Genomic DNA, 57,136 nt, shown 5'->3' on the forward strand with positions numbered 1-57,136 from the left:
GGGACGGGGGGCATTGCGCGCACCGCGGATCAACACCGAGGGGTCGGGGTTGTCGCAGTAGGTGTACAGATAGGGTTCGGGGAAGTCCGCCTGGGTGGGTGGATGGCGCGGCAGGTTGTAATCGCAGGCGTACCGCGGGTACGCCTGGCCGATGCCCCAGATCCCGCCGTCGTGCATGATCGAGGAGATCCGGTCGATCAGGGGGCCGTGGTCGGGCCGTCAGAGATTTTCCAGCGCCGGAATCCGTTGATACAGCAGCTGGGAGACGCTGGTGAGGTTGCCCAGCAGTTGCACCACGTTCTCCCGGTTGGTGGCGATGAATTCGTCGATCAGCGCCAGCTGTCCGTTGCCCCGGTCGACCAGGGTGCGAAAGCCCGGGTCCATTCTGTTGACGCCGGCGAGAATGCCCTGCAGGTTCATCGACGTGCGCAGCAGGCCGGGGCTGACATCGGCGAAGGTGGTCAGCACCGTCTGGCTGGTGCGCAGCAGGCTGACGGTCTCCGGCAGCACACCGGCGAGGGTGCTGGCCAAAAACGAGGCGCCGTCGAAGATGGCCGCCAGTTTCTCCGGGGCCGCAGGACTCACCCGCAACTCACTGAAGAGGGCATTGAGCTTGTCGGTGTCGAGTTGGGCCAGTGCACCGCGGCTGTCGTCGATGATCTGCGGCAACGACACCGTGATCGAGGTCTGCTCCTTGTCGATCACCGACCCGTTGGTCAGAAATGGGCCACCGCCGTGACCGGGGCGGAAATCGAGGAACTGCTCCCCGGCGGCGGAAAGTCCGGAGACGTGCACCGGACTGTCGAGAGGGATACGCACATCGGATTTGATGGCCGTGACCGCCTCGACCCCGTCCTCGGTGAGGTTGATCGCGGTGATACGCCCGACCGGTATGCCCCGCACCGTCACATCCTGGTTGGCCAGCAACCCCCCGGACTGCTCCAATTGAATACGCACGGCCATCGTCGTGGCCACCGGGTTGATGCCCAAAGCGCCGACGGCCACGTAGGAGAACGTCACCAGCAGCAGCGCGACCAGCCCGATCCCCGAGACGAGCAAACGTCGACGGACCACGAAACGCACCGTGTCGACGAGCAGTCGTGCGCCGCGTTCGGCGATCGACACCCGCGCGCTCATCGGCCGGCCCCGTAGATGTTGTTGAGCAAGACATTCCACTCGTAGCGCAGGCTGCCGATCATCTGATGCCAGTCGGTGCCGTCGGTCCAGTGGAACCCGGGGTCGCCCGGGTAGTTCAGGTCCGGCCACGGGGCCAGCGTCAGTTTGGACACCACGGTCCGCGCGTGCCCGGCGGTGGAGTTGGTGGTTTTGATCAGGATGCCCAGCAGCCGGTTGAACGCGTACAGCGACAGCTCGGGGTCCAGGGCGATGTCGTTGACCACCGCCGAGAGCGTGTTGAGGTCCGCGGTGAGACTGCGGGTGTCGGTACCCGCGATCGACGGGAAGCGGGCCAACTGGTCGCTGATGTGGCCGACCCGATTGGCCAGATCGGTGATCTGGGTGGTGTTGTCGGCGATGACCGCCATCGCCGGTGCGGCGTTGGCCAGCGAGTCGGCGAGAGTGTCGCGGCGCGCCGCCATGGCGGCGGCCATCTGCGAGGTGTTGCGCAGCGCGGTGTCGAGCTGCTCCGATCGTGCCGTCAGCCGCGACAACAGGGTTCGGGTCTGCTCCAGCAGGGTCTGCACCTTCTCGCCGCGCCCACCGAGTGCCTTGCCCGCGCCGTTGGTCGTTTTGACCAGGTAACCGATCGTGCCGCCGTTGACCAGCATGGCCATCGAGTTGAGCAGTTCCTCGACGGTGGGGGCCGCTGCGGTGAAGTCGCGGCCGATCACGTCGCCGTCGTGCAGTCGGGCGGCGTCGGCGGGCTGATCGGCGTCGGGACGGATCTGGACGAACACATCGCCGAGCAGTGTGGCCGAACGCAACTCGGCGGTCGCCCCGTCATACAGCGGCACATCCGAGCGGATCCGCATGGTGACCTCTGCTGTGAAGTTGCGGGCTCGGATCTCGTCGACCTCGCCGATGTCGGCGCCGAACAATTTCACCTTCGCCTTGGTCGGAAGATTCAACGCGTTGGAGAAGACCGCGGTCAGCCGGTAACTCGGTCCGGTGGCGCCGGGGGCGGGCAGCGGCACATTGTCAAGGCCGGCGGCGCAGCCGGCCAGCAACACCGCCAGCCCGGTCGCCAACGCGCCGTGTGCGATCCGGCGCAGCCGTCGCATGCCCGCTCCTTTGCGTCCACAGCTACTCGAGGTCATGGTGTACCGCTGATCCCGTTCTGCATCAGATCGAGCATCTCGGTCATCCCGAAATCCGGCCCGTAGTCCTGCAGCGTCCCGGTGGCGCAGCCGAGTTGTTTGAGCCCCATCAAGTTGCACATCTCCTTGGCGAGCTGGCCGTTCATGATCACCTTGTCGACCAGCAGATGCACCCGCATGCTGCCGGCGACCGGGTCCATGATGTTGTAGAGGTTGTCGACGGTCATCGGTGCCACATCGAGGAATTCGGCGAGTTCGCGGCGGAAGTCGACCAGCGTCGCAGTGATGTCATCGGCGTTGCCCAGCGCGTCGTGCAAGGCGTCGCGGCGGTCGTTGAGCAGCCGGGTCGCCTGGTCGAGGACCTGGTTGAGTTTGGCGCCGGTGGTTCCCGAGCCGAGATCCTCCTCGGCGAGGATGTCACTGAGCTGACGCAGGTTGGAACCGAAGTCGCGGATCTGGGCGTCGTTGTCACTGGCGGATTGCGCCAGTTCGGCGACGGCGGTGACGATGTTCTGGATGCTCTCCTTGCTCTGCGCGCCTTTGTCCGCGCCGACCCGCAGCGCCTGAGACAGCTTGTCGAGGGTGGTTTTGATCTGCTCACCGTTGCCGGCGGTCACCGCCGACCCGAGGTTGACCAAATCGCCCAGCGGGCCCTGCCCCTTGTCGTCGCCGTGCAGTGCCTTACCGAGCTTGTCGACCATCGATAACGTGCGGCCGAACTCCACCGGGGTGTGGGTGCGTTTCGGGCCGATCACGTCACCGTTCTTCAGCGTCGCCCCACCCCGATACGGCGGGGTCAGTTCGACATGACGGTCGGTGAGAATCGAATTCGACACCGTCACCGCATGGGCGTCGGCCGGGATGTCCACGTCACGGTCGATGGACAGGGTCACCGTGACATGGCCGTCCTCGGCGCGGATGTCATCGACCTTGCCGACCTGCATGCCCAGCACCGACACGCCGTTGCCCTCGTAGAGGCCGACGACATCGTCGAAATAGGCGGTGACCGTGATGTGGCGGTCCACCACCTTCGGCACCAACACCAACGCGGCGACCACCGCGGCCGCGGTCGCGCCGACCGCGGCGGTCACCAGGATCCGCATCCGCCGGCTCATCCGCAGTCCTTGAAGTATTCGACCAGGTTGAACTGGGTGGCGCGCCCGGAGATCGCGCACATCCACGAGTCGATGAACGGCCCGGCCGGAGCGTTGAGTTCGATGGCGTTGCCGGTTCCGGTGGCGTTGGCCAGGTTGCGCACCGTGATCGGTGCGGCCTGCAGGATGCTGCGCAACAGCGCGTCGTGGTCGTGCATCATCGTGGTGAATTCGCTCAGGTTGTCGATCAGGGCACGGATTTCGGGGTCGTCATCGAGGATCGTCTGCGCCCGGTCCACCAGGGTGGTGGCGCTGGAAAACAGTCGCTGTACCGCTTCGCGGCGGGTGGTGATCTCGGTGAGAAGGTCGCGTCCCTGCAACACGAGCACCCCGAGGTCGGCTTTCTGGTTACGCAGCATCGCGGTCAAGCTGTCGGCGTTGGTGAGCAGGGTGCCGATCTGGCCGCGCCGGTCGGCCATGATGTCCGCCAAGGACTGCAGGTTGTCCAGCGCCTCCGGGAGTGCCTCGGGCAAGCCCTGCAGGGTGCGGTTCATCGTCGTCACCGATTCGACGACCTGCTCGGCGTCGAGCGGTTCGAAGGTGCTGGTGGCGCCGGCGAGGGTCTTCTGCAGATCGTAGGGGACCTCGGTGTTGGCCAGTCGGATGGTGCGGTCGGCCAACCCGTCGGTGCCGACCGGAGTGAGCTCCAGATACCGGGAGCCCAGGATGGTGGTGAGTTTGATTGCGGCACGGCTGTGTTGACCGACGTGGATCCCGTTACGCGCGGTGAACGTCACCACGACGTGGTCGCCGGCGAGCCGCACTCCCTCGACGGTGCCGACCTGGATGCCGGCGACGGTGACCTGGTTGCCCTTGCTGATCTGGGCGGCTTGGGCGAACTCGGCGTGGTAGCGGGTTGTGCCGACGTTGAGGTTTCCGTAGAGCACCACCGCGGCCAGTACGACGGCGATGACGACCAAACCGACCGAGCCAAGCCAGATCTGGTTGTAGGACTCCAGGGGGCGGGTGTGATGACGGATCCGAGCCATCAGGGACTTCGGCAACATCAGCGGTCTGGGCCTCCTCATCGGCACATCGGGGTGTGGAGGGCCTCGGTGTCGTCGCCGGGTGTGGCGGCGGCGACGAAGGCGCGGAACCAGAAGAACAACCCGCGCCACAGGGTGAAATCGATGTCGCACGGGTAGCCGCTGAGGTAGGCGCCCTCTTGGAAAATCCGGGAGATCCCCTTGAGCAGCAACGGCAGATTGGCGGCCATGTAGGCGAACCGTTCCCGCCCGTCGTGCAGACCGTAGTCGAGGAACCCGGGTTTGCGGGCGATGAACTCCTGCACGTTGGGGGTGATCGCGTCGACGATGGTGGCCAGCCGGCCCACCGTCGCATTGATCGAGCCCACCGAGCTGACCAGTTCGTCGCGCCGCCCGGACAGTTCGGCCATCACCTGGCGAGATTGTTCGATCATGGTCTGCAGCTGGGTGTTCTGCTCGGCCAGGCTGGTCATCAACAGGTTCAGATTGCCGATCAGGTCGCCGAGCACCTGGTCGGGTCCGGCCAACGTCTCGGCGAGCATCGAGGCCTGGGTGGTCAACACCAGCACCGAGGTGGAATCGCCTTGGAAAGCCTGGATCAGCGCGTCGGTGAGGTTGTCGACTTGCTCCGGATCCAGCTCGGTGAACAGCGGCTCGAACCCGTTGAACATGTAGGAGATGTCGAACGACGGGTTGGTGTTCGCCACCGGGATGTTGCCCCGGTCGGGCAGCACGGTCGGCGGGCCCGCTTCGTCGGCGCCGGCGGACAGCCCGAGATAGCGCTGCCCGATGACGTTCTGATAGGTCACCGACGCCAACGTGTTGCTGTAGAGCACCTGGTCGGCGAGCACCCGAAACGTCACGGTGGCCATCGGTGTCTCACCGGGGGCGGTCGGCTCGTCGAGGTCGATGCGGTCCACCCGGCCGACCCGGACCCCGGCCACCCGCACGTCGTCGCCGGGCGCCATGCCCAGCACGTCGGTGAACGTGGCGGTGTAGGTCTTGGTGGGCCCGGCGATCTCGCGTTGCAAGGTGGCGTAGACCATCCAGGTCATCGCCACCGCCAGCACCGTGAACAACGACAGCCCGATCAGCGATTTGCGATAGCGCCTCACCGTTCACCTCCGGTGTCGGACACCAGGTGCACGGTCATCCCGCGGGTGATCTGGCCCAATAGCAGCTGGGTGGCCACGCTGACCGGCGCCCCGGTGATCCGGGAGAGTTGGGCGGCCTCGGCCTCGCTGCCCACCGGACCGACGTTGCCGCCGATGATCAATGAGGCCGGCGCCGCTGCGCCCGGTGGCGGCGGAGGTGGCGGGAACGGCGGTGACCCGTCGGGAAGCTGTGCTGAACCCGGCGCCAGCGGGGGCAGCACACCCGGAGGCGGCGGCGGGGCCGGCGGGCCCTGCGGGTCGTCGGGCATCGAGTGCCGCGGTGGGGTCAGGTTGGGGCGGTTCTCGGTGACGTAGGGCGGCACCGACGCATCCACCGAATCCAGCGACGGATACAGGTCCGGGGCGGTCGGGGTCTCCGGGGCGGTCTGGCAACTCGGCCCCTCCAACTCGCCGTAGCGAGGGCAGTCGGCACGCACATAGGTGCGGCTGGGGGTCAACGCGACCGCCGCCTTGAGAATAAGCATGTTGCCTTCCGGATCCCAGGCCTCGTCGTAGAACTTGTTGGCCAGGACCTGCAGGCGGTTGGAGACTCCGTGGAACTCGTCGGAGTGTTCGGCGAGCACACCCAGCGTCGGGGTCAGCTCGTTGCTGATCGTGATGATCCTGTCGGCTTGGTTGTCCAACGCCCCGCCGATGATGCCGGTGGTGTTCAGCCCGCCGGCCAGAAACCCGGTGATGGCACTGCGTTTCTCGGCCAGGGTGCGCATCGGGCCGATCGATTCGTCCAACGCGTCGAACAAATCCGGGGCGGCGTCGCGCAGCCCGGCGGCGGCGTCGGTGAGCGCGGCCAGCGTCGACGGCCCGGTGGCATCCGGGCTCACCACGGTGTTCAACTGGGTCAACACCTCGATCAGGTCGTGGCCGGCGTCGGTGAGCTGGTTGCCGCGACCGTGGGTGGCCTCACCCAGCGCGGCGAACACCCCGACGGTCTGACCGTCGGGTTTGCGGCCGACCGCGGCCAAAAGCTCGCGCAACTTGGCCAACACGTTCTGGAACAGCACAGTCGGCAGCGTGTCGTCTTCGCGCACCAGCGAACCGGTGTGCAGGCTGTCGGGGGAGGGGCCGTTGTCGACCAATTGCACTGCCGAGACCGCGAACACGTTCGTCGGGATCACCCGGGCGGTCACGGTGTTCGGGATGCGGGCGGCGTAGGCGGGTTTGAGGTCGACATGGACGAGGTTGGGGTCGCCGTGGCGCGACGGAGTGACATCGGAGACCGAACCGACGAGAACGTCGCGGAACTTCACATCCGAACGGGCCGGCAGCCCGTCGCCGATATTGACCAGCTCGACGGTGATCCGCACCAGATTGTCGAAGCGGCCCTTGGATTTCGCCACCATCGCCACCGAAGCCAACGCTGCGACCACGATGAAACAGGTGCCGACCACGATCAGGCGCGGCAGCGACGGGCTGCGGGGGTTGACGTCGAAGGGGTTCGGCATAGGTGTCTCCGGTGATCGCGCTACCCGCCGAACCTGGCGCCGGATTCCACGCCCCACAACGCCATCGTCAACAACATGTTCACGATGATCACCACGGTCACGCTCGAACGCATCGCCCGCCCGGCGGCCACGCCCACCCCGGCGGGCCCGCCGCTGGCGAAAAATCCGTAGTAGCACTGGATCGTCGAGGAGATGAACACGAACACCACCGCCTTGATGGTGGCGAACACCACGTCGCGGCTGTTGATGAACAGCGAGAAGTAGTGCAGATAGGACCCGGTCGACTGCCCCGCGGTGATACTCACCAGCTCGCAGGCCAGATACGCCAACGCCAGCGCGGTCAAAAACAGCGGCACCGCCGCGATCACCGACGCGATGACCCGGGTGGTGACCAGGTAGGGCACCGGGTTGATCGCCAACGCGTCCATGGCGTCGACCTCTTCGTTGATGCGCATCGCGCCCAGTTGCGCGGTGAACCGGCAGCCGGCCTGGGCGATGAACGCCATCGCGATCATGATCGGCGCGAGCTCGCGGGTGGTGGCGAACGACGAGATCAGGCCCGTGGCCGGCCCGAGGCCCAACAGGTTCAGCGCGTTGTAGCCTTCCACGGCCACCAGCGCCCCGGCGGTGATACCGAGTACCGCGGCGACGTTGACGGTGCCGCCGCCGACGACGATCGAGCCGTTGCCCCAAGAGATGTCGGAGAGCAGGCGCTGCATCTCGCGGCGGTAATAGCGCAGCATCACCGGCAGCGACGTCAGGACCTGGACGAAGAAGTACACCATATGGCCGGATTTACCGACCGACTCGCCGACCGCGTAGGCGCCGGCGCGCACCGACCGGTAGCCGGGGATCTGATAGGTGCTCGGAGTCGCCATGGCTATAACGTCTGCCTCGGGAAGACGATGACGTAGAGCTGGCTCATCACCACGTTGACGATCATCAACAGCAGCACCGATTCGACGACGGCGGCGTTGACCGAGTTCGCCACACCCGCCGGACCGCCGCGGGTGTCCAGGCCCTTGTGGCAGGCGATGGTGGCCACGATCACCGCGAACACCACCGCCTTGACCAACGCCAGCATCAGGTCCCCGACGGTGGCGAACGACGCGAACGTCGCAATGAACGAACCCGGGGTGCCGTCTTGCATGTAGACGTTGAACAGGTAGCCGGCGATGTAACCGACGAAGCTGGTCACCCCCGTGAGCAGCACCCCGATCAGGATCAGGGCGGCCAGTCGCGGCACCACCATGCGCCGCAGCGGCGAGATGCCCATCACCTCCATCGCCTCGATCTCCTCGCGCATCGTGCGCGAGCCCAGGTCGGCGCAGACCGCCGAACCGACCGCGGTCGCCAACAGCAGTGAGGCGACCAGGGGGGCTCCTTGGCGGATCACCACCAACCCGGTAGCCGCACCGGAGAGCGAGGTGGCGCCGACCTGCCCGGCCAGCAGGGAGAACTGGATGGACAGCGTCACCCCGATCGGGATGGTCACCAGCACCGTCGGGGCGAACGCGGTGGCCGCCATGAACGCCGCCTGTTCGATGAACTCGCCGAGTTGGAAACGGCCACGGAACAGGTCGTAGAACAGGTACTGGACCGCCCGGATCCCCATCACCATCTGCCCGCCGAGGGTGCGCAGGGCGGTCAACGGATGGTTGAGCACGTAGCGCCGGCTCCAGTCGACGATCTCGCCGATCGCCGAGCGGCCACCGGCTCCAGTGGTCGTCAACGGGTGCTCCTCGCGGTGGTGCCGTTGGCTGCCGACGAGGCGCACCGTACGCGTGGAACAACTGTCATCGGCGGCGTTCTTCCTGGTCGCGCATGGATTTGGTTAAGTGACTGACTCGTCATTCGTCCTACGTGGTGACCGGAACCTTAGCTTGTGCCTGGTGTCGAGGGTGGCGAATCGGGGAACATGATCCGTCCGCTGTTCGGCTCGGCCCGCACGGAGATCAGACGCTCATGCCCCGGAGCCGCGAACCCGGCGTAGAACGACGGTGCCCGCGACCGGAGTGGTCGCGGGCACCGTCGCATTGGGGCTCCGAGCGTGGCGAGGGTTTCTTCCTCGCGGTCACACTATTTCAAATGGTCGACGAGAACACCCCGCTCACCGAAGAGTTTCTGCTGCCATTCGTCCAACAGGGCGGTCGTGTCCATGTCGTCGGGGTGAAAGCCACGCCGCATGTACTTGCGCAGGTCCGGTAGTAGGCCCTTGAGCAGCGGCCCGCGGAACACCCCGATGGTCTCCCGCAGCACCCGGATCGGGCGCCATCCGCTCGGGTCGGTCGCGATCGACAGCAACACCGCGACGATCAGGAACGGGAACATCACGGTGTACAGGACGGCCATCACCCCGATGCGGATCCATTCTGGCCCGCCCACGGCGCGGTAGACGTCGAACGCCACCGACTTGTGCTCCAACTCCTCCATCGCGTGCCAATTCAGCAGGTTACGCACCTCGGAGGTCATCGGGATCGCTTGAAACTCGTCGCTGAATACCCGCTCGGCGACCGTTGCCGTGTAATGCTCGGCGGCAGCGGTGAACGCCAGGTGCACGGAGGCGGGCAGCAGATTCTGGCCGCCCTCCCAGGCCTTCTGCCGTTTGCTGTCAGGGCCGAACGTGAGGAGACGAACGAGCGGATAGCCCTTTTCGATCAGTTGGTCGTTGAGGTGGCGGTGTTCCTGGCCGTGCACCGCTTCCTGGCCTATGAACCCCGCCACCCGCTTCTTCAGCGCCGGGTCGGTGATCTGATCGGAGAAGCGGCGCACCGACCGGATGAACCCCTCTTCGCCGGGCGGGAATCCACCGGACAGCAGTGCGGCCAGATGGCTCATGACGATGTTGTCTTCGACGAAATGGCGCTTGATCGGCTCGGGCTTCCCGAAGGGGAACCGGATCCGCCGCACCTTCGGGTACGCACTGGTCGGTGCGGGTTGAGCGGTCATGGGTTTGTTCCTCTCGAGCGGGAGTTTGTGCGTGCGGTCATTTGAGGTGATCGACCAGCTGGCCGTCGGTGCCGAAAAGCTCCGCCTGCCATCGCTCCAGCAAGTCGTCGGTGTCGATGTCATCGGGGTGGAAGCCCGGTTTCAGATACCGCGCCAACTCGCCCATGATGCCGCGGAATACCGGCCCCCGCGCCAGCGAGTAGGCCTCACGGATCAGTCGCACCGGTTGCCGCCGCGCGACCGGATCCTGCGCCAACGAGGCGGCCAACGACAGCAGGCTGACCGGCAGTGTCAAGACGTAGAGGGCCGCCATCACGGCGATCCGCATGGTCTCGGTGCCGCCAACCGCGCGGTAGGCGTCGAAGGCGACCGACTTGTGCTCGAGTTCCTCCAGCACGTGCCAGTTGAGCAGGTTCCAGAATTCCGGTTCGCCGGGAATGCGCTGGATCTCGTCGCTGGACAGGACTCGTTCGGCCAGTACCGCAGTGTAATGCTCGGCGGCCGCGGTCATCGCCAGGTGCACCCGGGCCGGCAGGCGCGTCTCGGCGCGAATCTGGCGGTCTTTTAGCGTCTCGGAATCCCACCACCCGATCGGGTAGCCCTTCTCGATCAGTTTCTCGTTGAGGCGACGATGCTCCTGGCCGTGCATGGCCTCTTGGCCGATGAACCCGACCACCCTTTTCTTGAGCACCGGATCGCTGATGTCGTCGGCGAACCGGCGCACCGACCGGATGAACGATTCTTCGCCGGGCGGGAACGCTCCGGACAACCCCGCGACGAAGTGGCTGAACACGATGTCGTCGTTGACGAAATATTTGCCGTAGGAGTCGTCGTCGCCGAACCCGAACCGGATCCGCCGGACTTTGGGGTAGCTGCGACCCCGCGCGGCGCGGAGGGGCCGCTGCGTCGTGTCCTGGTCAACCATCAGGGGGCTCCATTTCCCAAACTTTGAGTATCAAGTACTGGATGTACGGCTAACGTTGGTCACGTTACCTGCGCCGGCAGGCGTTGCCAAGGGCACTGGAGTTCCGGACTGATTTATCAGTCCGGCAATCGCGCCCACTTGAGCCCGGCCATGCCGGGTCGCCGACCAGGCATGGCCGCCGATCGGCTCGGCGCGTGTCTAAATAATCGGACTGATGCGTCACTCTGTAAGGCTCTGCCGGTGATCCACAGGGTAGGGTGACCCGGATCGGCGACTGCGGACGCCGTGATGGGCAGAATCCCAACGGGTGTCGGGGGCCGCCGACGGCCTCGGCGCGTAACCCGATGTTCTGATCAGGAAGGCACACCACGCGATGAAGAACTTCACTGACAAGGTCGCCGTGATCACCGGCGCAGGCTCGGGTATCGGCCGCAGCCTGGCGGTCAAACTCGCCGAGCGCGGCGCTCGGTTGGCGCTCTCCGACATCGACACCGCCGCGGTTGCCGAGACCGCCGAGCGGTGCGAAAGGCTGGGAGCGCAGGCGGTCTCATTCGGCCTGGACGTGGCGGACCGCCCTGCGGTCTACGCCCACTCCGACGAGGTCATGGACCGCTTCGGCCAGGTCAACCTGGTGTTCAACAATGCCGGGGTGGCGTTGGGCGCGGATGTCATCGACATGGAGTGGGACGACTTCGAATGGTTGATGGGGATCAACTTCTGGGGTGTCACCTACGGAACCAAGGCATTCCTGCCGCATCTGATCGCGTCCGGAGACGGGCACATCGTCAACGTGTCGTCGGTGTTCGGACTGATGGGCATTCCGTCCCAAAGCGCTTACAACTCCGCGAAGTTCGCGGTGCGCGGCTTCACCGAGGCGCTGCGCCAGGAGATGCGGGCTGCGAAGTATCCGGTCGGGGTCACCTGTGTGCATCCCGGCGGCATCAAGACGAACATCGCGGTCAACGCTCGTGGGGTGCCCGCTGACGCCGATCGTGAGCAGATCCGCAAAGGCTTCGATCTGATCGCGATCACCCGAGCGGACTCGGCGGCGCGGATCATCCTGCGCGGGGTGGAGAAGAACAAGCCACGGGTGCTGATCGGGCCGGATGCGCGGGTCTTCGACGCGATCCCTCGGGTGATCGGACCACGCTACGAAGACATCGGCGCCCCGCTGTACCGGTTAGGCCGTGGCGTGGCGGGTAGGTTCGGCATCGAGATGTGATTGCGGGCCCTGTCTTCCGGGCTGCGCATGGTCACTGGCCCGGGCGGGGCCAGGGCCGTATCGAGATCCGTTGGGCGCCCGGCCAGATCGCGTTCGCAGCCGGGGATGCGCAGAAGGTGTCTTCGGCCTGGTAGACGTCCATGCCGACCGCGTGCAGGCCGTCTTCCTGGTGGGCGCGGCAGCTCACGGTGAGAACCCGGCCGGTCTCCTGGTCAACTTGTTCTGCCGCGATTGTCAACACCACGACCAGGGTGAACCCAGCACGGGTCGGCAGGTAAAAGGTCAGATCGCGGCTGGTCAGTGCCCCGGCGTTGCTGACGACATAGCCGTCCCCGCTGGGATAGACCGCTTGCCCGACCATTTGGGTGCGTTCGAAATGGTTGCCGTCGCCATCGGCCCGCCACACCGAGAACCGGGTGTTGGGGCTGCCGTTGGAGGAGTAGCGGTCCATCGGGATGATCACCTCGTTGCGGCCGTCGCCGTCGAGGTCCTGCAGGCCGACCGGGCCGGGGCTCGACGGCTGCAGCATTTCGTTGATCGTCTGCACCACCTCCCCGGCGCCGTCGGTGACGACGACTTTGACCGCGCGCGGCTGCTCACCGGGATCCGGCGCCCAGTACGTGACGTCGAGGGAGAGATTCGCCCGATCGCCGGTACCGGCCCGGCAGTCGTTGTGCGGCCCGGTCGCCTCCGGGTTGAGCATCACCGCGGTGCTCGGACAGGGCGGCAGCGCCGCGTCGGCGCCGGCGGCGGGGGCGGCCAGGTGCGCGACCGTGACCGCGGCGGCGACGAGGATGCCGCACCTTCCCGGGAACCGGCGGGTCGGCGGGGTCCCTCGCCGTTGGCCGGTCGATTCGGCTGTTCTCGGTGCTGACCGCGATTCCGACACGTGAGCCACTCCCGACGGTTGTTGGCAGAGATATTGACATCCTGTGACAGTCGGTACACGATACCGGTTGTCCGTTGTGAATCCACACACAATCGATGGAGTCATATGGGAACCACGCCGACCGCCTCGACCACGCAGTCTGACACCGAAACCGGTGCCGCACCGGTGATCGAGCGAACCGTGCACAACGGCGACATCGAGATCGCCGTCTACGAGCAGGGCAACCCCGACGGCGAGACCGTGGTGCTGTTGCACGGGTGGCCCGACTCCCACCACATGTGGGGCAATGTCGTGCCGCTGCTGGCCGAGCGGTTCCGGGTAGTGACTGTCGACAACCGCGGCCACGGTCGATCGACAAACCCGAAAAGCTACCGCGACTTCGCGCTCGAGGCCCTGGTCGGGGATTACCGCGCGGTCATCGATGAGGTCAGCCCGGATAAGCCGGTCCACGTGTTGGCCCACGACTGGGGCAGCGTTGCCATGTGGGAGCTGGTTTGCGATGCGGCCCACCAGCACCGGGTGGCGTCGTTCACGTCGGTCTCCGGACCGAGCACCGCGCACCTGGCGATGTGGGCGCGCAGCCGGCTGCGCCGTCCCACACCGAAGAACCTGGCACTGGTGTTGGCCCAGGTGGGTTCGCTGAGCTACATGTTCACCCTGATGGTTCCGGTGGTGCCGAAGCTCGCGCTCCGGCTGGCGGCCACGCCGGACCGGTGGCGCCGGCAGCTGGCCCGGCGTGAAGGGGCCGGCGAAGACCGGATTCTGCTCGGCCCGACCTTTCAGCAGGACATCGGCAACGGGCTGCGCATCTACCGCGCCACCGTGATGTCGCTGCGCACGCTGGTTTCCCGTCGGGAGCGGTTCACCCGGGTGCCTGTCCAGGTGATTGTGGGAACCCGGGACCCGGCGGTCCGCCGGTCGGGTTACGACGACGAACCGAAATGGGCGCCGCGGGTGTGGCGGAGAATCGTGCGCGGTGGGCACTGGCTGGCATTCTCACATCCGGAGTTGCTGGCCACCGCGACGACCGAACTGATCGATGCGCTCGCCGGCAACACGCCGGCTCGGGGGTTGCGCCGCGCCGAGATGGGCACACCACTCAAGCCCTTCGAGCATCAGCTGATGGTCATCACCGGGGCCGGCAGCGGAATCGGCCGGCAGACCGCGCTCGCGTTCGCGCGCGACGGCGCCGAGGTGGTGCTCTCCGATACCAACCTGGCCTCCGCCAAGGAGACCGCCGCTCTGATAGCCGAGGCCGGTGGCACCGCGCACCCTTACCAGGTGGACGTTGCCGACGAGGCGGCGGTCACCGCGCACGCCGCCGAGGTGATGCAGCGCCATGGAGTGCCCGACATCTTGATCAACAACGCCGGGATCGGCCAAGCCGGGCGGTTTCTGGCTACCCCGCCCGAGGATTTCAAGCGGGTCCTCGACATCAACCTCTACGGGGTGGTGTACGGCTGTCGTGCGTTCGGCCCGGCGATGGCGGAGCGTGGGCTGGGTGGGCACATCGTGAACCTGTCCAGCATGGCCGCCTACACCCCCGCCCAGGGGCTGAGCGCCTACGCCACCAGCAAATCGGCGGTATTCATGTTCTCCGACTGTTTGCGCGCCGAGTTGGCGTCCTCCGGGGTCGGGGTGAGCACGATCTGCCCCGGGGTGGTGCACACCAACATCGTGCGGTCCACCGTGGTCTCCGGGCTCTCCGATGAGGCGGCCGCCAAGAAGCTCGCGCAGGTCGACCGGGCCTACCGGCTGCGCCATTACGGTCCGCAGAAGGTGGCCAAGCAGATCGTCAAGGCGGTCCGGGCTGACAAGGACGTCGTCCCGGTAACTGTGGAGGCGCGGGCGCAGTATCTGATGAGCCGACTGGCGCCGGGGGTCGGGCGCTACGGCGCCAAAACGACCAGCCTCGGGTAAGCGTACTTTCGGTACTGGGTACTAACTGTTACGGTAATGGGGTAGCGTGCCGAGCCCACTGGAGATCGGGGAGTCCATGACCGCCATCGTGCAGCCCTTTCACGACGAGTCGCCGGCGGCGCGGATGCGCCGATGGGTCGACGAATGGGGCCGGATGGCCAAGGTCGGGTTGAATCCGTCGTCCGGCCCGAAAACCGGTCAGATCTACGACATCATCGGGCCGCAGAACCTGTTCGGTGAGGAGTCGCTGTTCATCAACTTCGGCTACTGGGCCAACAACCCGGAGACCCTCGATGAGGCGAGCCGGGAACTCGCGCGCCTAGTGGCCCGTGCCGCGGAGTTCGGGCCGACCGACCTAGTGGTCGACTGCGGTCCCGGGTACGGAGACCAGGACATCTTGTGGGCCAAGGAATTCAAGCCCAAGCGCATCACCGGGGTAAACCTGGCGGCCGAGCAGATCGACATCGCGACCCGACGGGTGGCGGCGGCACGACTGGGCAAGCGGATCAGCTACGTCGAGGCCTCCGCGACCGAATTGCCGTTTGACGACGAGTCCTGCACCAAGGTGGTGGCCCTGGAGTCGGCATTTCACTTCCCATCCCGGGTCGAGTTCTTCGCTGAGGCGCTGCGGGTCCTCAAGCCGGGGGGTCGGCTGGTCACCGCCGACATTATCCCCAAACGCACCCCGTTGACCGCGTTGGCCCGGGCCGAAGTGGCGGCGCGAGGATGGCGCAAGGCGTCACGGGGTGCGGTGCGGCAGGCGGCCGACACGCGCGGATACCGTGACCTTCTTCGCGACATCGGCTTCCTCAACGCCCACGTGCAGCCGATCACCGCGGATGTGTATCCGCCGTTGGGTAAATTCCTGCGTCGCCGGCTTCGCGATCCCGACATGAATCACGTCAACCCGCTGTTGCGGTACACGTTCACGCCGTTGGGATTCCGGCTGGGAGCCCGGCACTCCGACTACGTGCTGGCCACCGCAGACAAGGGTGCCGCATGACAGCCGGGGTGGCGCCGGCGCCTGCCGATGAGCGGCTGATGGCACTGTTGGGTGAGCGGCACCGCGATCGGGCGGTGTTGTCGGACGTCGGTTATCTCGACACCCTCATCGACAACGCCCCGCCGGTGCGCACACTCACCCAACGGCTGATGCGCACCAGGTTCTACTCCGCGCAATACCAGATTCTCCGGCCTCTGGGTTTCCGGGTGGCCAGTGGACTCAAAGCGCCGGGGCGCGAGGGTGACCGCGTTCAGGTCGCCGACTGGCTCCAGTTGCGCGGCGACTCGACAGTCCTTGATATAGGTTGTGGCCCGGGAAATTTCACGGGGTGGTTCGGTGGTCGGGTGAGTCGCGGGTTGGCGGTGGGGGTGGATGCGTCCGAACCGATGCTGCGGCGAGCGGTCGCCGACAACTCCGGCCCGACCATCGCATATCTGCGCGGCGACGCCGAGAACCTGCCGTTCGCCGACGGTGTGGCCGACGCGGTGAGTTGCCTGGCGGCACTGTATCTGATCAACCGACCGTTTCAAGCGATCAGCGAGATGGCTCGGGTGCTCAAACCTGGGGGCCGTATGGTGCTGTTGACGACGTTACGCCCGGGCGGTGATAGCAGAGACCTGAGTGGCGCTGCGCTGGGAGCGGTGACCGGGATGCGCTGGTTTCACCGGGCGGAGATCACCGATTATGTCGGCGAACTCGGCTTTGTTGATGTCGTCCAACGCGTTGAAGGGGTGGCGCAGACGGTGATCGCCACCAAGCCGTAGGTTTGGGTCAGCGAGGGCGCGCGTCGAATGCGTGACCTGTTAGCACGAAACATGATGAGGTGAGGGCGATGGCTTGGCACCCGGGACAGATTCCGGATCAGACTGGACGGACGATCGTCGTGACCGGCGCCAACGGCGGTCTGGGCGAGGTTGCGACGCGGATACTGGCGGAGAAGGGCGCGCGCGTGGTGATGGCGTGTCGTAATCGCGAAAAAGCGCAGCAGGTCGCCGATACCATCCCCGGCGATGTCCAGGTCGCCGAACTGGATTTGTCCGACCTCGACTCCATCCGCGCGTTTGCCAAAGGTCAAACAGAGTGCGATGTCCTGATCAATAACGCCGGGCTGATGAACATCCCGTTCAGTCGCACCAAGGACGGGTTCGAGACGCAGTTCGGGGTGAACCACCTCGGGCACTTCGCCTTGACGGGTTTGCTGCTGGACAAGGTCAGCGACCGGGTGGTGACCTTGGCCAGCATCGCCCATCGTCAGACCCCGAAACTGTGGATCGATGACCTGAACTACGAAAACCGCCGCTACCAACGCAATTTGGCCTACGCGCAGTCCAAGCTGGCGAATCTCATGTTCGCCCGTGAATTGCAGCGACGATTGGAGGCCGCCGGATCGGAGAAACGGTCCTATGCGGTACATCCCGGCGTCTCGGGTACCGACCTGTTCACTCGGACCGAGACCGTCTTCGATCTTGTTGCCAAACAGGGGGCCCGGCTGGTGGGACACCCGCCGCAACAGGCGGCAGAGTCGATGCTGCTCGCGGCCACCGTTCCCGATGCCGATCCGACCCGTTACTGGGGACCCACCGGTTTTCTGCAGGCGCGCGGGCCGGTGCGGGCCGCGCCGTCGAGCCGGTTGTCGCGGGACCGTGAATTGTGGCGGCGGCTTTGGGAGGAGTCGGAACGAATGACCGGCGTGGTCTATTCGCTGTAGCGTCCTGGGAGAGCCCGCCCGAAGACGAATCGAGCATCCCCGCAGCCAGGCGTTTCGTGTTCTGACGGAGTCCGGCGATCCGGTGGGAGCTGGGAGGACCAAGGCCAATGCGTGGACGAATCGTGGTCAGTGGGCTGGTCGTGGCGGCAACCATGCTGTCGCCTGCGGCGGTTGCTGAAGCGCGGGACCCCGAGTGTGACGTCATACTGCCGGCGGCCGATCGGATCGAGCAGTCGCTGGATCTGCTGTCATTGGGTGCCGACATGCCGCCGAACGCCGGCAGCCGGATCCAGACCTCAGCGAGCCTGCTGTCCGGGTTGACCAGTCCGGCGGCGGTCGACCTGCGGTTGCGGGCCAGCACGGTGGCCGACCACGTCAACGGCACCAATCCTTACCGCGACGCGAGTTTGGCCGATGATCTGATGCTTGCTCGGCAGCAGTTGATCGCTAGCCGTCAGTCCTGCGCCGGCGGCTAACCCGAGCCGGTCGGACCGGCGCCCAGCAGCGTGGCCAGCGCGGCGCGAAGTTCCGCGGCGCGCGCTGGCGGCAACCCCAGCAGGGGATGCAGCACATCGATGCGCAGCCGGTCCTGCCAGCCGGTCACCACGTAGGTGAGGCTCTTGGTGATCTGGTTGGGGAAGGCAAACCGTAGATCGGTGATCTCGGTGCCGGGCGGGGTCGCCATTGCGGGCACCCGACCGATGTTGGTGATGAACGACATCGGCGGGGCCCCCAGCAACAGGTTCAGGTCGATCGGCCCGAGCAGGCTGCGGGCCGGGAGCGTGGCGCTGGTGCGTTCGGCGTTGATCCGGTCGACGACCGCGCGGCCTGCCTCGGCCGGCCGGGTGGGGGGATCGACGACGATCGCATCCGGAAGGACCGCGATGATATTGGTGCCGTCCAGCGGAGCCATCGGGGTGGGCAGGGCCGCGCGCAGGTCGACCGCCGAGGAAGTGAGCAGCAACTCCGGCCCGTCGCCGTCGATGAGGGAGCGTTCGGCGACCAGCGTCGTTCCGCTGAGCAAAGCGTGGACGGTAACCCCGTTCGACCGAGCGTCGTCGCGCAGCGTCGCGGTCTGCCTGGCGGTGAGCTCGAGGGTGAACTGGCCCTGGACTGACGTCGCCCCGGTCAGCGCCGACCGGGGCAGGTCGGTGAACGCCGCGACGTCGTAGGGGTCTGCCGGTTGCCCGGCCTGGTCGGCGCTGGAGTGAACCACCGCCTCCAGCGGGCGCGGAAACGCCCGGACGGGGCGGTCGACGTGTCGGCCCGCCAGCAGGTCGGTGTAGAGCGACCACAGTTCACCCAGCAACGCGAATCCGGCGCGGCCGTCGGCGATCGCATGATGCACGGTCAGACCGATCGCGGTGGCGTGGTCGTCGGTGACGATATCCAGCCGGGCCAGGTCACGCGTCTGATCCACCGGCTGGGACCAGCCGCTGAACCACTGTCGGGGATCGCCGGCGCCGACCGAGAACGGCAGGGCCCGTCGCCAGCCGCGACGCAGTACGAACTCCTGGCCCTCGACGCTGATCGACGCGAATAGCACCGGGTTGTGGTGGGCGAGCCTATCGAAGGCGCGCTGCATGACCGATGCGTCTAGCGCCCCGGTGACCAGGGCGTAGTAGGTGATGGCGGTGCCCGATATCGCGAACATCGTCTCGGTGCCGCCGAGTGGACGCTCGGTGCGGCCCGGGGTCGGCGCGCCGGTGTCGGCTCTGGCCGGCCGGAGCGGTGCGGCGGCGGTGTGACCCATAACTCTCCCGACTCGAGAAGCGAACAACATAGACCATACACACAGTACCAAGTACTGGCCGTATGGGCTATACCCTGTAGCCGCGGTGTCTGGTCCGGATTCGGGCCTTGCCGGGGCCACGGTAGGCGGTTACTATTCGGCGAGTATCCAATACAGCCAGTATTGGGTACTCGAAGTAGCATATTAATGTCGACCCGGTCGGTGCCACCCGAGTCCGCGCCGATCTCAATTCAGCCCCCCAACGAGAGGCGGACCCGCTGACATGGCTACCCCCACCGCACCGGCGGTACCGGACACCGACCGCAGCGGCGACACCGCTAGGCGGCCCATCGAGACCCGAGCGGTCATCATCGGTACCGGCTTCTCCGGCCTGGGCATGGCGATCGCCCTGCAGCGGCAGGGGGTTGACTTCGTGGTCTTGGAGAAGGCTGCCGACATCGGCGGCACCTGGCGGGACAACACCTATCCGGGGTGCGCCTGCGACGTTCCGGCCCACCTGTACTCGTTCTCCTTCGAGCCCAAGCCGGACTGGAAGCATCTGTGGTCCTATCAGCCGGAGATCTTCGACTACCTGCGCGCGGTGACCGACAAGTACGCCTTGCGGAAAAACATCGTTTTCAACGCGAAGGTAGAGCAGGCCCACTGGGACGACGAGGAGTTCCGCTGGCACGTGTTCACCGAGTCGGGCCAGGAATACATCACACAGTTCTTGATCTCCGGTGCAGGGGCGCTGCACATCCCGAGCATCCCCGAGATCGAGGGCGTCGAGCAGTTCTCCGGCGCTGCCTTCCATTCCGCGGAATGGAACCATGACGTCGACCTGACCGGAAAACGTGTCGCGGTGATCGGCACCGGTGCAAGCGCCATCCAGTTGGTGCCCGAGATCGTCGATACCGTCGGCGAATTGCAGTTGTACCAACGCACGCCGGCTTGGGTCTTGCCCCGCAACAACATCGCCTTTCCGGGGTTAGTCAAACGCGCCTTCTCCGGAATTCCGGGATTGCGCGCCGCGTTCCGCTCCGGTCTGTACTGGGGCGCCGAAGGTGGGGCCTATGCACTCAACCGGCGACCGGGACTGCTCAAAGCCGTTGAGATGCTCGGAAAGGCGTATATCCGACGGGAGATCTCCGATCCGGAGGTACGGCGTAAGCTGACCCCCGATTACCGCGCGGGCTGCAAGCGGCTGCTGGGTTCCAACGAGTACTACGGCGCGATCGAGAATCCCAAGACGGAACTGGTCAGCGAGGGCATCGCACGAGTGACCGACGACGCGATCATCACCGTTGACGGCCGGGAGCGGCCGGTGGACGTCATCATCTACGCGACCGGATTCCATGTCACCGACTCCTACCGCTACATCACGATGAAAGGCCGCGACGGGGAGGATCTCGGCGAGCGGTGGGACCGGGAAGGGATCGCCGCCCACCGCGGCATCACCGTGGCCGGGATGCCCAACGCCTTCTTCCTGTTGGGGCCCAACACCGGGCTGGGGCACACCTCGGTGGTGTTCATGATCGAATCGCAGATCCACTACGTGGCCGACGCCATCAAAGCCGCCGACCGGGTCGGCGTCGAGGCGATCGCGCCGCGCCGGGAGGCTCAGGACAAGTTCAACGCCGAACTGCAACGCAAGCTGCGCCATTCGGTGTGGAACACCGGGGGCTGCCAGAGTTGGTACATGGACGAGCACGGCAACAACCGCACGTTGTGGTCCGGTTTCACCTGGCGGTACTGGCTGGAAACCCGGGGGATCAAACCCGGCGAATACGAGTGGATCGATCCGGCCCGGGAGCGCCGCCGCCGGGCCGCTGTCACTGCGGCTGCCCGCCGGTAAGGACGACGCCCGGGCCGGACGCTCGCGGCCCGTTCTCTCAACGGCCGGGACCAGGCGAAGGGTGGGGCTTCGACGGGGAGGACGGATCGCCGGCCAGATCGGGCAGACCGGTGGCCCCGTCCTGGGCGGTGTGAGTGCCCGATTTCGGGCCGATGTCGGAAACCTGCCACGCGTCATCGACCCGGTTGACCGTGATCTGCAACAGGATCACCGACACCCGCGGCTCCGGGTTCTGCAGGTTGCGGGTGGTCTGGTACGCCGAGACGACGACCTCGTAGAGGTCACCGGAGTGCGCCGACGCGTCTGCGGCCACCACCTCACCGGTGGAGGACACCTGCGCCTGACGCATCACCCCGGTGAGGAACTCGGTGGCATCGACGAACTTCTGCTTCAACGTCGGGGACACATTCTCTTCGACCGCGTTGAAGAACTCCTCCGGGTTCTCGAAACTGTAGTCCAGCGAGCGCTGCGCGTAGTCGCGGGCCACCTCCAACACCGCGTCGCGGTCTGCTTCGCTCTGCTGTAGCCGGGCCAGCTCGTTGGCGGTGCTGCGGAATTTGACGATTCCCACCCCGGCGGCGGCGAGAATGGCGATCGCAACCAGGGCCGCCGCGGCGACCGCAGGCCGCCGCCACCACCGACCGCGGAATGTGCCGTTTTCGGACGTCCTCTCGACGTCTTCGGAGTCGTCGGTTTCGGCGTCGGTCTCGGCCGCGTCGGACCCGGCCGAGGCCCCGTCGTCGGCCTCCTCGGCCGCGGTAGCCGCCTCGGACGTCTCGGTGGCCTCGAGCGGCTCCGCGGCGCCGCCGTCGGGTTGGTCGGGGTCGTTGTCGTCCATCGCGTCGACCCTACCGCTCATCCCAACCTCCTCGTGCTCACGGCTGGTGCCACTCCGGTACTGACAGGTGCACCCGCAGACCGCCGGAGTCGTTGAACGTCGACTCCCAGAAATCGAGCCAATGCCCGGAATCGACCTTGACATCGCGCAACGGCGCGGTTACCGGCTGCAGCACCGTCGCGAACGTGCCCAGCGGGCCGGACAGATCCTCGAGATACTGGTCGATCTCGGTGACCAACTCGGCGACCGGTTGGTCGCTGCCCAAGCCTTGACCGACGTAGGAGATCTCTTCGAAGGAGTGGATCAGCCGGACGAACGCCGGGATGGCCGACGGCAGCGCGGTGCCGGTTCGGTTGAAGGCCTCCTTGACGTTCAGCTCGTCCATCCCGGTGGTCAGCGTCGACAGGTTGTCGAACATGGTGGCCAACTGCTCGCGGTCGTCGTGGACCATCCCGGCGAACAGCCCGGAGGTGGTGGCCAGCGCATCGAGAGTCTCGTCGTTGTCGGTCAGTGATGCCGCGACGTTGCTGACGATGGTGTGCAGGTCGTCGGGGTTGAGCGCGGTGAACAGCGCCTCCAGTTTGGCCAGCAGGGCGCTGACCGTGACGGTCGGCGCCACCCGGTCGGCGGGGATCACCACGCCATCCGTCAGGTACGGCGGGGCGATGACAGTGGGTGCGAAGTCGATGAACTGCTCGCCGGCCACCGAAAGGTTCTGCACGGTGATCGCGCTGTCGGCTGGGACAGGATGGTCGGCGTCCAAATCGATAGAGACGGCCAGGCCGTCGCCGCGGGTCCGGATGCCGGTGACCCGGCCGACCGCCACCCCACGCATGGTCACTTGCGAAGTCTGCAACAGCCCCCCGGAGGTGTCCAGCATCAACGTCACCCGGGTACGGGGTTGGGTCGGTTTGAGATCCAGCACGCCGATCGCCATATACCCGGTCCCGGTCAGCGCCATGGCGGCCAAAACCAGCAACGTGATGCCCGGACTGAATTTCACGGCATCAACCCCATCGTCTGCATCGCCCGGATCAGGTCGTCGGCGGAGGGGCTCGGGCTGATCCCGAAGGACCCGTCGGGCGCATGGATGTCGGAGACGGTGTACTTCGGTCCGCCGTTGCCGAAGAACGGGATCAGCTTGTCGCGGACCAGACCGACCAGCTTGTCGGCGACCACCGGAATGGTGGTGTCGGCGGTGCCGACGGTCGCGACCAACGGGGAGATGTAGGACAGCATCTGCATCAGGTCGGGCATGATCGGGTTGAGCAGTTCGCCGCCGTAGTCACCGATCCCGCGGGCGTCGACGACGAGTTGAACCACGCTGAGGATCACTGCGGAGAGCCCTTCGAGTTTGGCCGGCCCCTCGGTGACCAGGCGGTCGAAGGTGGTGGTGTTGGAGGTCAAGCTGTTGCTGATGTTCTCCATGCTGCTCAACATGTCGTTGATCGTTACCTGGTTGGCCGCCAGGTCGCTGAGGACCCCGCTGAGCTTGTCTTTGACCCGGACCAGCTCGCCGGAGTCCTTCGGAAAGGCCCGGTTGAGATCGAGGACGCTTTGCTGCAGGGTGCCGATCGCGCCGCCTGCGACGAGGTTCGACGCCGAGCGCAGCGCGTCCTCGACGTTATCGGCGGGAACCGTGTTCTTCAGCGGGACCAGGTCTCCGGCCCGCAGCATGGTGGGGGCGGCCTCGTCTGGCGGGAACAAGGCGATGTAGATGTCGCCGAGGATGGTGGCTTGGCGCAGTTCCGCCCGGATGTTCTGGGGCAATTCGATGTCGCCGGAGATGTCCACGAAGGCCACCGCGGTGTCGTCGATGAGCTCCACCCGGTCGAGCACGCCGATCTGTACGCCGCCGGATTCGACCTTCGCGCGCGCCGGCAGGTTCAACACGCTGGAGAACTCGATTCCGACGGTGTACTTGTCGGTCGGCTGAAATGCTCCGGGCACCGGCAGCCGGGTGGGATCGAGTGAACAGGCGGGGGCCAGCCCGACCAGCAGGGCGCCCAGCAGCGCACCTGCGACCCGCGCGGCGGAATGTTTGGAAAATCGTGTCATGGTGAAAGCGCCGCCCCCATGATGAGATCGGTCAAGCCGAGGGTTACCGGATCCGACGCGGTGCCCGGGGCGCACGCACTGTCGCTGCCGGGCACGTTGCGGGACTGCAGGTTGCTGCAGATGGCGCTGGCCTGCGACGGTGAGATCGCGACTCGCGGCGGGATGTAGGTGATGTTGTGGGTGCCCCAGGCCGGCTCGTAGATATCGGCCAGCCAGTTCGTCATCTGCGGCAGGGTGCCGATAAAGCTGACGATGTGCGGTGTATAGGCGTTGAGCAGGTCCCTGATCCAGGGCACCAGTTTGCCGCTGATGTTGTGGTAGACGCGCGGCGCGTACCGGTCCAGCGCCTCCAGCAGGATCGGCAGCAGGTGGTTGAGATGCTCCAAGGCCGACGCGAAGTTGTCCGACAGGCCGGTGATCAGGTCGGTGGTATCCGGCAGCGTCTGCACCAGCGTGGTGAAGGTGTCCCAGTGGTTCAGCCACCCGGAGGTCAGCACCTGAGCGTTCTCGAACAGCCGGCGGTAGTCGGCATCGGCGCGATAGGGGTCGCCGAGCATGGTGGCCAGATCCCGCAGCGTCTGGTTGAGCATCGGTCCGGTGTCGTCCAGCGAGCGGCTGGCCGCAGACAGGGTGTCGTTGAGAGCTTTGACCCCGGGGGCCTGCCCGGGGTCCTGTCCCGGTTCGGTGGCGAGCAGTTCATCGCTGAGTTTGCCTAGTGCGGAAAAGGTTTCACTGACGCCGATCGGGGTCTTGGTGGATTCCAGGCCGATGCAATGGTCCTCGGAGAACGTGGGCCCGCCGTCGTAGGGTTTGGTGAGCTCGACGTGCCGGTCGGTGACGATTGACTGAGAGTAGGTGACCGCACCGACGTCGGCCGGCAGCTCCACGTCGTTGGTGATGGTGAAATCGACGCGGACGTGGTCGGGTTCGTTCGTGACCGCGGTGACCTCGCCCACCTCGATCCCTAGCATCTTCACCAGGTTCCCGGGGTAGAGCCCTACCGCGTCGGTGAATTCCGCGCACAGTGACCGGTGGTCGCTGAAATAGGGAAGGGCAGCCTTCGCGCCGATCACCCCCACCGTCACCAGTGCCGCTGCCAGGGTCACCGCCAACGCGGTGGCGGCGCGAGCCCCCAGTCGTCGGCGTCCAGATGCGAAAATTTTTGGGATACGGATCATTTCAGCACTGCTTCATGATGTTAGGAAGGCATAGATCCTGTCCGGGCACCAGGAAATTTCCCTCATCGACGGTGATGCCGTTGCCGCTGAGCATCGGCCAGACGATCTCCAGGATCTGACCCAAGTTGATCGCGGCCTTACCGAGCCGGTCCGGGTGTGCGACCAGGGTGTCGATGATGTCGTCGATTCCGTTGACGATCGGACGGACCTCGCGACCGTAGAACACCATCAAGCGGTCGACGATGCGGGCCAACTCGCTCAGGCCGGTGAAATACTCGACGATGTCGACTGCCTTCGCGGTGTAAGTTTCACCGAGGCTGGCAAGGTTCTCGGTCAGCGACACCAGCTGGTCCCGGTTGCCCAGCAACGCCTCGAACGTGTTGTTGGTGAAGGTCAGACCTCGGCGAAAATCGTCGGTCACCTGGCTCAACGAGTCGGTCAGCAGGTGCGCGGAGGTCAACACGTCCCGCAGTGAATCGGGGTAGCGGTTGGCCGCGTTGGCGACCTCGGTGAATGTCCGGTGGATGACGGTGCCGTCGACCTCTTCGATGATCGGCGCCGCGGTCTGGATGATGTCGCTGATCTCGAACGGGGTGCTGCTCTGCCGAGCCGGGAGGATGTCGCGCCCCAGCGGACGGTCGCCCTTGGGGTCCAGCGCGACGTAGTGACCGCCGAGCGGGGTGAGCATCTTGATGTCGAGGGTGGATTCCGAGCCGATGAACACCGACTGTTGGACCTCGAACGTCATCGCCACTTCGGTCCGGTCGAGTCGGACGCCGGTGACCTTGCCGATCTTCACTCCGGCGATGCGGACCTCATCGCCGGGCCGGACACCGCCGGAGGTGCTCAAATGCGCCGTATAGCCGTGTTTGCCGAGCGGGTTGATGTAGGCCAGGCCGGTGACCGCCAGAGCCGCCACGATCACGGCCAGGGCGATGACGCCGTTGCGGCGGCTGCGGTGGGCGACCGCCCGTTCACTGTGCCGGCCGGGCTGATCGGTTCGGGTTCGCCTGCGTAGCGTCATGGCCGGCACACCACCAGATTCTGGTGGGCGAACGAGACCTGGCCGATCCCCGGCAAGCTCACCTCGCCGCGCGAGCATTCGAACGCCGGTCTGGCCGGCTTGTCATCGACCAGCGAATCGCGCATGCCTTGAATGAGGGACGGCACCAGCGACAGGCCGGCGACGATGGTGGGGGTCTGCGGCCACATCCGGCCCAGCAGGTCATAGAGCGGGGTTGTGGTGCCGTCAAAAATCCGTTCGATGTACTGCAGAAGTTTGACGGCGCTGCGGAACGTGGGCAATTCGCGGTCGATGGATTCGTTGAACTCCGCGGCCTTGGAGTTGAACGTGCCCAATACCTCGTTGAGTTGGGTGATCAGGGCGAACAGTTGCTGGGATTTGCCGCCGAGATCGCGGGAGACCGCGGCGAGGTTGGCGATCAGCACCTTCAGCACGCTCTGCCGGTCGACAGCGAGGGTGGACAGCTTGTCGAGGTCGCGCAGAAACGGTCCGATCCCGGTTTCGTCTCCCTGAATGATGCGCAGCAGGTTCTCACCGAACTGATTGAACTGAGCCGGGTCGAGGGTTTCGAAGATCGGCCGGAAGCCGTTGAACAGTTTGGTGACGTCAAACGACGGGATCGTGTGCTGTAGACCGATGGTGCTGTTCGCCGCCAGCCGCGGTCCCGGCGCGGCCGGCTGGACGAGTTCGACGTAGCGCTGCCCGAGCAGGTTCTGGTAGCGCACCGCGGCGTCGGTGTTCTCATACAGCGGGCGGTCTTTGAGCACCGCGATGCCGACCTGAGCCTTGCGGCCGTCGAGCCGGATCGTGTCGACCTTGCCGACCTGCACCCCGGAGATGCGTACGTCGTCACCGGGGAACAAACCGGAGACGTCGGAGAACGTGGCGGTGTACCGGTGGAGGGCACCGGAGACCGGGTCGCGCAGGGTGTTGAGGACGATCACCGCGCACAGCGCGCTGACGGTGGTGAAGACCGTCAGCCACAGCACGGCGTTGGAAACACTTCTCATCGGCCCTCCCGGGGGGCTTCCGGCAGCGCCGAGGCAAGTCCGGGTGCGGTGTCCATGATGAGCTCGATCTGCATGCGAACCCGATCGTTTTGGAACGGGAATGCCGCGCTGGTCCGGTCGATCAGGCCGGAGAGCCGGTCATAGGCCGGCGCCAGGCTGCCGAACAGATACATCGACGGCACCGCCAGGTTCATGATCGAGGTGATCACCGGGGTCAGCCAGGGTAGGTGTCTGGCGATCAACTCGCCGACACCGCTGAGCAACTGGCCGATCTCGCCGAGGACCCGGGTGGTCCGTTGCGGCCCATCGGGTTCGCTCAAGAATTTCAACCCGTCGAGCAGGTCGTTGAGCAGACTGACCAACGGGACGAAATCGTTGAGGCCGTCGACCAACCCGGCCAGTACCGCCAACGTCTCGGAGAATGGCACGGTCTGCGAGTCTGCCAAGATGCGGGCGAAGTCGATGATCGACCGCGCCACCGGCTCGGTCAGGTCGGTGTGGCGTTTGAACACCGCCAGGATGTGGTTGACCTCCGGCGAGTCGAAGATCTTCCCGATCTTCTGGCCCTGGCGCAGCAACCCGGTGATGGAGGCGGCCTCGGTGCCGGTCTCCATCACCAGCGTCTGGCCGGGCCGCAGTGCTTCGCCGTCACCGCTGCTGACCAATTCGACCGCGGCGCTGCCGAACACGTTCGACGAGGTGAACTGGGCTCGGGTGTCGGTGGTCAAGACGTGCGCTTGACGCGGGTCGAGTTCCACCAGCATCCGCTGCTGGTTGTAGCCGGTCGACTCCAGCGATTTGACGGTGCCGATCGGCAGGCCCCGAAACTTCACCTCGGCACCCGGCGCCAGACCTTCGCCGATGGTGTCCGCAACGACGGTCAGCGTGAATTTGTTGTCGAAACGGCCGATCGCCATCTGGTAGAGCAGTCCGGCCACGAGGGTGATCGCCACCGCGACGATCAGGCCTTTGACCCGCATGGCCGGGCGGCTGGCGCCGCGGCCGTCGACATCGAGTAGTGGTGGCATAGCTATCCTGAAATCTGGATTCCCGGGTTGTCGCCCCAGAACAGCAGCGTCAACACCATGTCGCTGAGCACGATCGCGATCAGGCTGGCGCGGATCGCCCGGCCCGAGGCCTGACCGACCCCTTCCGGCCCGCCGCTGGCGTAGTAGCCCTGATAGCCGTGGATCGCGATGATCAGCGTGACGAAGACGACCGCTTTCACGAGCGAGAACGCCACGTCGGACGGCTGGATGAACGAGTCGAAATAGTGGTAGTAGGTGCCCGAGGATTGCCCGTGCACGACGTTGACGACGAGGGCACAGGACAAGTAGCTCAACACCAAGGTCAACAGGTACAGCGGAATGATGGTGATCATCCCGGCCAGCACCCGGGTCGTCACCACGAACGGGATGGACGGGATCGCCTGCGCCTCGAGAGCGTCGATCTCCTCGCCGATCCGCATCGCACCGATCTCGGCGGTCATCCGGGTGCCGGCCTGGGCCGCGAAGCCGATGGCGGCGATCATCGGCGCCATCTCCCGGGTATTGGCGTAGGCGGAGATGAAGCCGGTCAACGGCCCCATCCCGACCATGTCCAGCGCCGAATAGCCCTCGATCCCCACCGACCCTCCCACGGCCGCGCCGAGGAACACCAGCACCCCGATGGTTCCGCCGCCCACGATCAGCGCGCCGTTCCCCCACACCATGTCGACCAATTGCAGGCCGGTCTGTCGGCGGTAGCGGACGACCGTTCGCGGTATCGAGCCGAGCACCTGGGTGAAGAAACTCAGCTGATGCCCGAGCCGCTCGAGGACCGTGCCGCCGCCGGCAGCCACCGTCCACGGGAGGCGGAGCGGAGCCGGCAGGCCTTGCGGCAGGTACCGGGACGGGGTGGCCATCAGCCCACCCTCGTCGGCATGAACATGGTGACCAACTGGGTGACGACCACATTGATCAGGAACACCGCGACCACCCCGATGACGACGGCCGCGTTGACCGCGTCGGCGACTCCGCGCGCCCCGCCGCTCGCTTCCAGGCCGCGCTGGCAGGCCACCAAGATCACCACCAGCCCGAACAGCCAGGTCTTCAACAGCGCCACCAGGACGTCGGTGATGCTGGAGAACGAGGCGAACGATGCGATGTAGCTGCCCGGGGTGCCGGACTGGAAGCCCACGTTGATCAGGTAGCCGGCGCTCAGGCCCATGAAGATGATGAAGAAGCACAGCACGGGCGCCACGAAAACGATCGCGGCCAGCCGTGGCGTCACCAACCGTTGCACCGGATGGATTCCCATCACTTCCAGCGCGGCGACCTCCTCGCGGATGGTGCGGGCACCCAGGTCGGTGGTGACCGCCGACCCCGCCGCACCGCCGAGCAGCAGTGCGGCCACCATCGGCGCACCCTGCCGAATCACCCCTAGACCGCCGGCGGCGCCCGAAATCGAACTGGCGCCGACCTGTTGGATGAGGCTGCCCACTTGGACGGCGACGATGACGCCGAACGGGATCGAGACCAGCAACGCCGGGATCGCGGTGACGCTGACGATGAACCAGGCCTGATTGATGGTGTCCCGCCAGGGGTGGCGCAGCCGGATCAAGTCGCGGATCAAGAAGGTGATCGCCTGGGCGGCCAGCTCCATGAAACGGCCCAGGGTCTGCAGTGACGAGTCGGTGCGGTCGGCCAGCGCCGTCACCGGCCGACCGAGTAGGCCGCCGAGTTGTGTGCGCATCGACCGGCGGGTCGGTGCCGGATTCGCGGTCGCCCCGGGCGCGTGGGGCTCGGCAGACGATGTCTGGTTGTCCGCTTCATCGGGCAGCGTCGCGGTCTCGACGGCCTCCGAGTAGGCGCCGATTCCGGCGTCGGTGCCCACCGAGCCGGTGTCCACCGCAGCGCGCGTTCCCGGAGTCAACGGCGGGGTTCTCCTTGCGTCAGTGTGGCACGGTCTCGCAGTTCGGTCGACGTTGACCACGACTTTGCGAGACTATTAGTACTGGGTACTGAACGTATGGGATAGCCAGTATGGGGGAGGCTGCGGGCGTCGTCAAGGGGTTCGCCGGAGTCTGTCGTCAGCGGCGCGGCGGTCATCGGCGAACCCCCTTCGCTCGCATCAAAATTAGGTGACTGATACATCACTCCGGGCGAGTAAAGCACACCATCGAGGGCGGTGTCGGCGGATCGCTCAGAGTGTCTTTTCGGCCGGCACCCGGCCCAGGCCGGCACGTACCAATTCGCGGATCTGGGTGATGACGTGTTCGGGGCCACCCGGCGGCGGCGGCCCTCCTTGGGCGGGCAGCAGCAAGGTCAGGCTCATCGTCACGGCGAGTTCGCCGAGCACCTGACTGTCCATGCCGGGACGCAGATAGCCGGCCTCGATGCCGTGGTCGATCTGCCGTTGCACCGAGGTCGCGAACGACTGGTAGATGTCGAACAGCCGGTGGGTGAGCTGTTCATCGACCGCGCCGGCGTCGAACACGATCAGCGAGACGAGTTTGTTGTCGGTGACCGACAGCGAGTGCAAAGCGCGCATCGGCCCCGTCATCGCGTCGAGAAACTCCTCCATGGTGTCGGCGAGCTGGTCGGGCGGCGACAGTTCGGGGGCGCGTTCCTGCAGGCCGAGATCGATTGCAGCGTCCAGGATCTCCCGCTTGTTGGCAAAATAGTTGTAGAACGAGCCGTGGCCCAGCCCTGCCGCCGCGACAATGTCGGCCACCGACGTGTTTCGGTAGCCGCGGTCGGCGAACACGTTGAAAGCCGCCCGCGTCAGCTGGGCGCGCCGGTCCGGGGAACTCTGGGTGGTCACCGCGATCCGTCCTCGACGAAAAACGCGTGCCGGGCGAAATCGATGACCGCGTCGCGATAACGGGCCCGGGTGGCGGGGTCGCGCTGCCCCATCACCTCCCGCAACCCGCCCGGAAGCAGCAGTTTGGTGGCCAGCACGCCGCATACCTCCGGGTCGGCGCCGTGCCGCAGCAGTCCGGCGTCCTGCGCCTGTTCGAACAGGCCCGCTGCGATGCGTGCGACGGTCGCCTCCAGACCGAGGATGCGAAGTTTGAGTTCCTCATCGATCGCGCTGGCCTCGACCAGGACCAAGGAGAGCAGTTGGGGCTGGCGGTCCAACGCGGCATCCACCGCCGTGAGCACCGCATCGGCGCGGTCGAGGAACTCGTCGGGCCGGGTGGGCGGTGTCGCGGTGAGCAACTCCGGTTGTGCCGCGCTCATCAACTCCTCCACCGAATGGTCGAAGACGAGGTCTAGCAACTCCCGCTTGCTGCCGATGTAGCGGTAAATGGTGCCCTGGCCGATCCCCGCATGTCGGGCGATGTCGGAGACCGTCGTCGCCTCGTAGCCCTTTTCGGCGAAGACGGCCAGGGCCGAGGCGATGATCTGGGCGCGCCGGTCCTCGCGCAGGTTCTCCACCGGGGGCCGGCCCCGCCGCCGGGTGGGGCGCGGGTCGGCGTCCACGTCGGCGGGTCGCACTGCCATGAAACCTCCCGGGAGCGACAATTGGTTGCAGACTGTCCCCGATTTCGCGGACTGATGTGTCATGCCGATCGTACATTTCGATCGTAGGATGTGTCGCTATGTCGAATTCCCGGGACTCCGAGGCGCTAACCACCTCACGATTGGCGCGCGGGGCGCGGCTGGGCGGGCTAGCTGCCAAGCAGACGTTGCGGCGGGTCACCGTCAAAGCCGGTTCGATCGTGGTCACCGAGAGCCGCCGCGAGCGGATGCTGGACCGGGCCAACGAACGGCTCGCCCGTGATTTCGTCGCCGTCCTGGGCAACATGCGTGGGGCGGCGATGAAGATCGGCCAGTTACTGTCCGTGATCGACCTCGGCATCGTCGATGAGGCGTCGCGGGAACACTTCCGGCTGCAGCTGTCGAAGCTGCAAGGCTCGATCAACGCGATGCCTTTCGACACGATGCGTCCGGTGATCGAGTCCGAGCTCGGCGCACCCGTCGAGACCCTGTTCGGAGCGTTTGACACCGAGGCGTTCGCCGCGGCCTCCATCGGTCAGGTGTACCGCGCGCGCACCCTCGACGGCCGCGACGTGGCGGTCAAAGTTCAGTACCCGGGGGTTCGCACCGCGGTGGCCGCAGACTTGAAAAACTTGGCTTTGTTTCTGCGGATGATGAAGACCACGCTGCCCACCGTGGCCGCCCGGGAGTTCCTCGACGAGATCACCCACGAACTCTCCCGGGAGTTGGACTACCGGCAGGAATTGATCAGCCAGGCGCGGGTCGCCGAGAGGTACACGGATCATCCGTTCATCCATGTTCCGGCCCCGATTCCCGAACTCAGTTCCGACTCGGTGTTAACCACCGAATACGTCCCGGGGATGCGGGCCGGGGAGGTGGCTGAACTTCCCGCCGCGCAGCGCGACCGGATCGGCGAGGTCATTTACCGGTTCTATCTGGGGTCGCTGTACCGGGACTGCGAGTTCAACGGTGATGCGCACCCGGGCAACTTCCTGTACTGCCCGGACGGCCGGGTCGCGTTTCTCGACTTCGGCATGTACAAACACATGGATCCGGACGCGGTGGATTTCGAACGCCGCATCGGGCGACGCTGCGTCGCCGGCGACGGCGAGGGGTTGCGCACGATCATGGAGGAGTACGGCGTGCTGCGGCCGGACTCCGCGGTGTCCGCGCAGGACTGCCTGGACTACACACTGGACGCCGCCGGCTGGAATTTCGTCGACGATTACGTCGCGGTGCGCTCGATCGACGTCAGCGCGGCGCTGCTCGGCGTGATCGATCCGACAGCGGACACCTTTCAAACCATGCGCAATGAACGGCTACCACCGGAGCACCTGTTCTCCCGGCGGTTGGATTTCCTGGTGTTCGGCACCCTCAGCCAGATCGGCGCCGGCAACAACTGGTTTCGCATCGCTGCGGAATGGCTTCTCGATGCCGAGCCGGTCACCGAACTCGGACGCATCGACGCGGCGTGGCGTCAGGGCAAGCCACAACCCTGAGAATTCGGTACGGCGAACCGACCGTGTCGTCGGAGCGTTGGACTAGGCTGGGGCGCGTGTCAACCGATGTGGTTCCCGGCCGCGGGCGATTGCCGGCGTTGACCGGTGACGCCCGCGTTGACCGGTGGCGCGAGCACCGCGCCGCGGTGCGCGCGGAGCTGATCGAGGCGACGCTCCGGGCGATCGAGGAGTACGGGCCGGAACTCTCTATCGACGATGTCGTCAAGACGGCCGGCGTGCCGCGCCCCAAACTCTACCGCTTCTTCGAAGACAAGGACGCCCTGTTCGCCGCCGTCGCCGAACACGTTCAGGAGTTGATCCTGCAGCGGGTGGTGCCGCAGTTCGACCTCACCGCGACGGGACGGCAGATGGTGTATTCGGCGCTGGCCGCCTACATCAACCTGGTCGACGAACGGCCCAACGTGTTCCGCTTTCTGGTCGGCTCGCACTTTCGGTCCGGGCGCTCCGCCGCGGAGTTGATCGACAGCGGCCGCCCGCTCTCCGACGCGATGTCCGCGGTCTGGTCGGCGCTGCTCGCCGCCCGCGGGGGGGACGGCGCCGATGTGGAGTATGTCGTGGACGCCAGTGTGGGTGCGGTGGCGCTCGGCGTGCTGCGCTGGTTGAACACCCCGACGATCAGCAAGGAGCGCCTGGTCGAGGAGTTGACCGTCTTCCTGTGGGGCGCGATGGCTGCCGGCGCCGAGGCGCGCGGGGTGATCCTCGATCCCGAGCAGCAACTGCTCGACACCGACCCGCGCTGACCGCGGTTCGCGGTCGCTGACGCGCGACCATTTCCTACCGAATCCCGGCGTTCTCCCGCCCGTGCCCTTGACAGAGTGACGTATCAGTCACATTATTTGTGACATGTCAGTCGAATTATTCACCGACGTCGCGGATGCGGGGTTGTGCGGCGACAGCCGGGGCGCTACCGTCATTACTCAAGACATCGAGTACTAGGTACTGTTCGTTCGAGAGAGGCGCAGGGGCATGGCTGGTGGAACGTCGAAAACGGGGTCGCTCGCCGCGGCCGGCGGGGTGATCGAGAAGTCCGTCTACCCGGCGACCCGACGAGTCCGGTTCCGTTTCGGGGAGAACCGGGACTACGGCAAATACTTCGTGAACAACGACATCGTCTTCAGCCACTTCGTGGCCGGGCTCTCGGCGGGTTTCCCGCCCGGAGAGGAGGCGTTCATCCGGTCGGTGCGACGCTTCGCCGACCAGATCACCGACCCGGTGCTCAAAAAACGGGTGGCCGGGTTCATCGGCCAGGAGGCCATGCACGGCCAACAGCACCGCGAACTCAACAGCCGACTCTCCGATCTCGGCTTCCTGGTGGACTGGTATGACTCCGAATCGGTGATCGCGCGGCAGAAGCGCTTCGAAGACCGAATCTCCGGGCACGTGCACCTGGCGATGACGGCGGCCGCCGAACACTACACCGCGGTGCTGGCCGAACGGGTGCTCTCCAGCGACGAGATCCAGGCCATCCCAGGCGAACCGGAGATGTGGAACCTGCTGAACTGGCACGCTTTCGAGGAACTCGAACACAAGTCGGTGGCGTTCGATGTCTACCGCGCGGTGGGCGGTTCCGAGCGGGTCCGGATCACGGTGATGGCCGCCCTGCTCGCTCTGACCGGGCCGGTGGTCTTGGGGACCCTGCTGGTGGCCCTGGCCCGTGACCCGATCGCCCGCCGCCAGCCGTTGCGGCTGGTGCGCGAAGCGTATGGGTTGTTCCGCGGACCGGTATTCCGCGGCCTGGGACGCGAACTCGCCAAGTACCTCAAGCCGGGCTTCCATCCCGACCACATCGACACCACCGCGTTGCTGGAGCGCTGGCAGACCGAGCTCTTCGGCGCCGACGGCGTCCTGCTGGACCGGTTGAAATGACCCAAAAAAGCCCTATCCAAATGTCGAAGGAGAGACTGCAATGGTAGCCAACCCAGTCGCGCCGGCAACGGCCAACGGCAAGGTGCCGGTGAGCGCGTACCCGAAGGTGCGCCGGATGCGCTTCCGCTTCGGGGATCCGCAACCGATGAACCATCACTTCGTGGAGGGCGATATCGTCTACAGCCATCTGGTGGCCGTGCTCTCCGCCGCATTCCCGCCCGGCGAAGAGTCGTTCATCCGATCGGTGCGGCGCTTCGCCGACCGGGTGACCGACCCGGTGCTGAAGAAGCGGGTCGCCGGCTTCATCGGCCAGGAGGCGGTACACGGCCAAGAGCACCGGCGGCTCAACGAGAAGCTCGTCGCGATGGGCTACCCGTTCGTCCGGCTGTTCATGTTCAGCCCGCAGAGTCGTCGCGAGCGGTGGGTGCGGCGTCTGGAGAACACCGTGCCCGCCTACGCGCATCTGGCAATGACCGCTGCCGCCGAGCATTACACCGCGACGCTCGCCGAGCGGGTCCTCACTCGCGAGGAGATTCAGCAGATCCCCGGCGACCCGGAGGTCATGCACTTGCTGAACTGGCACGCCACCGAAGAATTGGAGCACAAGTCGGTCGCCTTCGACGTCTACCGTGCCGTCGGTGGGCCTGAGTGGATCCGGATCGGGGTGATGGCGCTGATGTATGCCTTCACCATCCCGGTCGTCGTGATCGGCGTGCTGATGTCGATCGCCACCGACCCGCGCGGATGGCGCCCGTTCAAACTGATCCGGCAGACCTACGACATTTTCCGCGGTCCGCTGGTCAAAGGTTTGATGGGCGAGTTGGCGGTGTACATGAGGCGCGGATTCCACCCGGACGACATCGACACCGAGCAGATCGTCCAAACATGGCAGCAGGAACTTTTCGGCGCCGACGGCGCACTTCGCGAGCAAATGAAATAGGTGAGGGGCAGGACCGTTGACGACAACCATTGAGACCAAAGCGCAGCCGACCGCCGAGCGGATCGACCCCGACTACGAGGTGGTGGTCGTCGGTGCCGGATTCGGCGGCATCGGCACCGGGATCGCGCTGCAGCGCCAGGGCATCCACGACTTCATCATCATCGACAAATGGGACAACGTCGGAGGCACCTGGCACGCCAACACCTACCCGGGTGTGGCGGTCGATATCCCGTCGTTCGTCTACAGCTTCTCCTACGAGCAGCGTGGCGACTGGTCGCGGTTGTTCGCCCCCGGTGAGGAGCTTCGCGACTACGCCGATGGCATGGTCACCAAGTACGGGTTGCGGGACAAACTGCGCTTGAACACCACGATCATCTCCGCCGTGTTCGACGAGACCAACAACATGTGGCGACTGACCACCGACGGTGGCCAGGAGATCACCGGGCGTTACGCGGTCATGGCGGTCGGCGGGCTGGAGAGCCCGAAGATGCCGGACATCCCCGGGGTCGACGACTTCGGCGGCACGCTCATGCACACCGCGTTGTGGGATCACGATATAGCGCTCGAGGGCAAGCGAGTCGCGATCATCGGTACCGGCGCCACGGCGCTGCAGGTGGTTCCGGCGATCGTCGAGGAGACCGGTCATTTGACGGTCTTCCAGCGGACACCGATCTGGGTGTTCCCCAAGGTCGACATGGAGATGAAGACCCTCGGTCGGTGGGTGATGGGGCGCCGTCGGTTGCGCTCGGCGATCCGTGCGATGGGCACGATCGGCACCGAGATCGGGATGAGCGGCCAGTTGGTCGGCCCGCGCTGGTTGACCGACATCAGCCGGCGGATGGCCGAGATCCCGGTACGCCGGTGGATGCGCAGCCAGGTCGATGACCCGGTCCTGCGCGAAAAGCTGATGCCCCGTTACGGGTTGGGCTGCAAGCGTCCGTCGATGTCCAACGACTACCTCAAGACATTCAACCGCGACGACGTCAGCCTCATCACCGATTCCATCGAGTGCATCACCAAGAACGGGATACGCACCGTCGACGGGGTCGAACACGAGGTGGACGTGCTGATCTGTGCCACCGGCTTCCGGCTCTGGGACAACCGCGCGGTTCCACCGTTCCCGGTGATCGGGCGCGATCAGGTCGACCTCGGGAGGTTCTGGGATGAACGTCGCTACCAGGCCTACCAGGGTGTTTCGGTCCCCGGCTTCCCCAATATGTTCACCATCACCGGGCCGTACGGATTCGTCCTCGGCTCCTACCTGTGGATGATCGAGGCCACCTCGGCCCACCTCAGTCGGGCGATCGCGGAGAGCAAAAGCCGGGGCACTGAGGTGGTTGAGATCCGCCAGGAAGCCCACGACGAGTACTTCCGCAAATGCTTGAAACGTCAAGAACGAAATTTCTTGTTCACCCCCACCTGCGAGGGATCGAACACTTACTACATCGATGACAAGGGTGACTCGCCGTTCCGGCCCTCCACCCACGGTGAGATGTACTGGCAGAACCGTCATTACAACCTGGATGTCTACCGCTACAGCGCGGGATCCAAGACATCACAGCCGGACGTGGAGAAGGCTAAGGAGAACGCGTGAAAATCAACTCTTTGCAACCCCGACTCGTTGTCGTCACCGGTGCCGGAAGCGGCATCGGCCGGGCGACCGCCATCAAGTTCGCCAAGCGCGGCGCGCACGTGGTGGTCTCCGACATCGACCTCGATGCCGCGGAGGCGACCACCGCCATGATCCGCGGCCAGGGTAGAACGGCTTCGGCGGCGCGCCTGGATGTCACCGACCCACAGGCGTGGGACGCGTTCGCCCGCGATGTGCTGGCCGACCACGGTTACGCCGACGTGCTGGTCAACAACGCCGGCATGTTGGTGGGCGGGCCGTTCCTGGAGCTCACGCCCGCCGACTGGGAGCGCCAACTCAGCGTCAACCTGTTGGGGGTCGTGCACGGCTGTCGTGCCTTCGGTGCTCAGATGGTTGAGCGGGGCAGCGGTCACATCGTCAACATCGCATCAGCAGCGTCGTTCACCCCGACCCCGGTCATGGCGCCCTATTCGGTCTCCAAGGCCGGGGTGAAGATGCTGACTGAGTGCCTACGCCTGGAATTGGGATCGAAGGGCGTCGGCGTCAGCGCGATCTGTCCCGGGGTAATCAACACCAATATCGGCGACAACGCGATCACCGTCGGGGTGGACCAGGAACTGATGGACCGCGGCTTGCAGATCAGTCAGCGGATGCAGGAGATCGCCGAGAAGCTGCCGTGGGCCCCGATGAACCCCAATCTGGTGGCCCGAGCGGTAATACGAGCGGTCCGGTTCGACCTGGCGGTGGTTCCGGTACGCACTGAAGCCTGGCTCGGCTACTTCATGCTGCGGATCGCCCCGGGAGTCAACCGCCGGATGGCGCAACCGTTCTCGGTGGAGCGAATGCAGACGATCGGTGCCAAACTGTTGAATCGTTTCGGTGACTCCCGGCTGCTCGCTGGAACCGCCGCCCCCGCCGCGTCAGAGGCGCCTACTGCAGAGGTCGGTCGGTAACTGTGGCGGGCCGACGGATGCCGACGGTGCCGTACCGTGAGTTTCGATTGCCGATGGCCGACGGAGTCAATCTGCAGGTTGCTGAGTGGGGTGCGCCGACAGCCGAGTTGACGGTTGTTCTGGCCCACGGCTGGACCCTCTCCAACCGCATCTGGGAGGACGTCGCGCAGTCGGTGGTCGCTGCTGATCCCGCGGTGCGGGTGATCGCCTACGACCATCGAGGGCATGGCCTTTCAGATCGGGTACCGGGCGCCTCGATCGAAGAACTCGCTGACGACCTCGCCGCGGTGATCACCGCGTTGGTCCCGACCGGGCCGGTGGTCCTCGGCGGGCATTCACTGGGCGGGTTCACCCTGACAGCCCTGGCGGAACGGCATCCCGATCTGGTGGTCGAGCGTGTTGAGGGTGCGATGTTGGTGGCCACCAGCGCGGGTGAGTTGATGGGCGCGGTCCGTAGGGTTCCCGGGACCGAGGCGACCATGAAATTAGCGCTCCGCCTGGGTACGCGGGTCAAGATGCCCAGCCGGCCGTTGTTTCTGGTTCGCCAGGGAGCGCGCGGAGCCTTCGGCAAACACCCGCGGCGGCGCGACCTCAACCGGGTGGCGCGACAGGGCGCGCAAGCAGATCCTCGGGCTGTCGCGGCGATCGGCCGATCCATCCTGGAGCATCACCGGTACCGGACGCTGGAAACGTTCCGGGATCTCGAAGTCACAGTGCTGGCCGGAACGCGGGATTTCCTGACCTCGCCGACCCACGCGCAGCGGATCGGCGAGCGCCTACCCGGCAGCACCGTGGTGGTGTTCCGCGGTGCCGGACATTTCCTGCCCTACGAGCGCCGGGAGTCGGTCACCGCCCATTTTCTGGGCATGATCGGGCGAATCCGGCAGCGGGCGCTCTCGGCAGCGGAGGCCACCGGATGACCGATCGGACCCACGAATTGCGGGTCTTCGAAGTGATCAAGGAGACCGCTGACGCCGTCACGTTGGTCTTCGACGTTCCTGCTGAGGTGGCGTCTCGGTTCGACTACAAACCGGGACAGTTCCTGACGGTGTGCATCCCCAGTGAACGGACCGGTTCGGTGGCGCGCTGCTATTCGCTTTCCAGCAGCCCGCACCAGGACAGCCGGCCGGCGGTCACCGTCAAGCGGGTGACCGACGGGTTCGCCTCGAACTGGATTTGCGACAACATCGCCGTCGACTCGACGGTGACCGTGCTCGAGCCGTCCGGTGCGTTCACCCCGCGATCCTTCGATGACGACGTGATGTTGTGCGCGGCAGGCAGCGGGATCACGCCGATCCTGTCGATCGCCAAATCGTTGCTGCACACCGGAACCGGAAAGGTGACGTTGCTCTACGCCAACCGGGACCGCGACGCGGTGATCTTCGCCCGCCAGATCGATGATCTGGCCGAACAGTTTCCGCAACGGTTCGCGGTCACCCACTGGTTGGAGTCGGAGCGGGGATTGCCGCAGTCGGCAGCGGTGGCTGACCTGATCGAACCGCATGTCGGCGGCGATGTATTCCTGTGCGGGCCGGCCGGATTTGCCGACCAGGTCAGAGCCGCGTTGACGCGGCTGCAGGTTCCCGCCGAACGGTTGCACACCGAAAACTACAAATCGTTGGAGACCAATCCGTTCCTGACGGCCACCGCCCAGGCGCCCGAGCCGGCGCCGGTCGACGACGGCGGCGCACGGGTGCGTGTCGAACTGGACGGCGAGAGCCACATCTTCGACTGGCCGAAGGACACCCCTCTATTGGATGTCTTGTTGGCAGCAGGACTGGACCCGCCGCACGTCTGCCGCGAATCAGCGTGCGGCACCTGTGTGTGCTCGGTCAGAAGCGGACGCACCAGGATGCGGATGAACGAGTCGCTAATCGAGGAGGAGCTCTCCCGGGGGCTCACGTTGGCCTGCCAGACCTTGCCGGAGTCCGCCGAGATCGACATCGCCTTCGATCAGTAGTGGGCAGCGAAGTCCATCAGACGTCGCGTGCTCCTGAGTCCTGGAATCAGAGCCCGTGTTGACACGGGCGTTTACGAATACCGGTGGGCGCGATGGCCGGATCTCAATGGTGGCGGCCGGGGGAGCCTAACGCCACTCGGTGGGCGTCCGGCGCAGAAACGATCCGATCTCCGCGATCGCCTCTCGGGCCGCGGTCAGCACTATGGCGCCGGCCTGAAATACGTGAAACTGGCCGCTCCACGTCTGCAACTCGCACGGCACGCCGGCATCGGCGATCGCATCGGCAAGCTCCTCTGCGCCGGCGCGTAAGACTTCACGGGTGCCGACCTGCACCAGAGTGGGGGGCAACGTCGACAGATCATCAGCAGCGAGACGCCGATGCGGCAGCACAGCGGACGGAACGGCCGGTTTGGCGGCGAGCTTGCGGCTGAGCACAGCCACCACCGGCGCGGTGAGAAGCGGGTCGTCAGCAGGCGCCAGCGCCAAGTCGGGGTCAACGCCCGTCATCGGCGACATCAGCACCAACCCTCCGGCCCGGCCAAGACCCTGCCGCACCACCGCCAACGCGGTGGCAACCGCTAGATAGCCTCCCGCCGAGTCGCCGACGATTCCAATATCCTCGGACGAATACCCTCTGGCGAGCAGCGCGCGAAACCCCGCTACGGCGTCCTCGAGAGCTTCACCGAGTCCATGCTGAGGCATCTGCCGGTAGCCGACGGCGAGCGCCGGACAGCCGGCGGCGCGCGCGATGTCAGCGGTGAGCCGGCGATGGGTGTTCAAGCCACACACGATGAACCCGCCGCCGTGTAGGTACAGAATCGCCCGGCCGGCGGTGGCGTGGGCCGGAATGAGAAGCTCAGCCCGACAGTCCGGCAGCGATACCGGATGGCGGCGGACACCGTAGGGCCGCGGAATCAGCCACGCGGCCCAATCTGCCATCGCGAACGGCCAGCGCGCCTCCGGGAAGCGCACGAACAACGCGATCACCGGCCGGACGAAGACGCGCAACACGATCGCCACGACCTTCGACAAGGCACCCGGGCCCGGAAACTCGCGACGTATCGCCGGCTGGGGGAATGAGTTGTCCGCCGCAGCCTCGGAGGCGGTGGTCATCTAGATCCCCTTCCGTCGAAATAGGTAAGGCAAGTGATAACCGTTGTCGTCGACTCGGTCAGGCACCTGCGAGAGCGAGGAACTCATCAGCAGGCCGAACTCCCGCGTCATGTCCGGTAGCAATAGTCGTTGAGGTCGAAGTTCTTGGACGCGTGGGTCGACTGGTAGGCGGTGGTCGGCCGCAAAAAAGAGAAATCACCGTTCCGGTCGATGTAATAGCTGTTGGAATCGATGCAGGCACGTCCGTGCATCAAAGTATCGGACCCGCGCGCGTCGACGAACCGGTGGAACCGATCGTTTGCCTCGACGGAAATCTCCGCGGCGGTGGAACCGCGCCGCAAGGTCTCTTCGATCACCCGCACGGCATGCCGGGATGCGTTCTCGACCATGACGTGCCAGGAGCTTCCGGACCACGCATACGGACCGAAGACCATGAACGTATTCGGCAACCCGGGCATCGTTACACCTTCGTAGGCCGCGGCCCGATGGTTCTCGTAGAAATCGGCCAGGTCGAACCCGTTCCGGCCTTTGACGGGCCGATGGCGGTAAACCACCGGACTGTTGGACATCTCGAACCCGGTCGCTAGGACCAACACGTCGGCCGGCCGCTCCACCCCGTCCCGGGTGCGGATGCCGGTGGGGGTGATGCGCTCGATCGGGTCTGTGACCAGAGTGACGTGGCTCTGAGTGAACGTCTTGTAGTACACATTGGATACGCTGGGGCGTTTGCAGCCGAAGCCGTAAGTCGGCGTCAGTTGTCGACGTAACTCCCTATCGCGCACCTGGGTGAACAGGAACGCCCGGCAGGCCCAGGCCGGGATCTTTGCCAGCGGCGCGATCCGCTTGCCGTGCACGGTGATGGCGACCAGTCCGACCTCGGTGACGGCTGCCGCCACGGCCCGGATCAGGCTCTGCAGGAATGGAATCCTGCGGAATGCGGTCTGCACCAGGCGCGGAATCTCGAAGTCGGGTTTGGCGAACACCCAGATCGCGCGACGCTGGTAGACGTCGAGGGTGGCCACGGTCTTGGCCAACTGGGGGACCACCTGGATGGCGGTCGCGCCGGTTCCGATCACCGCGACTCGCTTTCCGGCGATCTGTACGTTGTCGTTCCAGGACTGGGTCTGGATCACCGAACCTTCGAACGCTTCCAGGCCCGCGATATCGGGGACGCGCGGTTCGACGAAGGCGCCGGTCGCGGTGATCACGAAGCGGGCTGTCAGCGTGGACTCATCGTTGAGGGTCAGTACCCACAGATGGTTATCCTCATCCCAATCCCGGCGCATCACTTCGGTGTTCAGTCGGATGCGGGAACGCAAGCGGTATTTATCGGCCAGCATGTTGATGTAGCCGCGGACCTCGGCGCCTTTGGGGAACGTGCGCGACCACCCGGGGTACTTCTCGAAGGAGAACTGGTAGACGATGCCTGGAATATCCACGGCGACATCGGGGTATCGGTTCGAATGCCAGGTTCCGCCGATGTCGTCGGCGCGTTCGAAAATAATGTAGTCGGAGTACCCGGCCCGTTGTAGGTGGATGGCCGCGCCCAGCCCGCCGACGCCCGCCCCGATGACGGCTACCAACACATCGGGATCGCGTCGCTGCGTCGTTGCGTCGTCCTGATCCGCTTGCCGTTGAACTACGGTCATGGTCGGGGCTCCTCAGCTGGGTGTGCCGCGTTGGCGGTGATGCGGGCGTCGTACTCGGCGCGGGCAACGCGGTCGATCGGGCCCAGCGTGCGATCGGCATTGACCAGTCGGCGCCCCGCGAGCCAGAGCCACTCGGGCACCAGATTGGCGAAGGTCAACAGCGGGACGAGGCCGTGCGGGGCTCCGGCCAGCGCGGGCCGACGCCGCACGGTCGATTCGATGCGGCGGGCAACGATACTCGGCGGCAGCACGCCGATCCGGACAACCCCGAGCGGGATCCCGTCCACCAGTTGGGTGTTGATCGCCGACGGCAGTACCGCCGACACCGACACGCCGTGCGGGCGCAGCTCTTCGCGCAGACTTCGGCTGAACGCGGTCGCGGCGTGTTTGGCGGCGGTGTAACCGGCCAACCCGGCCGAATGGATCTTCCCGGCTGCCGAGGTGACGTTGACGATGTGCCCGCGCCCCCGTGCGATCATCCGGGGTGCGATGATCCGTGCGGCGGTCATATGAGCGAAGACGTTGACCGCGAACGTCGCCCGGGTCACCTCCTCCGGCTCGGCCAAGAAGGCGCCGATCGGCATGATTCCGGCGTTGTTGATCAAGATCTCGACTGGGCCGATATCATCCTCGACTCGGTCCAGGAACGCCCGGAAGCTTTCCGTATCGCCGACGTCGACCTGGTAGCCACGAGCCGACTCGCCGAGGCTGGCGGCGGCGGTCTGCGCTGCGAGCTCGTCGAGATCGCCGATTGCCACTCGCGCGCCACGCGCAATGAATCTGGACGCGGTGGACAGGCCTATCCCGCGCGCACCTCCGGTGACGACGACGACCGCCCCAGCCATCGGGATCGCGGGGTAGGGCCGGCTCATCGGACCCCCTCCAGCCCGACGCCCGAAGGTGACTCGTCGACAGGCAAGGGAACCGTGCGCCAGGAATAATCGGAGAACGGGTAAGACGATGCCGCGCGGCGAGATTGCAGCGCAGTAGTGGGCCGGATGTAGGGCATGTCGCCCTGGGAGTTCACGTAGTAGGTCCGCAGGCCCTTGTTGCGCACCTGGAAGTAGTGCTGAATGTTGCGGCCCTGATGCTGGATCTTCGCGTGGTAGCGCTGTTGCGCTTCGGCGGTCACCTCCACCACGTCGCACCCGCGTAACGAGGCCTCGCAGATCGCCCGGACGGCGTGCCGTGCCGACGATTCGACCATGAAATGCCACCCGGTCCCGGTCCATGAGTACGGGCCGACCAGGATCCACCGGTTCGGCAACCCGTGCACCGCGACACTTTCGTAGGCCTGGAGTCGGTGGGTGTTGTAGAACTCGCCGAGGTCGAATCCGTCGACGCCGACGACGGTTCCGATCCGGTAGCTCTCCGGGTCGGAGAACAGTTCGTAGCCGACGGCGACCACCAGCGCGTCCAGTTCGCGTTCCCGGCCGTCGGCGGTGCGCACACCGTTGGCGGTGATCTCCTCGATCGCGCTGTCCACGAGTTCCACGTTGTCTCGGTTGAAGGCCTGAACGAAGGTGTTCGACAAAGTGGGGCGTTTGCCGAGCAGTCCGTAACGGGGGGTCAGCGCACGCCGAGCATCCCGGTCGCGCACCACCGTGCGCAAATAGCCGCGGTAGACCGCTCTGGCTCCGGAGTCCATCAGCGCTGTTGCCCGGTTGGCGATCGCCGGCGGGGTGTAGACCAGCAGCCGGGTCAGCGCTTCGACCAGGCCCAGTGCTATCCCCGATAACAGCGACTGAGTCGCGCCCCGGCCCAGCACCGTCCGAAGCACCGGCCCGATCGCAAAATCCGGTTTGGGCCAACACCACACCGGTGTGCGTTGGAATACCGCCAGAGACCCCACTTCGGGGGCGATGGCCGGGGTGATCTGCACGGAGCTGGCTCCGGTTCCGATGATTCCGACGCGCTTGCCGGTCAGGTCGTAGTCGTGGTCCCATTCGGTGGGCCGCAGGATCTTTCCGGCGAAGGTGTCGAATCCGGGGATTCCAGGGTCGTCTTTGGGGTTGATGAATGCCCCGACGGCGCTGAGGATGTAGCGCGCGGTCATCTCCTCGCCGGCCGCGGTGTGCAGCCGCCAGTAGCCGGTGGCATCGTCCCACTCCTCTTTGACAATTTCGACACCGAACCGCAGATGCGGGTACAGTCCGTGCTCTTCAGCGACCCGACAGTGGTAGGCCTTCACTTCCTCCCCCTTGGGGAAGATGCGGGACCAGTTGGAGTTCCGGGCGAACGAATACTGGTAGGTGAAATGGGGGACGTCGACCCCGATGCCGGGATAGTCGTTGTCGCGCCAGCTGCCTCCGGGCTCGTCTGCACGTTCCACGATGACGAAATCATCGATTCCGGCCTGTTTCAGGCGTACGGCTGCGCCGATCCCGGCGGGTCCCGCGCCGATGACGGCGACGGTGTGTTGTGGAATCACGTCGGTCCTTTTCGCGTCTCGATTGTTCTGGAGGGCACGGTGATGTCGAGATGGGCGGGGGGAAGCTCGCGTTCCAGACCGCCCAAGCCGAAGTAGAACACCGGTTGCAGCACCGCAGCGACCGGGCGCCGCCCCCATCGGATGCCGGGAATTCGGCGCAGATACCTTGGCGCGCAGGCCAGCGTCCAGTCGATCGTTGCGTGGGTTGTGCCCTCCGGTTCCACCCGGTAGTGCTCACACCACGAGCCGAACACCGGCAACGTGGCGTCCGTCGCCGTATAGCACATCGTCATCTGACCCGGATCGAACTCCAGCAGCCGTTCGCGTTGCGCGAAGATCAGCCATTTGAAGATATGCATCTGAAAATCACGTACTACGCCCGGTGCCGGCTCGGTCGCCGAGGGGTACCGGCAGCCCCACACTGTAGGCAGCCACGACCACATTCGGCTGCTTGCGACAACCTCCCAAACGTGCTCGGCTGGTGCGGCGAATCTCCGCCGAACATGGGTGATGAACGGTGCAGTGTGGAGGAACTCGTCGGAGTTCTCCGGAGTTAGCGCGATCGCGTCAAACCGCATGTGAAACCTCACGCACCGTAGTCGGCAGTCGCTGGAAGGTGTAGTCCGATTCTGGGAACCGGGTACTGCGCCGACGTGACTGCAACACCGTCCACGGCCGGACGTACGGTGTGTGTCCTTGGGAATTGATGAAATAGCTGTTGGAGCCCGCACAGTTGACCGTGAAGTAGCGATTGAGGTTGGCGCCACTTCTCCGCAGGCCGGTCTGGAACCGATTCAAGGCGTCCCACGTCACCTCGACGCGGCTGGCTTGGCGCTCGCGTGCGATCGTGATCACTGCTGCGATGTGACGCATGGCGTTCTCCAGGATGTAGTGGAAGCCGGTACCAGTCCACGAGTAGGGTCCGACCATCATGAATCGGTTCGGTAACTCCGGCACCGTGACGCTTTGGTACGCCTGTAGGCCTTCGCTGTGATAGAACTCGGCGAGGTCAAATCCATTGCTGCCCAACACCGTCCCAGGTCGGTAGGTCTCGGGGTCGGAAAACATTTCATAGCCGGTGGCGAGGATCAGAACATCGATCGGTCGGTGTATGCCGTTCACGTCGACGATGCCGTCGGACGTGATGTGGTCGATGCCGTCGCTGATGAGTTCGACGTTGCTCCGGTTGAATGTCGGCAGGTAGTCGCCGCCGAGAGTGCCTCTGGTGCATCCGGCGCCGAACCGGGGGCGCAACTGCCGTCGTACGGAGCGGTCTTTTACTTTGTAACGCAGCCATCCCCGGTAGAGGAGCAGCGCGACCCGGTCGAAGGCAGAGGCCGCCGCGGTGAACACCGGACGCGGTGTGTAAATGAGGACACGTAAGCCGATCTCGATGAACGCCAACACGACCGTGTGCAGCGTGGTGGCGAACCAACGTTTGGCCAGCAGGCGCCGCAGAAATGGGGGGTAGCCGAAGTCGGGTTTGGGAAAATACCACTGCGGGGTGCGCTGGTAGACGTCGAGGTGAGCGACCTGGCTGGCGATCGACGGCGCGATCTGCACGGTCGAACTGCCGACACCGACGATGCCGACCCGCTTGTTCGTCAAGTCGATCTCGTGTTGCCACCGGGATGGGATCAGCACCGGTCCGGTGAAGCTCGCCAGACCCGGAATGTCCGGTTCAGTCTTCGGGTTAATGTAGGCGCCGATCGCGGTGATGAGAAACCGCGCAGTGATCACTTGACCGCCGGCCAGGTAGATCGTCCACCAGTGGTTAGCGTCGTCGAACGCCTCGCGCTCGACGCAGGCATGGAACCGGGCGTGATCATAAAGTGCGTGCTCGTCGACGAGATCGAGCACATATTGCTGAATCTCGGCACCGCTGGCGAAGAAGCGGCGCCAGTGGCTGGCGGGTGCGAAGCCGAACTGGTAAGCGACCGAGGGGATGTCGGCCCCGACGCCCGGGTAGGTGTTGCGAAGCCAGGTCCCACCGAAGTCCTCGTCACGGTCGAGGATGAGGAAGTCCTCGACACCGATCTCGCGAAGTTTGATCGCGGCGCAAATACCCCCGAACCCGGCGCCGATGATGACCACCTCGTGATCGGGAGAGCGCCCCTCGGGGGACGGCCTGCCCACACCTTGTGGCAGGGCAGCGGAAGCCGTAGACATGTCAAAATAATCGGACTGATATGTCAATCTGTCAAGCGATCGGTGTTCGGCGTCGTGGATTCTCCGCTCGCCGCTCTGCGGCGCATGCAGGAGCCTTGCGCGGGCAGGGGTGGCGACGTAATGTGACAAAACACACAGTACTGAAGGTATTAGATACTAAAAGTCACTGGAGGTTGCCGTGGTCAACGACAGCGCTACGGCGCGATACCCGAAGACCCGCCGGGTGAGGTTCCCGTTCGGAACAGGCGGTCAGTACGGCAAGTACTTCGTCAACGACGACAGCGTGTTCAGCCACTTCGTGGCCAGCCTCTCCGGGGCGTTCCCGCCGGGGGAGGAGGCGTTCATCCGGTCGGTGCGCCACTATGCCGACCGCATCACCGACCCGGAGTTGAAGAAGCGGGTTGCCGGGTTTATCGGGCAGGAGTCGGTGCATGGTCAACAGCACCGCGCTCTCAACGACAAGCTCATCGCGATGGGCTACCGGATCGGTTGGTGGGATTCGAAGACGCTGGAGCGGCGACGTCGGCGCCTGGAGCGATGGATCGGTCCGCGCGCGCACTTGGCTATGACCGCCGCCGCCGAGCACTACACGGCAGTGTTGGCCCAGCGGGTGCTCGATACCCCCGAAGTGCAGGCCATCCCGGGCGACGCCGAGGTGTGGAACCTCCTCAATTGGCATGCGCTGGAGGAACTGGAGCACAAGTCGGTGGCCTTCGATGTCTACCGTGCCATGGGTGGCAGTGAACCGCTGCGCATCGGGGTGATGGCAACGATGATCGCGTTGGCCCTTCCCCTGGCGTTGACCACGCTGACCCTGTCGCTGATCGACGATCCGGTGACCAGGCGCCAGCCGCTGCGGCTGGTTTCGGAGGCACGTCGGCTGTTCGGCGGCCCGTTGTTCGACGGGTTGCTCACCGATCTCGCCGCTTACCTGCGCCCTGGCTTCCATCCCGACGACATCGATACCGTCGCGGTGCTCCGGCAGTGGCAAGAGGAGCTATTCGGGCCTGCTGGCACTCTCGTCGACCACCTGAAATAAGCATCGAAGCAGCGTCGGCACCGGCGTGTGAGGAGAAGATGACGATGAGTGTTCAACCGATCACCAAGGCCGATGGCGACGCCCGGTCGGGGGGCTACCCGAAAGTTCGACGCGTTCGCTTCCGTTACGGTCAGCCGACGCCGATGAAGCGCCACTACGTCGAGGGCGACATCGTGATGAGTCACCTGACGAGCCTGTTGTCGGCGGTGTTCCCACCGGGCGAGGAGTCGTTCATCCGGTCGGTGCGCCGGTTTGCCAACCGGATCGCTGACCCGGAATTGAAGAAGCGGGTGGCCGGGTTCATCGGTCAGGAGTCCGTCCACGGTCAGGAGCATCGCCGCCTCAACGACACGTTGGCCGCGATGGGTTACCCGATGGTGCGAGCGTTCACCTTCGACCACGACAGCCGGCGGCAGCGTGTGCTGGTGCGCTTCGAGGACCGGGTTCCCGCCTACATCCATCTGGCGTTCACCGCGGCCGCCGAGCACTACACCGCCACCCTGGCCGCCCGGGTCCTCGGCGACGAGATGCAGGCCATCCCCGGTGATCCGGAGGTCTGGAACCTGCTGAACTGGCATGCGATCGAGGAACTGGAACACAAGTCGGTCGCCTTCGACGTCTACCGCGCCGTCGACGGGCCCGAATGGATCCGCATCGCGGTTATGGCCGTTATGTACACCTCCACCATCCCCGTGGTTTCTGCTGGCGTGATGGCCTCGATGGCCACCGATCCCACCGCGTGGCGCCCGTTCAAGGCCCTGCGGCAGACCTGGGGTGTCTTCCGAGGCCCGCTGGTCAAGGGGCTGTTGGGGGAGCTGCGCCCCTACATGCGCCCCGGGTTCCACCCCGATGACATCGACACCACCGCCCTGCTGGACCGGTGGCGCCAGGAGCTCTTCGGGGACGACGGCGCCCTGGTCGGCTACCTGAAATAGGCCCCGCCCGAACTAGACCCGCCCGAAATAGGCCCCCGGGACGGCTACTGCGCGGCGCGGGTTGCCGGGTGCACCGCCAGCAGGCCCTGCTCGGCGCGCTGCGCGCAGATCGCGGCCAGCTCGGCGTAGGCCTTCTCGCCGAGCAGTTCGGTGAGTTCGGCGGCCAGTGACCGATACACCGGGCGCGATCCGATGTGGGCGGCCGGGTCGCTGGTGCAATACCAGTGCAGATCCGCGCCGCCGGAGCCCCAACCGCGGCGGTCGTACTCGGTGATCGTGGTCTTGAGGATCTGGGTGTCGTCGGGCCGGGTCACCCAGTCCTGGGTGCGCCGGATCGGCAGCTGCCAGCACACGTCGGGCTTCATCGTCAGCGGCTCGACGCCCAGCTTCATCGCCTTGATGTGCAACGCGCAGCCGGCGCCGCCGGAGAATCCGGGCCGATTCAAGAAAATGCAGGCGCCTTTGTGCCTACGGGTGCGCCAGGCCGGCTCGTCGTCGTACTCGTCGAGCTCGAGGTAGCCCTTTTTGCCCAGCCCCTTCTCGCGGAACTGCCAGTCGGCGTCGGTGAGGGTGGCGACCGCGTCGTCGAGGCGGGCGCGGTCGTCGTCGTCGGAGAGGAACGCCCCATGCGAACAACAGCCGTCGTCGGGGCGGTCGGCCACGGTGCCGCGGCACGACGGGGTGCCGAACACACACGTCCAGTTCGACAGCAGCCATGTCAGATCGGCGGCGATGAGGTGTTCCGGATCGTCGGGGTCGTAGAACTCCACCCATTCGCGGGTGAAGTCCAGCCCGACTTCGGGCGGATGATCGGAGGACTCGGGTGCCACGAAACTCCACCGTAGACCAAATCGCCGGACCGGGAGTTTCACCTGATCTCGCCGACCCACTAGGTTGGTATTCCGTGCGATTGGGCGTGCTCGACGTGGGCAGCAATACTGTTCACCTGTTGGTGGTCGACGCCCGCCGCGGCGGACATCCCACCCCGATGAGCTCGACTAAGGCCACCCTGCGCCTCGCCGAGGCCCTCGACAACTCCGGCAAGATCACCAAACGTGGCGCGGACAAGCTGATCTCCACCGTCGACGAGTTCGCCAAGATCGCCGCGAGTTCCGGGTGTGCGGAGTTGATGGCGTTCGCCACCTCCGCGGTGCGCGACGCGCAGAACTCCGACGATGTACTGGCACGGGTGCGTGACCAGACCGGAGTGGAGTTGCAGGTGCTCAGCGGCGTCAACGAGTCGCGGTTGACGTTTCTCGCGGTGCGCCGCTGGTATGGCTGGAGCGCCGGACGGATCGTCAACATCGACATCGGCGGCGGCTCGCTGGAGCTGTGCAGCGGCGTCGACGAGGCTCCTGACGTGGCGTTGTCGCTGCAGCTCGGCGCCGGTCGGCTGACCCGCGAGTGGCTGCCCGACGATCCCCCAGGGCGGCGTCGGGTGGCGATGCTGCGGGACTGGTTGCAAAGCGAACTGGCCGAAGCCAGCGCCGAAGTACTCGCCGCGGGCCCGCCGGATCTCACCGTCGCGAGCTCCAAAACGTTCCGCTCATTGGCCCGATTAACCGGAGCGGCCCCCTCCGGGGCGGGTCCGCGGGTAAAACGGACGTTGACGGCCAGTGGTCTCAGACAACTCATATCGTTCATCTCTAGGATGACCACCGCGGACCGTGCGGAACTGGAAGGGGTGAGCGCCGACCGGGCGCCACAGATCGTGGCGGGCGCCCTGGTGGCCGAGGCAAGCATGCGAGCGTTGTCAATCGAGACCGTCGACATCTGTCCGTGGGCGTTGCGTGAAGGTCTGATCTTGCGCAAACTCGACAGCGAGGCGGACGGAACCGCCCTGGTAGAGATTCCGATGGGAGATTCCGGGGGAGAGTCGACCAACCGCGCCAAAAGCGGCCGGTCGAAAGGCGGCGCACGATGAGTGACACACCCGAGGACCAGCCGACGCGGCCGATCTCGGTGGCCGAGCTGTTGGCCCGGCACGGCAACATCGGGTCCCCGCCGGTCACCGGCCGCAAGCGGCGCCGCCGCGGCAACGCCGACGCGGTGTCGGTCGCCGAGCTGACCGGGGAGATCCCGGTGATCCGCGACACCGACGAAGCGCCCGCAGAGCCTGGAGACACCGCTGAGGCCCCCGAGAAGGAGTCTCGGCACGCGTCGGACGCCGAGTCCCGCGAAACCGAAACCCCGGACCGTGACGAGGCCGACCGTGACCAGGCCGACCATGACCAGGTCGACCGCGACGACGCGGCCGCCGCGGCCCGCCCCGCGGCGACTGATCGGCGCGATGACCCGGTGCGGTTCTCCGAGCCGCAGCCGCGCTGGCCGCAGTCCGCGCCCCACACCCCGGCGAAGACCGGCCCGCAGCGCAGCCCGCACCCGTTGCCGGACCGCAAAGCCGATCAGCGCTTCGACGACGAAGAGGACGACGCGGTCGCGGACTCCGATGCCGAGCAGATGAGTCCCGACCCGGTCGACGTGTTCCCGGCGGTCTCGATGGCCGACCTGGGTCTCGGCGCCGACACCGACGAGGACCTGTCGGTCGATGACGAGCACACCGACACCGAGGAGGCAGAGGCGCCCGCCCGGCCGGCCAAACGCGGCCTGCTCGGAGGGCTTCGCAGCCGGTTCGCTCGCGGTGCCGGGCGCGACGCGGATTCCGACAACGCGACGCTCCGCGAGGACCCTGCGCCGACCGTCGACGACTCGGACGAGGACCCGGACACGCGCCACGCGGCGATCGCGGTGGACACCGACGAGGACCGCGACTTCGAGGACCTCAAGGACGCCGAGGACGCCGAGGACGCCGAGGACGCCGAGGACAGCGGGGACGCCGCCGACGCCGAGGACAGCGGGGACGTCGAGGACGGCCTCTGGGAGGACGAGCACCAGCCCGAGTCGCTGGTCACGCGGACCGTCCGCGGTATCTGGGTGGTGGTGCAGTCCCTGCTGGCGGTCGCCTTCGGGGCCGGGTTGTTCATCGCGTTCGATCAGCTCTGGCGGTGGAACAGTGTGGTGGCGTTGGTGTTGACCGCGCTGGTCACTCTCGGGCTGGTCGGCGCAGTCCAAGCGGTGCGCAAGACCGCCGACATCACCAGCACGCTGATCGCGGTGGCGGTCGGGCTGTTGGTGACGTTGGGCCCGCTCGTCTTGTGGCTGTCGGGCTAGTCGGCCCGCCGAGGCGACCGTGCGTCCTGCCATCAAAGTTGGCCTCTCGACGGCCTCGGTCTACCCGCTGAAGACCGAGGCCGCCTTCGAGTATGCGGCCCGGCTCGGCTACGACGGTGTCGAGTTGATGGTCTGGGCCGAGTCGGTCAGCCAGGACATCGCCGCGGTGGCCAAGCTCTCCCGTCGTTACCGGGTGCCGGTGCTGTCGGTGCACGCGCCGTGCCTGCTGATCTCCCAACGGGTCTGGGGCGCCAACCCGGTGCGCAAACTGGAGCGCAGCGTGCGCGCCGCCGAACAACTCGGCGCCCAAACCGTCGTGGTGCATCCCCCGTTCCGCTGGCAGCGGCGCTACGCGGACGGATTCAGCGACCAGGTGGCCGAGCTGGAGGAGCGCAGCGAGGTGATGGTCGCCGTGGAGAACATGTTCCCGTTCCGCGCCGACCGGCTGTTCGGGGCCGAGCAGTCCCTGGAACGGATGCGACGGCGCGGCGGCGGGCCGGGCGCGGCGATCTCGGCGTTCGCGCCGTCCTACAACCCGTTGGACGGCGACCACACCCACTACACACTCGACCTGTCGCACACCGCGACCGCCGGCACCGATGCGGTGGCGATGGCCGAGGCGATGGGATCGGGACTGGTGCACCTGCACCTGTGCGACGGCAACGGCCTGCCCGCTGATGAGCACCTGGTCCCCGGGCGCGGCACCCAGCCGACCGTGGAGGTTTGCCAGATGTTGGCGGCCAGCGACTTCACCGGCCATGTGGTGCTGGAGGTCACCACCTCCCAGGCCCGCACCAGCCAGGAGCGAGAGGCACTGCTGGTGGAATCGTTGGAGTTCGCCCGCACCCACCTGATGCGCTGATCGGCGCGGCCCGCCCGGAAAGGACACGATGGACCCCTCGGCACTGTTCAGCGACGCGATGCGGCTGATCCCGCTGAGCGAGGGCCCCGACCCGGCGGAGGCGTGGTTCGGCGGGGAACTCAACGAGCATTGGACGATCGGCCCGAAGGTGCACGGCGGCGCGATGCTGGCGTTGTGCGCCAACGCCGCGCGCACCGCCCTGGAGGCGTCCCCCGAGGGCCCCATTCAGCCGGTGGCGGTCTCCGGCAGCTTCCTGCGGGCCCCGGACCCCGGCGCGCTGCAGCTGCGCACCCTGGTGCGCAAACGCGGCCGACGGGTCAGCGTCGTCGACGTCGAACTCGGCCAGGACGGGCGCACCGCGGTGCATGCGGTGGTCACCCTCGGTGAACCCGAACACGACGCCCCGCCGCTGCTATCGGTCAACCCGATCCCGGCGTTGATGACACCGGAGCCGCCGCCGGGGCTGGCCCCGATCGGCCCCGGGCACCCGATGGCCGACATCGTCCACCTGGCCCACGGCTGCGACATCCGCCCGGCGCTGACCACCCTGGCGCCGCGGTCCGACGGTGGGCCGCCGGTGATCGAGATGTGGATGCGGCCCAAGGGGGCCGCCCCCGACGTGCTGTTCGCGCTGCTGTGCGGCGACGCCTCGGCTCCGGTGACGATGGCCCTGCAGCGGCCCGGCTGGGCGCCGACGGTGCAGCTCACCGCCTATCTGCGGGGCATGCCCGCCGACGGCTGGCTGCGGGTCATCTGCACCACCACCGAGGTGGGTGCGGACTGGTTCGACGAGGACCACCTGGTGGTCGACTGCCGTGGCCGCATCGTCGCCCAGACCCGCCAGCTGGCGATGGTGCCCGCCCCGCCCGTCTAGGCGCGGTCGCCCGTGCGCCCGTGCGGCTGCGAGCCAGCTAGCTTGCGGGCCAGCACGCCCGCGATCCCGTGCGCCCGCGAACGTGAAGCCAGGTTCACGCTCGGTGTCGAACGTGAACCTGGCTTCACGCTCGGCGGGGGGCCGCTGGGCGGGGTACCGCGGGGCGCGAATGGCGCCGCTCGGCGAGCACGGCCCGGCGGGGGCGCCGCTGGGCGCGAGTACGGGCGGTGTCCTGCCGCGCCCGCGGCGGGGATGTCTGCCATGCTTGCGGCCATGGCCAGAATTGCGATCATCGGCGTCGGGAACATGGGTGAAGCGCTGCTGTCGGGGCTGCTACGCAGCGGGCGGCAGGTCAAAGACCTGGTGGTCGTGGAGACCAGGCCCGAACGCGCGCAGTACCTCACCGAGACCTACGCGGTGCTGGTCGCCCCGCTCGCCGACGCGGTGGAGACCGCCGACTTCATCCTGGTCGCGGTCAAACCCCAGCACGTCGACGCGGTGATCGCCCAGGCGGCCGCCGCGATCACCGCCTCCGACCACAGCGGCGAACAGGTGATCGTCACCGTCGCCGCCGGCATCCCCAGCGCCCAACTGGAGACCAAGCTGCCCGCCGGCACCCCGGTGGTGCGGGTCATGCCCAACACTCCCGCACAGGTCGGCGCCGGGGTCAGCGTGCTCTGCGCGGGGCGGTTCGCCACCGCCGAGCAACTCGACGAGGTCGCCGCGCTGTTCAAGGCGGTGGGCCGGGTGCTGGTGGTGCCGGAGAACCAGATGGATGCGGTGACCGCGGTCTCCGGGTCGGGGCCCGCCTACTTTTTCTTGATGATCGAGGCGCTTGTCGACGCCGCGGTCGCCGCCGGTCTGACCCGGGCGGTGGCCACCGATCTGGCCGTGCAGACCATGGCCGGGGCCGCCGAGATGTTGCTCGACCGGTTGGAGAACCCCGACTCCGCCGCGGCGGCCGGCCTGGACACCAGCGCGGTGCAGCTGCGCGCCATGGTCACCTCGCCCGGCGGCACCACCGCGGTTGCGCTGCGCGAACTCGAGCGGGCGGGGCTGCGCAGTGCCGTCGACGCCGCCGTTCAGGCCGCAAAAACCCACTCTGAGCAGGTAAGAGTTACAAGCGAGTAATTCATAAGTTTTACTCTCAAATACCCCACACCCGTCGCAGTAACCCCATTGGTACCGCTATTCTCCTGGGGAGTATGTGTACGTGAGGCCCGCGGAGGGGAAGCCGTCGGGACTGCGTACGCCTGATTGGATTGGGTTGCGATGACGTCAATGAACGGGCCGTCGGCGCGGGATTCGGCTAGTGGCAAACCGGCACGGGATTCCGCAGCGCCGGAGGGCCAGCAGGGTCGGACACAGTTTCTGACGGTGGCCGAAGTGGCCGCACTAATGCGAGTTTCGAAGATGACCGTGTACCGCCTGGTGCACAACGGTGAGCTGCCCGCGGTGCGGGTCGGCCGGTCGTTCCGGGTGCACGCCAAGGCCGTGCACGATCTGTTGGAGAGCTCCTTCTTCGACGCCGGATAGCACAACCGGGTCGCGGGGCGTCACGCCACGCAGCTGGATCCCGGGGGCGGTTCGCCACACGGCGCCCCCGGGCGCTTTGGTGTGCGCGGGGCAGGCAGCGCGGTGTGCGGTTTTTCCTTCCGTGCATCCGCTTGGGTAAAGTGACCGGGTCCAAACTTCAAGCCGGTCACGGGCAGGATGTAGGTAGCAGGTCTTATGGGTTCAGTAGTCAAGAAGCGACGCAAGCGCATGTCGAAGAAGAAGCACCGCAAGCTGCTTCGTCGCACCCGGGTCCAGCGCAGAAAACTCGGCAAGTAGTCCGGCGACAGCCCCGCGGGTCCGCCGCGCGGGGCCCCCGGGGCATAACCGCCCCTCGGGCATAACCGTGCGGCAGGCATAACCGTGCGGCGGGCGCCCCATTAGGCTGACCGCGTGAGTTCGCCCGGGCCCCCGACCGACACCAGCGACACCCCGCACTACCCGAAGGTGGTGCTGGTCACCGGTGCCTGCCGGTTCCTGGGCGGGTATTTGACCGCCCGGCTGGCGCAGAACCCGCTGATCAACCGGATCATCGCGGTCGACGCGGTCGCCCCCAGCAAGGATCTGCTGCGACGGATGGGCCGTGCGGAGTTCGTGCGCGCCGACATCCGCAACCCGTTCATCGCCAAAGTCATCCGCAACGGCGAGGTCGACACCGTCGTGCACGCCGCCGCCGCGTCG

The 57,136-nt window shown here is 66.2% G+C and carries 55 protein-coding genes (1 of these 55 cut by a window edge); 25 read left to right on the plus strand and 30 right to left on the minus strand.

The window, feature by feature from the left end; genetic code table 11:
• Nucleotides 1-219: 219 nt before the first annotated feature.
• The 10 genes from B8W67_RS09365 to B8W67_RS09410 all read right to left on the minus strand — a co-directional run bounded on the left by B8W67_RS09365 (nt 220) and on the right by B8W67_RS09410 (nt 10,907).
• Entirely contained in the window at nt 220-1,137 is a 918-nt protein-coding gene (locus tag B8W67_RS09365; RefSeq protein WP_085303653.1) for an MlaD family protein, read from the minus strand.
• Nucleotides 1,134-2,240: an MlaD family protein gene (locus tag B8W67_RS09370; protein ID WP_069391866.1), complete on the minus strand. Its 1,107-nt coding sequence runs from the start codon at nt 2,238-2,240 to the stop codon at nt 1,134-1,136. Before B8W67_RS09370 ends, B8W67_RS09365 begins: the two co-directional genes overlap by 4 nt.
• A gap of 32 nt (nt 2,241-2,272) precedes the next feature.
• Nucleotides 2,273-3,391, minus strand: a complete 1,119-nt coding sequence (locus B8W67_RS09375) for an MCE family protein (RefSeq protein WP_069391865.1) — start codon at nt 3,389-3,391, stop codon at nt 2,273-2,275.
• Entirely contained in the window at nt 3,388-4,437 is a 1,050-nt protein-coding gene (locus B8W67_RS09380) for an MCE family protein (RefSeq protein ID WP_069391864.1), read from the minus strand. The genes B8W67_RS09375 and B8W67_RS09380 overlap by 4 nt, the downstream gene beginning before the upstream one ends.
• Nucleotides 4,438-4,454: 17 nt before the next feature.
• A complete protein-coding gene (locus B8W67_RS09385) occupies nt 4,455-5,531 on the minus strand; it encodes an MlaD family protein (RefSeq protein ID WP_084228671.1) in 1,077 nt (358 codons plus the stop codon).
• Nucleotides 5,528-7,033, minus strand: a complete 1,506-nt coding sequence (locus B8W67_RS09390) for an MlaD family protein (RefSeq protein ID WP_085303655.1) — start codon at nt 7,031-7,033, stop codon at nt 5,528-5,530. Before B8W67_RS09390 ends, B8W67_RS09385 begins: the two co-directional genes overlap by 4 nt.
• A gap of 20 nt (nt 7,034-7,053) precedes the next feature.
• Nucleotides 7,054-7,911: an ABC transporter permease gene (locus B8W67_RS09395; protein WP_069391862.1), complete on the minus strand. Its 858-nt coding sequence runs from the start codon at nt 7,909-7,911 to the stop codon at nt 7,054-7,056.
• Between the two features lie 2 nt (nt 7,912-7,913).
• Nucleotides 7,914-8,765, minus strand: coding sequence for an MlaE family ABC transporter permease (locus B8W67_RS09400; protein ID WP_234806714.1), 852 nt, complete (start codon nt 8,763-8,765; stop codon nt 7,914-7,916).
• Between the two features lie 347 nt (nt 8,766-9,112).
• Nucleotides 9,113-9,982, minus strand: a complete 870-nt coding sequence (locus tag B8W67_RS09405; RefSeq protein ID WP_069391861.1) for a metal-dependent hydrolase — start codon at nt 9,980-9,982, stop codon at nt 9,113-9,115.
• Between the two features lie 37 nt (nt 9,983-10,019).
• A complete protein-coding gene (locus tag B8W67_RS09410; RefSeq protein WP_085303657.1) occupies nt 10,020-10,907 on the minus strand; it encodes a metal-dependent hydrolase in 888 nt (295 codons plus the stop codon).
• A gap of 373 nt (nt 10,908-11,280) precedes the next feature.
• On the opposite strand from B8W67_RS09410, the gene B8W67_RS09415 reads away from it, so the two are divergent.
• Nucleotides 11,281-12,129 carry an SDR family NAD(P)-dependent oxidoreductase gene (locus B8W67_RS09415; RefSeq protein WP_069391859.1) on the plus strand — a complete coding sequence of 283 codons (849 nt, stop codon included), beginning with the start codon at nt 11,281-11,283 and terminating at the stop codon, nt 12,127-12,129.
• Nucleotides 12,130-12,160: 31 nt separating this feature from the next.
• Here B8W67_RS09415 and B8W67_RS09420 read toward each other — a convergent pair whose 3' ends face one another.
• On the minus strand, nt 12,161-12,832 hold the full coding sequence (locus B8W67_RS09420) for a hypothetical protein (RefSeq protein WP_372507459.1): 672 nt from the start codon (nt 12,830-12,832) through the stop codon (nt 12,161-12,163).
• Between the two features lie 291 nt (nt 12,833-13,123).
• Here B8W67_RS09420 and B8W67_RS09425 point away from each other — a divergent pair, with 291 nt between their 5' ends.
• The 5 genes from B8W67_RS09425 to B8W67_RS09445 all read left to right on the plus strand — a co-directional run bounded on the left by B8W67_RS09425 (nt 13,124) and on the right by B8W67_RS09445 (nt 18,125).
• Nucleotides 13,124-14,938 (plus strand): SDR family oxidoreductase, encoded by a 1,815-nt coding sequence (locus B8W67_RS09425; RefSeq protein WP_085303659.1) that lies wholly within the window; start codon nt 13,124-13,126, stop codon nt 14,936-14,938.
• A 76-nt stretch (nt 14,939-15,014) separates the two neighbouring features.
• Nucleotides 15,015-15,941: an SAM-dependent methyltransferase gene (locus B8W67_RS09430; RefSeq protein WP_085303715.1), complete on the plus strand. Its 927-nt coding sequence runs from the start codon at nt 15,015-15,017 to the stop codon at nt 15,939-15,941.
• Nucleotides 15,938-16,705: a class I SAM-dependent methyltransferase gene (locus tag B8W67_RS09435; protein WP_085303661.1), complete on the plus strand. Its 768-nt coding sequence runs from the start codon at nt 15,938-15,940 to the stop codon at nt 16,703-16,705. Before B8W67_RS09430 ends, B8W67_RS09435 begins: the two co-directional genes overlap by 4 nt.
• Before the next feature lie 68 nt (nt 16,706-16,773).
• Nucleotides 16,774-17,649 (plus strand): oxidoreductase, encoded by an 876-nt coding sequence (locus B8W67_RS09440; RefSeq protein WP_085303663.1) that lies wholly within the window; start codon nt 16,774-16,776, stop codon nt 17,647-17,649.
• Between the two features lie 107 nt (nt 17,650-17,756).
• Nucleotides 17,757-18,125, plus strand: a complete 369-nt coding sequence (locus tag B8W67_RS09445; protein WP_085303665.1) for a hypothetical protein — start codon at nt 17,757-17,759, stop codon at nt 18,123-18,125.
• Here B8W67_RS09445 and B8W67_RS09450 read toward each other — a convergent pair.
• A complete protein-coding gene (locus B8W67_RS09450; RefSeq protein WP_085303667.1) occupies nt 18,122-19,402 on the minus strand; it encodes a phthiocerol/phthiodiolone dimycocerosyl transferase family protein in 1,281 nt (426 codons plus the stop codon). The two genes, B8W67_RS09445 and B8W67_RS09450, sit on opposite strands and share 4 nt — an antisense overlap.
• 262 nt (nt 19,403-19,664) lie before the next feature.
• Here B8W67_RS09450 and B8W67_RS09455 point away from each other — a divergent pair, with 262 nt between their 5' ends.
• Nucleotides 19,665-21,236 (plus strand): flavin-containing monooxygenase, encoded by a 1,572-nt coding sequence (locus B8W67_RS09455; RefSeq protein WP_085303669.1) that lies wholly within the window; start codon nt 19,665-19,667, stop codon nt 21,234-21,236.
• Nucleotides 21,237-21,273: 37 nt separating this feature from the next.
• Here the strand turns inward: B8W67_RS09455 and B8W67_RS09460 are convergent, their stop codons facing one another.
• From B8W67_RS09460 to B8W67_RS09510, 11 genes are all read right to left on the minus strand, one after another.
• The gene (locus B8W67_RS09460; RefSeq protein ID WP_133056088.1) at nt 21,274-22,095 is read right to left on the minus strand and encodes a hypothetical protein; all 822 of its coding nucleotides are present in this window, start codon (nt 22,093-22,095) and stop codon (nt 21,274-21,276) included.
• A 16-nt stretch (nt 22,096-22,111) separates the two neighbouring features.
• Nucleotides 22,112-23,077 (minus strand): MlaD family protein, encoded by a 966-nt coding sequence (locus B8W67_RS09465; RefSeq protein ID WP_069391852.1) that lies wholly within the window; start codon nt 23,075-23,077, stop codon nt 22,112-22,114.
• Nucleotides 23,074-24,132: an MlaD family protein gene (locus B8W67_RS09470; RefSeq protein ID WP_085303671.1), complete on the minus strand. Its 1,059-nt coding sequence runs from the start codon at nt 24,130-24,132 to the stop codon at nt 23,074-23,076. Before B8W67_RS09470 ends, B8W67_RS09465 begins: the two co-directional genes overlap by 4 nt.
• Complete coding sequence (locus tag B8W67_RS09475) at nt 24,129-25,310, minus strand: MCE family protein (RefSeq protein WP_085303673.1); 1,182 nt, start codon at nt 25,308-25,310, stop codon at nt 24,129-24,131. The genes B8W67_RS09470 and B8W67_RS09475 overlap by 4 nt, the downstream gene beginning before the upstream one ends.
• Nucleotide 25,311: 1 nt before the next feature.
• Nucleotides 25,312-26,334, minus strand: coding sequence for an MlaD family protein (locus tag B8W67_RS09480; protein WP_085303717.1), 1,023 nt, complete (start codon nt 26,332-26,334; stop codon nt 25,312-25,314).
• Nucleotides 26,331-27,344, minus strand: a complete 1,014-nt coding sequence (locus B8W67_RS09485; RefSeq protein ID WP_085303674.1) for an MlaD family protein — start codon at nt 27,342-27,344, stop codon at nt 26,331-26,333. Before B8W67_RS09485 ends, B8W67_RS09480 begins: the two co-directional genes overlap by 4 nt.
• A complete protein-coding gene (locus B8W67_RS09490) occupies nt 27,341-28,372 on the minus strand; it encodes an MlaD family protein (protein ID WP_069391849.1) in 1,032 nt (343 codons plus the stop codon). Before B8W67_RS09490 ends, B8W67_RS09485 begins: the two co-directional genes overlap by 4 nt.
• Before the next feature lie 2 nt (nt 28,373-28,374).
• Nucleotides 28,375-29,247 carry an MlaE family ABC transporter permease gene (locus B8W67_RS09495; RefSeq protein ID WP_085303676.1) on the minus strand — a complete coding sequence of 291 codons (873 nt, stop codon included), beginning with the start codon at nt 29,245-29,247 and terminating at the stop codon, nt 28,375-28,377.
• Complete coding sequence (locus B8W67_RS09500; protein ID WP_109561758.1) at nt 29,247-30,077, minus strand: MlaE family ABC transporter permease; 831 nt, start codon at nt 30,075-30,077, stop codon at nt 29,247-29,249. The genes B8W67_RS09495 and B8W67_RS09500 overlap by 1 nt, the downstream gene beginning before the upstream one ends.
• A gap of 450 nt (nt 30,078-30,527) precedes the next feature.
• On the minus strand, nt 30,528-31,148 hold the full coding sequence (locus B8W67_RS09505) for a TetR/AcrR family transcriptional regulator (RefSeq protein ID WP_163797192.1): 621 nt from the start codon (nt 31,146-31,148) through the stop codon (nt 30,528-30,530).
• Nucleotides 31,145-31,831 (minus strand): TetR/AcrR family transcriptional regulator, encoded by a 687-nt coding sequence (locus B8W67_RS09510; protein ID WP_163797189.1) that lies wholly within the window; start codon nt 31,829-31,831, stop codon nt 31,145-31,147. The genes B8W67_RS09505 and B8W67_RS09510 overlap by 4 nt, the downstream gene beginning before the upstream one ends.
• Before the next feature lie 98 nt (nt 31,832-31,929).
• On the opposite strand from B8W67_RS09510, the gene B8W67_RS09515 reads away from it, so the two are divergent.
• The 8 genes from B8W67_RS09515 (at nt 31,930) to B8W67_RS09550 (ending at nt 40,658) form a co-directional block, all read left to right on the plus strand.
• Nucleotides 31,930-33,327 (plus strand): ABC1 kinase family protein, encoded by a 1,398-nt coding sequence (locus B8W67_RS09515; protein WP_069391845.1) that lies wholly within the window; start codon nt 31,930-31,932, stop codon nt 33,325-33,327.
• A gap of 56 nt (nt 33,328-33,383) precedes the next feature.
• Nucleotides 33,384-34,088, plus strand: a complete 705-nt coding sequence (locus B8W67_RS09520; protein WP_372507447.1) for a TetR/AcrR family transcriptional regulator — start codon at nt 33,384-33,386, stop codon at nt 34,086-34,088.
• A 226-nt stretch (nt 34,089-34,314) separates the two neighbouring features.
• Entirely contained in the window at nt 34,315-35,214 is a 900-nt protein-coding gene (locus B8W67_RS09525; protein ID WP_084228660.1) for a metal-dependent hydrolase, read from the plus strand.
• Nucleotides 35,215-35,254: 40 nt separating this feature from the next.
• On the plus strand, nt 35,255-36,154 hold the full coding sequence (locus B8W67_RS09530; RefSeq protein WP_085303681.1) for a metal-dependent hydrolase: 900 nt from the start codon (nt 35,255-35,257) through the stop codon (nt 36,152-36,154).
• Nucleotides 36,155-36,182: 28 nt separating this feature from the next.
• Nucleotides 36,183-37,748 carry a flavin-containing monooxygenase gene (locus B8W67_RS09535; RefSeq protein ID WP_372507458.1) on the plus strand — a complete coding sequence of 522 codons (1,566 nt, stop codon included), beginning with the start codon at nt 36,183-36,185 and terminating at the stop codon, nt 37,746-37,748.
• On the plus strand, nt 37,745-38,698 hold the full coding sequence (locus tag B8W67_RS09540; protein WP_085303685.1) for an SDR family NAD(P)-dependent oxidoreductase: 954 nt from the start codon (nt 37,745-37,747) through the stop codon (nt 38,696-38,698). The genes B8W67_RS09535 and B8W67_RS09540 overlap by 4 nt, the downstream gene beginning before the upstream one ends.
• 53 nt (nt 38,699-38,751) lie before the next feature.
• Complete coding sequence (locus B8W67_RS09545; RefSeq protein ID WP_163797180.1) at nt 38,752-39,618, plus strand: alpha/beta fold hydrolase; 867 nt, start codon at nt 38,752-38,754, stop codon at nt 39,616-39,618.
• Nucleotides 39,615-40,658 (plus strand): ferredoxin--NADP reductase, encoded by a 1,044-nt coding sequence (locus B8W67_RS09550; RefSeq protein ID WP_085303689.1) that lies wholly within the window; start codon nt 39,615-39,617, stop codon nt 40,656-40,658. The genes B8W67_RS09545 and B8W67_RS09550 overlap by 4 nt, the downstream gene beginning before the upstream one ends.
• Nucleotides 40,659-40,784: 126 nt before the next feature.
• Here the strand turns inward: B8W67_RS09550 and B8W67_RS09555 are convergent, their stop codons facing one another.
• The 6 genes from B8W67_RS09555 to B8W67_RS09580 all read right to left on the minus strand — a co-directional run bounded on the left by B8W67_RS09555 (nt 40,785) and on the right by B8W67_RS09580 (nt 47,987).
• Nucleotides 40,785-41,771 (minus strand): alpha/beta hydrolase, encoded by a 987-nt coding sequence (locus tag B8W67_RS09555; RefSeq protein ID WP_085303691.1) that lies wholly within the window; start codon nt 41,769-41,771, stop codon nt 40,785-40,787.
• A gap of 107 nt (nt 41,772-41,878) precedes the next feature.
• The gene (locus B8W67_RS09560; protein ID WP_085303693.1) at nt 41,879-43,420 is read right to left on the minus strand and encodes a flavin-containing monooxygenase; all 1,542 of its coding nucleotides are present in this window, start codon (nt 43,418-43,420) and stop codon (nt 41,879-41,881) included.
• Complete coding sequence (locus B8W67_RS09565) at nt 43,417-44,292, minus strand: SDR family NAD(P)-dependent oxidoreductase (RefSeq protein WP_234806716.1); 876 nt, start codon at nt 44,290-44,292, stop codon at nt 43,417-43,419. The genes B8W67_RS09560 and B8W67_RS09565 overlap by 4 nt, the downstream gene beginning before the upstream one ends.
• Nucleotides 44,289-45,851 (minus strand): flavin-containing monooxygenase, encoded by a 1,563-nt coding sequence (locus tag B8W67_RS09570; protein ID WP_165757316.1) that lies wholly within the window; start codon nt 45,849-45,851, stop codon nt 44,289-44,291. Before B8W67_RS09570 ends, B8W67_RS09565 begins: the two co-directional genes overlap by 4 nt.
• Nucleotides 45,848-46,429 carry an SRPBCC family protein gene (locus tag B8W67_RS09575; protein ID WP_084228654.1) on the minus strand — a complete coding sequence of 194 codons (582 nt, stop codon included), beginning with the start codon at nt 46,427-46,429 and terminating at the stop codon, nt 45,848-45,850. Before B8W67_RS09575 ends, B8W67_RS09570 begins: the two co-directional genes overlap by 4 nt.
• Nucleotides 46,419-47,987 (minus strand): flavin-containing monooxygenase, encoded by a 1,569-nt coding sequence (locus tag B8W67_RS09580; RefSeq protein ID WP_372507457.1) that lies wholly within the window; start codon nt 47,985-47,987, stop codon nt 46,419-46,421. Before B8W67_RS09580 ends, B8W67_RS09575 begins: the two co-directional genes overlap by 11 nt.
• 211 nt (nt 47,988-48,198) lie before the next feature.
• On the opposite strand from B8W67_RS09580, the gene B8W67_RS09585 reads away from it, so the two are divergent.
• Complete coding sequence (locus B8W67_RS09585; protein ID WP_085303698.1) at nt 48,199-49,059, plus strand: metal-dependent hydrolase; 861 nt, start codon at nt 48,199-48,201, stop codon at nt 49,057-49,059.
• Between the two features lie 44 nt (nt 49,060-49,103).
• Complete coding sequence (locus B8W67_RS09590; RefSeq protein ID WP_069391904.1) at nt 49,104-49,994, plus strand: metal-dependent hydrolase; 891 nt, start codon at nt 49,104-49,106, stop codon at nt 49,992-49,994.
• A 44-nt stretch (nt 49,995-50,038) separates the two neighbouring features.
• Here B8W67_RS09590 and B8W67_RS09595 read toward each other — a convergent pair whose 3' ends face one another.
• Nucleotides 50,039-50,824, minus strand: coding sequence for a DUF3109 family protein (locus B8W67_RS09595; protein WP_069391831.1), 786 nt, complete (start codon nt 50,822-50,824; stop codon nt 50,039-50,041).
• Nucleotides 50,825-50,898: 74 nt separating this feature from the next.
• On the opposite strand from B8W67_RS09595, the gene B8W67_RS09600 reads away from it, so the two are divergent.
• The 8 genes from B8W67_RS09600 to B8W67_RS09635 form a co-directional block, all read left to right on the plus strand.
• A complete protein-coding gene (locus B8W67_RS09600; protein WP_069391830.1) occupies nt 50,899-51,918 on the plus strand; it encodes a Ppx/GppA family phosphatase in 1,020 nt (339 codons plus the stop codon).
• The gene (locus tag B8W67_RS09605) at nt 51,915-53,165 is read left to right on the plus strand and encodes an Rv0497 family membrane protein (protein ID WP_085303700.1); all 1,251 of its coding nucleotides are present in this window, start codon (nt 51,915-51,917) and stop codon (nt 53,163-53,165) included. The genes B8W67_RS09600 and B8W67_RS09605 overlap by 4 nt, the downstream gene beginning before the upstream one ends.
• A gap of 19 nt (nt 53,166-53,184) precedes the next feature.
• A complete protein-coding gene (locus B8W67_RS09610; protein ID WP_069391828.1) occupies nt 53,185-54,027 on the plus strand; it encodes a sugar phosphate isomerase/epimerase family protein in 843 nt (280 codons plus the stop codon).
• A 28-nt stretch (nt 54,028-54,055) separates the two neighbouring features.
• Nucleotides 54,056-54,901: a thioesterase family protein gene (locus B8W67_RS09615; protein ID WP_085303702.1), complete on the plus strand. Its 846-nt coding sequence runs from the start codon at nt 54,056-54,058 to the stop codon at nt 54,899-54,901.
• 273 nt (nt 54,902-55,174) lie between these two features.
• A complete protein-coding gene (gene proC, locus B8W67_RS09620; RefSeq protein ID WP_174254742.1) occupies nt 55,175-56,032 on the plus strand; it encodes a pyrroline-5-carboxylate reductase in 858 nt (285 codons plus the stop codon).
• A 141-nt stretch (nt 56,033-56,173) separates the two neighbouring features.
• Nucleotides 56,174-56,437 (plus strand): helix-turn-helix domain-containing protein, encoded by a 264-nt coding sequence (locus B8W67_RS09625; protein ID WP_069391825.1) that lies wholly within the window; start codon nt 56,174-56,176, stop codon nt 56,435-56,437.
• A 195-nt stretch (nt 56,438-56,632) separates the two neighbouring features.
• On the plus strand, nt 56,633-56,734 hold the full coding sequence (locus tag B8W67_RS09630; protein WP_081597721.1) for a 30S ribosomal protein bS22: 102 nt from the start codon (nt 56,633-56,635) through the stop codon (nt 56,732-56,734).
• Between the two features lie 114 nt (nt 56,735-56,848).
• Nucleotides 56,849-57,136: the start of an SDR family oxidoreductase gene (locus B8W67_RS09635; protein ID WP_069391824.1), read on the plus strand. 795 nt of this gene lie beyond the right edge of the window; the window shows 288 of its 1,083 coding nt (coding positions 1-288); the start codon lies at nt 56,849-56,851; the stop codon falls past the right edge of the window.

Source organism: Mycolicibacillus koreensis, assembly GCF_002104795.1.
Lineage (GTDB): Bacteria > Actinomycetota > Actinomycetes > Mycobacteriales > Mycobacteriaceae > Mycobacterium > Mycobacterium koreense.

Bases quoted from the DNA above. Each gene is read 5' to 3' on its own strand.
- B8W67_RS09480 (WP_085303717.1), bottom strand. From the start codon at position 26,334: ATGACGCTACGCAGGCGAACCCGAACCGATCAGCCCGGCCGGCACAGT.
- B8W67_RS09455 (WP_085303669.1), top strand. From the start codon at position 19,665: ATGGCTACCCCCACCGCACCGGCGGTACCGGACACCGACCGCAGCGGC.
- B8W67_RS09420 (WP_372507459.1), bottom strand. From the start codon at position 12,832: ATGCTCAACCCGGAGGCGACCGGGCCGCACAACGACTGCCGGGCCGGT.
- B8W67_RS09415 (WP_069391859.1), top strand. From the start codon at position 11,281: ATGAAGAACTTCACTGACAAGGTCGCCGTGATCACCGGCGCAGGCTCG.
- B8W67_RS09510 (WP_163797189.1), bottom strand. From the start codon at position 31,831: ATGGCAGTGCGACCCGCCGACGTGGACGCCGACCCGCGCCCCACCCGG.
- B8W67_RS09515 (WP_069391845.1), top strand. From the start codon at position 31,930: ATGTCGAATTCCCGGGACTCCGAGGCGCTAACCACCTCACGATTGGCG.
- B8W67_RS09470 (WP_085303671.1), bottom strand. From the start codon at position 24,132: ATGACACGATTTTCCAAACATTCCGCCGCGCGGGTCGCAGGTGCGCTG.
- B8W67_RS09555 (WP_085303691.1), bottom strand. From the start codon at position 41,771: ATGACCACCGCCTCCGAGGCTGCGGCGGACAACTCATTCCCCCAGCCG.
- B8W67_RS09545 (WP_163797180.1), top strand. From the start codon at position 38,752: ATGGCCGACGGAGTCAATCTGCAGGTTGCTGAGTGGGGTGCGCCGACA.
- B8W67_RS09590 (WP_069391904.1), top strand. From the start codon at position 49,104: ATGAGTGTTCAACCGATCACCAAGGCCGATGGCGACGCCCGGTCGGGG.
- B8W67_RS09410 (WP_085303657.1), bottom strand. From the start codon at position 10,907: ATGGTTGACCAGGACACGACGCAGCGGCCCCTCCGCGCCGCGCGGGGT.
- B8W67_RS09390 (WP_085303655.1), bottom strand. From the start codon at position 7,033: ATGCCGAACCCCTTCGACGTCAACCCCCGCAGCCCGTCGCTGCCGCGC.
- B8W67_RS09485 (WP_085303674.1), bottom strand. From the start codon at position 27,344: ATGAGAAGTGTTTCCAACGCCGTGCTGTGGCTGACGGTCTTCACCACC.
- B8W67_RS09435 (WP_085303661.1), top strand. From the start codon at position 15,938: ATGACAGCCGGGGTGGCGCCGGCGCCTGCCGATGAGCGGCTGATGGCA.
- B8W67_RS09460 (WP_133056088.1), bottom strand. From the start codon at position 22,095: ATGAGCGGTAGGGTCGACGCGATGGACGACAACGACCCCGACCAACCC.
- B8W67_RS09625 (WP_069391825.1), top strand. From the start codon at position 56,174: ATGACGTCAATGAACGGGCCGTCGGCGCGGGATTCGGCTAGTGGCAAA.
- B8W67_RS09475 (WP_085303673.1), bottom strand. From the start codon at position 25,310: ATGATCCGTATCCCAAAAATTTTCGCATCTGGACGCCGACGACTGGGG.
- B8W67_RS09430 (WP_085303715.1), top strand. From the start codon at position 15,015: ATGACCGCCATCGTGCAGCCCTTTCACGACGAGTCGCCGGCGGCGCGG.
- B8W67_RS09615 (WP_085303702.1), top strand. From the start codon at position 54,056: ATGGACCCCTCGGCACTGTTCAGCGACGCGATGCGGCTGATCCCGCTG.
- B8W67_RS09525 (WP_084228660.1), top strand. From the start codon at position 34,315: ATGGCTGGTGGAACGTCGAAAACGGGGTCGCTCGCCGCGGCCGGCGGG.
- B8W67_RS09405 (WP_069391861.1), bottom strand. From the start codon at position 9,982: ATGACCGCTCAACCCGCACCGACCAGTGCGTACCCGAAGGTGCGGCGG.
- B8W67_RS09495 (WP_085303676.1), bottom strand. From the start codon at position 29,247: ATGGCCACCCCGTCCCGGTACCTGCCGCAAGGCCTGCCGGCTCCGCTC.
- B8W67_RS09395 (WP_069391862.1), bottom strand. From the start codon at position 7,911: ATGGCGACTCCGAGCACCTATCAGATCCCCGGCTACCGGTCGGTGCGC.
- B8W67_RS09575 (WP_084228654.1), bottom strand. From the start codon at position 46,429: ATGCGGTTTGACGCGATCGCGCTAACTCCGGAGAACTCCGACGAGTTC.
- B8W67_RS09375 (WP_069391865.1), bottom strand. From the start codon at position 3,391: ATGAGCCGGCGGATGCGGATCCTGGTGACCGCCGCGGTCGGCGCGACC.
- B8W67_RS09530 (WP_085303681.1), top strand. From the start codon at position 35,255: ATGGTAGCCAACCCAGTCGCGCCGGCAACGGCCAACGGCAAGGTGCCG.
- B8W67_RS09490 (WP_069391849.1), bottom strand. From the start codon at position 28,372: ATGCCACCACTACTCGATGTCGACGGCCGCGGCGCCAGCCGCCCGGCC.
- B8W67_RS09500 (WP_109561758.1), bottom strand. From the start codon at position 30,077: ATGCGCACACAACTCGGCGGCCTACTCGGTCGGCCGGTGACGGCGCTG.
- B8W67_RS09560 (WP_085303693.1), bottom strand. From the start codon at position 43,420: ATGACCGTAGTTCAACGGCAAGCGGATCAGGACGACGCAACGACGCAG.
- B8W67_RS09550 (WP_085303689.1), top strand. From the start codon at position 39,615: ATGACCGATCGGACCCACGAATTGCGGGTCTTCGAAGTGATCAAGGAG.
- B8W67_RS09565 (WP_234806716.1), bottom strand. From the start codon at position 44,292: ATGAGCCGGCCCTACCCCGCGATCCCGATGGCTGGGGCGGTCGTCGTC.
- B8W67_RS09425 (WP_085303659.1), top strand. From the start codon at position 13,124: ATGGGAACCACGCCGACCGCCTCGACCACGCAGTCTGACACCGAAACC.
- B8W67_RS09450 (WP_085303667.1), bottom strand. From the start codon at position 19,402: ATGGGTCACACCGCCGCCGCACCGCTCCGGCCGGCCAGAGCCGACACC.
- B8W67_RS09630 (WP_081597721.1), top strand. From the start codon at position 56,633: ATGGGTTCAGTAGTCAAGAAGCGACGCAAGCGCATGTCGAAGAAGAAG.
- B8W67_RS09365 (WP_085303653.1), bottom strand. From the start codon at position 1,137: ATGAGCGCGCGGGTGTCGATCGCCGAACGCGGCGCACGACTGCTCGTC.
- B8W67_RS09440 (WP_085303663.1), top strand. From the start codon at position 16,774: ATGGCTTGGCACCCGGGACAGATTCCGGATCAGACTGGACGGACGATC.
- B8W67_RS09445 (WP_085303665.1), top strand. From the start codon at position 17,757: ATGCGTGGACGAATCGTGGTCAGTGGGCTGGTCGTGGCGGCAACCATG.
- proC (WP_174254742.1), top strand. From the start codon at position 55,175: ATGGCCAGAATTGCGATCATCGGCGTCGGGAACATGGGTGAAGCGCTG.
- B8W67_RS09380 (WP_069391864.1), bottom strand. From the start codon at position 4,437: ATGTTGCCGAAGTCCCTGATGGCTCGGATCCGTCATCACACCCGCCCC.
- B8W67_RS09605 (WP_085303700.1), top strand. From the start codon at position 51,915: ATGAGTGACACACCCGAGGACCAGCCGACGCGGCCGATCTCGGTGGCC.
- B8W67_RS09370 (WP_069391866.1), bottom strand. From the start codon at position 2,240: ATGCGACGGCTGCGCCGGATCGCACACGGCGCGTTGGCGACCGGGCTG.